The organism is Brevibacterium sp. 2SA (genome assembly GCF_005502845.1).
In the GTDB taxonomy this organism is placed as follows: domain Bacteria; phylum Actinomycetota; class Actinomycetes; order Actinomycetales; family Brevibacteriaceae; genus Brevibacterium.
In genome coordinates this window covers 115344-159792 of record NZ_SCMW01000004.1, presented here as the reverse complement: position 1 = coordinate 159792, position 44449 = coordinate 115344, and the positions used below count along the sequence as shown (strand labels likewise).

Sequence of the window (44449 nt, the reverse complement as noted above, 5' to 3'; positions counted from 1 at the left end):
GGGTGGTGGCTCAGCTGACGGGCGGGAGGGCTGTCCGACCGGCGGGTGGCGTCGTATGTGGTGTGGAGAAGCAAGCAGTGCGAGTGGCGGCGGGCACGCTGCCGGAACGGCGATCACGGGACGGCCAAGGTTTCGCAACGACCAGGCGACAACGAGCGTGGTGCGGGGAACCGAGCAACGCGACGGGTAGCGCACGGGCAGCCGGCGTGCTGTCGGAACAGAGATCACGGGACGGTCAAGGTTTCGCAACGACCAGGCGACGGCAAGGGGCCAGCGTCCTCTGCCGGGCGGCAAAGGCAGGCTGGCGTGAATCCCAGCACTGCTCTGGCCGGCGCTGTTCTTCCCAGCACTGTTCCGAAGAATTCACGTGACCAAAACGTTCTAAACTATGTGCGTCGTGAATGTGTCATTACTGTTACTTTCGGAAGCTCTCCTCCCTCCGCATTTCGAAGGACAGAAATGAAGAAACTCGCCCTCGCCCCCGTGGTGGCCCTCGCCATCACCGGCCTGGCAGCATCCCCGGTCATCGCCACCCCGAGCACGCAGGCTCCAGAAGGCCCGGCCTCGATTCAGCAGGCACCGTCTCCCGCCGACGCTTCGGCCTCCGAGGGCACGATCGCCGTGTCGTCGGCGAGCGTGACGACCGACGAGTTCGCCGATCCCGGTGTCGGCATCTCGGGCGCCGGACTCGCACCCGATGCCAAATTCACGATGGTGGTCACCCCCACGTCCGGTCAGAACGTCGCTCCGTACGAGGAAACCGTCACCACCGACGAGACCGGCGCCTTTGAGACCGGTGTCAACAGCCTGGGCACGGCCAGCGATGCATTCATCGGCGGGTACTCCGTGACTGTCACCAATGTCGCTGATGAGAACGAAACGTACAGCACCAATTTCGAGGTGACCGCCGGCGGCGACGAGACCGAAGAGCCCACCGCTCCGGCCGTCGACCCGAAGGCGAGCCTCGAGTCGAAGGAGATCTCCGCTGCAGATCTTGAGAAGTGGGGTCTGACCTTCACCGGAGAGGGATTCACCCCCGGCGGAGATGTGAGCATCGAAGGCGTCGACGCCGACGACACCGTCGTCGCCAAAGCCGACGACAAGGGCAACGTCGATGGGACCTTCACTGCGAAGGGCGTCAAGCCCGGCAAGTACACGGTCACGTTCATCGACGACGAGTCGGGTGAGAAGACCGAGCCGCAGGCATTCACCGTCGTCGAGGATGCCACCGAGACGCCGACCACCCCGGCCGCCGAGGCGAAGCTGATCGTCTCTCCCGAATCCGTCACCCCGAAGGACTTCGTCCAGAAGGACAAGGGCGTCAAGCTCGTCGTCGAGAACTGCGAGCCCGGCGAAGACGTGCGCTTCGTGGTCAACCCCAAGGGCAACTCCTCGGTGACGGCGTTCGATGAAACTGAGAAGGCCGACGATGAGGGCAACGCCTCCGTCACGGTCTACGGCACCTCGGCGTCGAACCCGAGCGCGTACATCGGCGACTACGACGTGACCGTGACCTGCGGTGACGACGAGCTCACCGGCAAGTTCTCGGTGGAAGAGGACCCGAACGCCGGCGGCAGCGACGGCAATGATGACGGTGGCTCCGATGGCGGCAACGGCGGCGGAAACGGTGGAGGCGACCTGCCCCGCACCGGTATGGAGCTCACCGGCCTCGCAGCCGGTGCCGGCCTCCTCCTCGTCGGCGGCACTGCGATCTTCCTGACGAAGCGCCGCAAGAAGGGTGTCCCTTCGCCCTCGGACATCTGATCCGGCCGGCGGACTCATCTCGCTGAGCTGAGTCCCCGGAAGCCCTGAGGCGCCTGGTTCGACACTGTCGGACCAGGCGCCTCAGTCAGTTCCAGGACGCGTGAGGCTGAGGTCGGGCGAGAAAACGACGGCCGCCACCGCTGCGGCTCAGGTCAGTTCGAGCGGCTCTGTTCAAAACGTGAGCCGCCCGAAACAGGCTGAGCCGAAACGACGTTCGGGTCGGCGGAGCGCAGAGGACCAGCGTCCTCCCCACTCCTGGTTGCCCACGGAATTCGCGTTGGGCCGCGGTTTGCGCCAGGTGGGACAGAGAAGGCCGAGGCTGCCTTGGCCATCTCAGAGCGAACTGCCCACAACCCAGTCTGGCCGCGACGGCGTGCTCCCATAATTCGAAGGCGAGGCGACCAGTGCAGAGAGGCGAACAGCGCCGCCGAGCATCACCTGTCACTCGCCGCGGGCCCCTCTCCCACCTCGGCGCTCAGAACTTTCCCGTCGTCCCTGCGTTCAGCGGTTGCCGCCCGTCGTCGCGCTGTGAGAAGAGCCGCGACAGCGATGAGCACGAACAAGCCGGTGGCGACGAACCCGGCGTACTCCGTATCCGGGGCGGGAAGGGTGAACGTCGCGGTCTCCACCCCCGCCTCGGCGACACCGGCGATGACGACGATGGCCGCGATGAGCACTGAGAGTCCGGTGACGATGAGGTTGTAGCGGCGGAATCGCCCGCCGTCACCGGCGGCCCAGCGATAGAGCCTCGCCATCATCACGCTGTCCCCGGTGTCGCACGCCGCCATACCTGCAGCGAAGAGCAGCGGAAGCGACAGAGCGAGAAGCGGCGACGTGCTCGCGGCCGTTGCACCGGCCGCGATCATCAGTCCGATCGTCGCCGCGGTGTCGAACCCGAGCCCGAAGAGGAGCCCGATGGGATACATCCGCGCCGGTCGATCGACGGTGCCGATGAGCCGGGAGAAGACTGTCGTGAGAGGTCCACGGGGCGCAGAACCGGCTCCAGTGTCACCGTTCGGATCTGCCGCGGGCGCTCCCCCAGTGCGACGGTCGCGCAGAAGGCGGATGAACGCGACGAGGTTGACGATCCCGAAGACCCCCACGACGCAGGTCGCGAACAGCAGTCCCCACATCCCGAGACCGGCACGCAGATCGGAGTCCTCACTCACGACGAGGCTGCGAGCCGCGGCGGCACCGGCGGTGACGAGGGCAGCGGTGATGATGACGACGCTCGAGTGCCCGAGCGCGAACCAGAATCCGACGGCACCACCACGAAGCCGGGATTGGTCAGCGGTCGCGAGTCGCCGGGTGACGTTGTCGATGACGGCGACGTGGTCGGCGTCGAAGGCATGGCGAGCGCCGAGGAGCACGGCTGTTGCCGCCAGACCCCAGGCTGCGGCGTGGCCGATCTCGTTCGTCGAGGCGAGGACTAGGCTGATCCCTGCGATCGCGAGCCCCGCGATGACGATCAACGGCGTCCGCATCCGCCACCAGTCCGCATCGAATCGGGTGCCGTCCACCTGCCCCGTTCTCGACCGTCCCGCTGTCGTCGTATCCATTGTCGGTCCCTTCGTCTCCACCTTCGGTGTGCCTGTATCCATTGCGTCCCTCACTTGTTCGCCTTCCCGGTCAGGTGTGGCACTCCGGCCGCCTGTTCCATGCCCCGGCAGCTCACCGTGAGCAGTTGTCGCATGCTCACTCGGTCGGTCGGGTCCACCGCTGCCACACGGAGTCGACGTGCGACTCGTGAGCGGCGGCACCGATCGCTCTCGCGATCGTCCCGGGCCGTGCGAGTTCGAGTATTCGCACTGTCGTCCCGCCGCCCACGTCGTCACCCGCAGTCGGACCGGCGGCTTCGTCTCTCCTGCCGAAGAGCATCGCCGTGTCGAGGACTGAGGCGGATCCGAGGACGCCCGGCAGCGGATCGGTCCCGTCGACATCGAGGTCCTCGACGAAATACGGCCTCCCCGCGCAGTCGCGCACATCGGTGCTGCTCCGCAGAGCCCCGCCGACTTCGCCCGACCGCCCGAGCACGATCGTCTCCCGCAGATGCACCGTCGCCTCGGCGCCGACGCGCACCCGAGTCGACCGTCGCACCCGCGCCCCCGACGCGACGACGAACGGGTACGTCTCCCAGATGAGACTGCCGGCCGCGCCCACCTCGATGTCGACGTCCCACCGCGACTCCGCCGCATTGGTCGGGTAAGCGACTGTGCCCCCGACGTCTTCGATGATGAGCCGGCATCCGTGCCCGACCCGGATGCCGATCGTCACCGCATCCCCGCCGAGGAGCGCCGCGCCTCCGGCGACGATCGCCACATGCGCGCGCCCTCCGGCCGCGCGGGAGATCAGCCGCGGTTGCATGAGACCGGGAGTCAGACGCACCTGCGGAAGCTTGCGTCCGGCGACCCGTTCGACGGCGATATGGGTCATCCCCGACCATCTGCAAGTACCCGATCCGCTGGGATCCGGTCTCCGCCCTCTGCATGCTCCCGGGGGTCGGGGCCGCCGGCACTGTCGTGGTCGGAATCGGCATGATTGGGATCGTCCGCGTGCCCGTGGCTCTCACTTTCGGCGTGCGAGTGCACGTATCCCCCGTCATCATCGGCATGGAAATGCGGTGCCATCGGACCCGGATCCTGCGGTTCGTGCGCCCCGGACCGGTGCGTCTCGAGCAGGGCAAGCAGCCATGACCGCAGACGCGCGACGGATTCCTTGTCGGTGCGCGACAGCCCGAGCACCGGGCCCTGCTCGCGTGCCGCCTCGGCGTCGGAGATCATCTGCTCGACATCAACGCCCACGTACGGCGCGAGGTCGGTCTTGTTGACGACGAGGAGATCGGCGCGCCCGATTCCGGGCCCGCCCTTGCGCGCTACATCGCCACCGCCGGCGACGTCGAGGACGAAGATCTGGGCGTCGATGAGAGCCGGCGAGAACGTCGCAGTGAGGTTGTCCCCGCCGGATTCGACGAGCACGAGGTCGAGCGGATCGAAGGCGGCTTCGAGCTCCTCGACTCCCGCGAGGTTGGCCGTGACGTCGTCGCGGATCGCCGTATGAGGGCACGCCCCGGTCTCAATGGCGCGGATCCGGTCGGGATCGAGGACCCCGGCAGCCCTGAGCAGCCGGGCATCCTCGTCGGTGTAGATGTCGTTGGTGATGACCCCGATGCGGATCTCGTCGGCCAGGGTGCGGCAGATCATCGCGATGAGCGAACTCTTGCCGGTGCCTACGGGTCCGGCGACTCCGAGTCGCAGGGAACGGTGCGGGGTGGGGATCTCAGGCACGAAACAGCCTCCTCGGCAGTGCGGACTGGGCCTCTGCCCAGTCCTCGATGAGCGGTGCCCCGGCAGCGGGAATCGCTGCGGGGTCGGTGAGCGTCGCCAGATCGGCGACACAGGGCTCGAAGGCGGTGCACGCCTCGAGCACCCAACCGGTGGCCGCAAGCGGATCCATCGGTTCGAGTTTGAGCATCGCAGCAGCGACCGTCTGCGCATCGTCGTAGGCGACGAGGCGCACGAGGTCGGCTGCCGGAATCCCGGCGGCTGCGGCGATGGAGCCGAGCACCACAGGACGCGGGAGTCCGCGCCGCGGCATCACCGGGTTCAACTTGGGCCACAGCGTGACCGCCACGCGACGCAGTCCCGCTCCGAGCGCCTCGGCGATCTCCCGCAAGGCCGGGCTGGGAGTTCGCGCTGCCCATTCGTCGCCGATGTCAGCGAGGATCGCACTGGACTCCCGGTCGCTCCTGCTGCCGCGGTCGACCTCATCGCCGTCGACGACGCGAGTGTCGGTCAGGGCATGGCGGGTGACGACGGCGGTGCCGGCTTCCACGCGGACGACGGTGCGCATCCGTGCGCGCATGTAGGCCGCGACCTCCCCCGTCACGAGCCCGTGGCGCAGACCGGCTTCGACGCCGTTCGAGGTCACGTGTGCTCCCGCGGGCAGGCGGGCGTCGGCGAGGAGCATGATGATCGCCGAGGCGGCCCCGGGCCCCAGCGCGTTGAGCGTCACCGTGTCCATCAGAACATCTGGTAGAGCTGGGCGAGCGGCAACGCGTGTGCGGGTGCCGCGGTGACGAGGTCGCCGTCGATGGCGATCTGGAACGTGTCCGGGTCGATGTCGATGGTGGGACGGACGTCGTTGTTGCGCATGTCCGCCTTTCCGATCCCCCGTGTTGGAGCGACGGCTCGCAGCTCGCGGCGCAGGCCCAAGCGCTCGCGCAGGCCGCTGTCGAGCGCGGCCGGAGCGACGAACGACACCGAGGTCGTCGCCCCGAGGGCATTCCCGAACGCAGGCCGCATGAGCACTGGCTGCGGTGTCGGGATCGACGCGTTCGGATCGCCGAGGCCGGCCCAGGCGATCGTTCCGCCCTTGATGACGAGGTCGGGACGGACGCCGAAGAAGCGCGGATCCCACAGCACGAGATCGGCCATCTTCCCGACTTCGACGGAACCGAGGTGAGAATCGACCCCATGTGCGATGGCCGGATTGGTCGTGTACTTCGCCACGTACCGGCGTGCCCGCTCATTGTCTGCCGGCATCGTCTCGCCGAGGCGCCCCCGCCGCAGCTTCATCGCGTGGGCGACCTGCCAGGTCCGTGTGATGACCTCGCCGATGCGGCCCATCGCCTGAGCGTCCGAGGAGGTGATGGACAGCGCGCCGAGGTCGTGGAGGATGTCCTCGGCGGCGATCGTCGTCGCCCGGATGCGCGATTCGGCGAAGGCGAGGTCCTCGGGCACGCTGGGGTTGAGGTGGTGGCAGACCATGAGCATGTCGAGGTGCTCCGCGACGGTGTTGACGGTGTGCGGAAGAGTCGGGTTGGTCGATCCGGGGATGATGTTCTCCAGCGCGGCGATCGAGAGGATGTCGGGCGCATGGCCGCCGCCGGCGCCTTCGACGTGGAAGGCATGGATGCTGCGCCCGGCGATCGCGGCGATCGTCGACTCGACGAAACCCGACTCGTTGAGTGAGTCCGAGTGGAGTGCGACCTGCAGACCGTGATCGTCGGCGGCGCGCAGGGCGGCGTCGATCGCGGCCGGTGTCGCACCCCAGTCCTCGTGGATCTTGTATCCCGCCGCCCCGCCGAGGGCCTGTTCGGCCAGACCCGCGGCGGAGACGGTGTTGCCCTTGCCGAGGAGGAGGACGTTGATCGGCAGTGCGTCGAGGGCCCGCAGCATCATCCCCAGATGCCACGCTCCGGGCGTCACCGTCGTCGCCTTGCTCCCCTCCGACGGCCCTGTTCCGCCGCCGACCACGGTGGTGATTCCGGTGGCGAGCGCCTCATGGATCTGCGACGGCGACAGCAGGTGGACGTGCGAGTCGATCCCGCCGGCGGTGAGGATTCGGCCCTCGCCGGAGATGATGTCGGTCGACGGGCCGATCTGCAGACCCGGATCGACCCCGTCCGCGATGTCGCGGTTGCCCGCCCGGCCCAGAGCCGTGATCTCGCCGCCGCGGATGCCGACGTCGGTGCGGATGATCCCCCACCAGTCGAGGACGATGACATTCGTGATCACGGTGTCCGGTGCCCCTTCCGCGCGCGTCGTCGGGCCCTGGAGCATCGATTCGCGAATCGACTTGCCCCCACCGAAGACCGCTTCGTCACCCCCGAAGGTCCGGTCGTCCTCGATCTCGATCCACAGGTCGGTGTCACCGAGGCGAACCTGGTCCCCGGTCGTCGGTCCGTAGAGGGAGGCGTAGCGCTGAGCGGAGATCTCAGCCATCAGAGCCGTCCGTGCGAATCCGCAGACCGGGCACCCGGGCACGACCGCCGAGGCGGACGATCGGCACGGTCCGCGACGCCCCCGGTTCGAACCGGATCGAGGTTCCTGCCGGAATGTCGAGTCGGCAACCATCGGCCCGTGCCCGGTCGAACGCCAATGCGGCGTTGACGTCGGGTAGGTGGAAGTGCGATCCGATCTGAACCGGACGATCTCCCGTGTTCTCGATGGTGATGCTGCCGATCTCTGCCCCGGCAGCGCGTGCGTTGAGGTTGCGGGTTCCCTCGCGCACCCTCACGGCACCCGGCCCGTGGTCTCTCATGCCTGCCATGAAGCGGTCCTGTCAGTCGATGGGGTTGTGGATGGTGACGAGTTTGCGCCCGTCGGGGAACGTGGCCTCGACCTGGACGTCGTGGAGCATCGGCGCCACATCGTCCATGACGTCGTCGCGGCTGAGGACCTCTCGTCCGGTGACCATGAGCTCCTCGACTGCGGCCCCCTCACGTGCTCGCTCGATCACCCAGGTGCTCAGCAGCGCAACGGATTCGGGATAGTTGAGCGGAACGCCCCGCGACAGGCGATCGCGGGCGACCATGCCGGCGACGGAGAGCAGCAGCTTCTCCGTGTCCCCCGGTGTGAAGTGCATCAGCGCTCCCGGACCGGGTCGGCAGGCAGGACATGTTCGCCGAGGCGATCGGTCGACAATGCCAGAGAGCTGAGATAGAGCGTCTCCCCGTTCGGTCCGGTCTTCGCCGAGGCGATCATGTCGGGACGCTCGAACTCCATCTCCGTGACGTGGCACCACAGGGTCGCATCCGTGGGGTTGCCGTCGTCGTCATACATCGGCACGTCGATGCCGTCGTCCTGTCGACGCAGATAGAAGCGCCCCCGGGTGATGATCGCCATGAGCGGAGTGGCGACGATGGCGATGCCGACGGCGAAGAGCGGGGAGAACGGCTGGACTGCGGCCCCGAAAGCACCGAAGTAGATGGCGATGGACACCCCACCGGAGAGCACGAGGGAGACGACGCCGACCGGGTTCCAGTCGTAGAGCATGCCGCGGCGGAACTCCGGAGTCTTCGGTGAGAGTCCCAGCACGTACTTGTTGATGGCGATGTCCGCGGCGACGACGCAGATCCACGACATCGCGAGGTTGGCGTAGAAGCTGAGGATCGCGTTGAGGAAGTCGAACATGTTGAGTTCCATGAGCGCCAGAGCGAAGAGCAGGTTGACGACGAGGAAGGTGATCCGCCCCGGGTAGCGCTTGGTGATCCGGGTGTACGCGTTCGTCCACGCCAGCGACCCGGAGTAGGCGTTCGTCACGTTGATCTTCACCTGGGAGATGACGACGAGGACGACGGCGAGCAGTAGGGCGAGCCATTGCGGCATCATCTGCTCGTAGGTGGCGAGCAGTTGCTGCACCGGTTCGGTCGCGAATCCGGTGGCTCCAGGCACGTTGGCGATGAGGTAGACGGCGAGGAACATGCCGATGATCTGCTTGATCGCCCCGAAGATCACCCAGCCGGGACCGGCGAGGATCACCGCCGTCCACCAGCTGCGATGGTTAGCCGGAGTGCGCGGGGGCATGAATCGCAGGTAGTCGATCTGCTCGGCGATCTGGGCGATGAGCGAGAGGCAGACTCCAGCGGCGAGCATGGCCGAGGCGAAGTTCGCGCTCTCGCCGCTCTCGCCCTGGTACGCGAAGAAGGTGCTCACGGATTCCGGTTGGAAGGCGATGAGGTAGCCGACGGGGACGACCATGAGGACGAGCCAGAGCGGTGTCGTCGAGACCTGCAGTCGAGCCAGCGCCTTCATGCCGAAGATGACGAGCGGGAAGATGAGGACTGTGGAGATGAGGTAGCCGATCGGACTCGGAATGCCGAGTCCCAAGTAGAGTCCCTGGGCCATGATCGAACCCTCGAGGGCGAAGAAGATGAACGTGAAGGTGGCGAAGATGATGTTCGTGATCACCGAGCCGTAGTACCCGAACCCTGCTCCGCGGGTGATGAGATCGAGGTCGAGGTTGTAGCGTGCGGCGTAGAAGGCCAAGGGCCAGCCAGTGAGGAAGATGATGATGGCCGCCGTGAGGATGCCGAGGATGCCGTTGGCTGTGCCGTGTGCCAGACCGATGCTCGCACCGATTGAGAAGTCAGCGAGATACGCGATGCCTCCCAGCGCACTCGTCGCCACCACAGCCGGTGCCCACGTGCGGTAGGAGCGCGGCGCGAATCTCAGGGTGTAGTCCTCGAGACTCTCGCGCGCTGCGGCTTTCGCCTCGCTGCTCGTCCCCGGCGGTGCCGTCGACTTGTCTGCAGACATCGTCATGATGGTCTCCTCGGTCGCTCGTCGATCTCAACAGCGCCCATCCTGACAGTCGATTGTTTCGTCCCGTGGTGAGCAACGTTTCGCTAGTGTTTCGACTGCAGTCAGCGTCCTGTGCAGGGTGACCTGTCGGAGGCGACGTGCTTCGACTACTCCGGGTGCCGGAGGGCGACCTGCCGTGATTTCTCGGCCCCTGTGAGTCGCTCCTTCAGAGTCCTGCACCCTCAGAGCCTCACGTTGCGGCTCAGGTCAGTTCGAGCGGCTCTGTTCAAAAGGTGAGCCGCCCGAAACAGGCTGAGCCGAAGCGACGTTCGGGCCGGCGGAGCGCAGAGGACCAGCGGGAATCCGACGGAGTTTCGGGCACGAAGAAGGGGCGGATCGCTCCGCCCCTGGAAATGATGCCCTGCCCCTGGTCACAGCCGCTCTGTGTCGCTCAGGTTGCCGTCGCAGTCGCTCAAGTTGCCTTCGCAACCGCTCAAATTACCGTCGCAACCGCTCAGGTTGCCGTCACGGCCACTCGGTGCCACCCAGATCGCTCTCACGCCTTCGCCGGACCGCGCACTCGTCGGGTGGTGAAATCGTCGTAGAGCACGACGGCACCGGCCTCCGATTCGGCGGTGACCTTCGGTCGCCGGCCGCGTGCGATCGAGACGACGTCGCCGCCGGAACCGGCAGCGAAGACACGCGAATCGCGTTCGCGTGCCGCCGCCTCGGCGAGGACTTCCTCCTCGAGTTCCCGGTTCCGGCTGCGCAGGGCGTCGATCTGGTTCTGCATCTCCATGATCTTCTTGATCCCGACGAGGTTGACGCCCTCGTCCTTCGAGAGATGCTGGATCAGGCGCAGCTTGGCGATGTCCCGCCCCGAATAGCGTCGGCCCTTGCCGGCCGTGCGCTGCGGGGTGACAAGACCCATCCGGTCATACTGCCGCAGAGTCTGCGGGTGCATCCCCGCCAATTCCGCCGCGACCGAGATGACGTAGAGCGCCGCGCTCTGAGAGAACTGCATCCTGCCTCACTGCCTCAGCTTGCCTTGGCCCGATCGAGCAGGCCGGCCCGCGGATCCTCGGATTCCGTCGCGGTCTTGTACGCTTCGACGGCTTCCTTCGCTTCCTTCGAGAGGTTCTTCGGCGCGACGATCTCGACGGTGACGAGCAGGTCGCCTGTTCCCTTCTTCGTCTTCACGCCCTTGCCGCGCACCCGCAGGGTCCGGCCGGAGGGCGTGCCCGCCGGGATCTTCACCTTCACCGGCTGACCGCCGAGCGTGGGCACCTTGACCTCGGCGCCGAGCGCCGCCTCGTCGAAGCTCACCGGCAGGTCCATCCGCAGGTTGTCGCCGTCGCGGGTGAACACCGGGTGGGGCTTGACGTGGACGGTGAGGATGACGTCACCGGGATCGCCGCCGTTCGGGCTCTGCTTGCCCTTGCCGGCCAGTCGGATCTTCTGCCCGTCCTTGACCCCGATCGGGGTGCGCACGGTCAGCGGCTTGCCACCGGGCATCTGCAGCTTCACGGATGCGCCGTTGGCCGCCTCGGTGAAGCTGAGGTTCGTCGAGGACTTGATGTCCCCGCCCTTGACCGGTGGCGAGTATCCGCCGCCGAAGCCCGTGTCGTAACCGCCGCCATAGCCGCCGTACGACCCGCCGCCGAACCCGTTGAGGAGGTCGGCGAGGTCCGGGGGCACGTCGCCGTAGCCGCTGCCGCCGCCGAACCCGCCGCCGCTGTAGGTCGTCCGGGTCCGAGTGCGCCCGCCGCCTCCGAAGAGGTCGGAGAACACGTCGTCGAAGCCGCCGCCGGCTCCCCCGGCACCACCGGCGCCGGCGCTGAACCTGGCACCGCTGCCCATGGCGCGGACCTGGTCGTACTGTTCGCGCGATTCCTTGTTCGACAGCACCTGGTGGGCCTGTCCGATCTCCTTGAACTTGGCCTCCGCCTCGGCGTTCCCCGGATTCGCGTCCGGATGGTACTTCCGCGCGAGCTTGCGGTAGGCCTTCTTGATCTCGGAGTCCGACGCGTCCTTGGAGACGCCGAGGGTCTTGTAGAAGTCCTTCTCGAACCAGTCATTCTGCGGTCCGGTACTCATCTGGCACCTCCCTTCTTCTCAGTCCTGTTGTGCCTGCCGGTGCGTGGCCGCCCCGGCTCTGTCATTCGTCCGTTCATCTGTCTGCTCACAATCCGCAATCCCCGCGAAGGCTTCCCTCCCGGTGATTCCGGACCGTCGCCGAGGCGGTCCCCGCTCCCAGCGTCCGTGGCCGGACGCTGGGGTGGCGGGTCACCTCGGCGAAGGTGGAACGGTCAGTCCTCTGGCTGCTGCACGCCGACGCGGGCCGCGCGGATGATGCGATCACCCATGCGGTAGCCCGGCTGCATGACCATGAACACCGTCGGCACCTCGACTTCGTCCGACGGCTGCTGCATGAGTGCCTCATGCAGGTGCGGATCGAACTCGTCGCCGACTGCGCCGTACTGCTCGACGCCGACCTTGGCCAACGCATCGATGAGCTTGTTGACGTGGGCCTCGAAGGGCCCGGAGACGTCGCCGTTCTCCTGCGCCAGACGCACCTCGTCGAGGACGGGAACCAAGGCCTCGACGACCTTGACGGTTCCGCCCACCGACGCCCGCTCGCGTTCGCGATCGGCGCGCATCCGGTAGGCCGCGTACTCGGCATTGATGCGCTTGAGGTCGGCGAGGTGGGCCGCGGCCTCGGAGCCGGGAGCGGGTTCGCTGCCGGCCGCCTCGGTGTCATTGAGCGATGAGGCATCGGCCGGAATCTCGACACCGAGGTCGCTGGCATCGGCCAGCACCTCCTCGGTGTCGGCTCCCTCACCGGACTCCCCCGAAGCCGACTGCGGGTCGGCTTCGGGACGGAGCTCACCGGTCTCGGGATCGACCCGACGCTTGTCATGGAAGGTGAAGCCTGGCTCCTCGGACGACGGATCGTTGCCCTCGGTCGTCATTACTTCTTCCCCTCGTCCTCATCATCATCCACGACCTCGGCGTCGACGACGTCGTCGTCGGCACCGGTGCCTGCGTCACTGCTGCCCTGGTCGGCACCACCGGCAGCGCCACCGGCCGCGCCGGACTCCTGCTGCTGGTAGATGGCCTCACCGATCTTCTGCTGCTTCTCGGTGAGCGTGTCGAACGCCTTCTTCACGGCGTCGTCGTCTTCACCGTTGAGAGCTTCCTTGACAGCGTCGACGTCGCCCTGGAGCTCGGACTTGATGTCCTCGGGCAGCTTGTCGGCGTTGTCGTCGAGCAGCTTCTGCGTCTGGTAGGCGAGGTTCTCCGCGTTGTTGCGGACGTCGGCGGCCTCACGGCGCTTCTTGTCCTCTTCCGCGTGCTCCTCGGCCTCACGCACCATGCGCTCGATGTCCTCCTTGGGGAGGGCCGAGCCGCCGGTGATCGTCATCGACTGCTCCTTGCCGGTTCCCTTGTCGGTGGCCGAGACATGGACGATGCCGTTGGCGTCGATGTCGAACGCGACCTCGATCTGCGGCACGCCGCGCGGAGCCGGCGCGATGCCGGTCAGCTCGAAGGTGCCGAGGTTCTTGTTGTCGCGCGTGAACTCACGCTCACCCTGGAAGACCTGGATCGACACCGACGGCTGGTTGTCCTCAGCCGTGGTGAACGTCTCCGAGCGCTTCGTCGGGATCGGGGTGTTGCGTTCGATGAGCTTCGTCATCACGCCGCCCTTGGTCTCGAGTCCGAGCGAGAGCGGGGTGACGTCGATGAGCAGGACGTCCTTGCGTTCGCCCATGAGCACACCGGCCTGGACGGCAGCGCCGATCGCGACGACCTCATCGGGGTTGACGCCCTTGTTGGGCTCCTTGCCTCCGGTGAGCTCGGTGACGACCTGGGTGACGCCGGGCATGCGGGTCGAACCACCGACGAGGACGACGTGGTCGATGTCCTTGACGGACACGCCGGCATCCTTCATCACCGCGTGGAACGGCGCCTTGGTGCGCTCGAGGAGGTCCTTGGTCAGGTCCTCGAACTTCGCCCGGGTGAGGGTTTCGTCGAGGTGGATCGGACCGTTCTCGCTCATCGAGAGGTACTGCAGCGAGATGTTGGTGCTCGTCGCGGACGACAGCTCCTTCTTCGCCTGCTCAGCGGCCTCCTTGAGACGCTGCATCGCCGTCGAGTCCTTCGTCAGGTCGACGCCGTAGTTGTTCTTGACCTGCTCGACCAGCCAATCGACGATCCGCTGATCCCAGTCGTCACCGCCGAGGCGGTTGTCACCGGAGGTCGCACGGACCTGAATGGTCGAGAAGCCGTCGTCGTCCTTGCCGACTTCGAGCAGCGAGACGTCGAACGTACCGCCACCGAGGTCGAAGACGAGGATGAGCTCGTCTTCCTTGCCGCGCTCGAGGCCGTAGGCCAGAGCAGCAGCGGTGGGCTCGTTGATGATGCGCAGGACGTTGAGGCCGGCGATCTCACCGGCATCCTTCGTGGCCTGGCGCTCTGCGTCGTTGAAGTAGGCCGGCACGGTGATGACCGCGTCGGTGACCTTCTCCTGCAGGTACTCCTCAGCGTCGTGCTTGAGCTTCTGGAGGATGCGGGCGGAGACCTCGGGAGCGGTCAGCGTCTTGCCGCCGATCTCGGTGTTCCAGTCGGTGCCCATGTGGCGCTTGACGGACGCCACGGTGTTCTTCACGTTGGTGACAGCCTGGCGCTTGGCGATCTCGCCGACCAGGGAGTCTCCGTTCTTGTTGACTGCGACGACGGACGGGGTCGTGCGACCGCCTTCCATGTTCGCGATGACCTTGGGGTCGCCGCCCTCGAGGACAGCGACGACGGAGTTCGTGGTTCCGAGGTCGATTCCAACTGCACGTGCCATATCGTTTCTCCTTAACTCTCAGAGTCGTCTCGGGCTGAATGCGAGCGGCCGAACCGGAGGGCCCGATCGCGCACATTGAGTCTGATGGACTCAAGTATTCTCTTCCCGGCTGAGATCGTCAATCCCCGCCTCATCAAAGTTGCGTACACTAGACTCAACTTTGTGGAGCGCCGGGTTATTCCTCATGTGGAGAATTTTTCTCAGATTCTTTCCTGTAGGCCCTCGAAGGGACTACCAGTCCGATCGCCCAGATCCTGTGCACGTCAGCGTCACCACCCAGATCTGCTCTGGTCTGCGACCACGGGCGGCCACGGGCGACCACGTACCGCATGAAAGTCGGTGAGGGCTCTAACCGGCAAGAGCTGAATGGGTCAGGGTCGCCGGCAAGGGTCTGCTTCAGTCGAGCAGTACGCTGGGCGCAGGCCTGCGGTACTGCCGTGAGTGCTGAAGTGCGTACCTCGGACAGGTTTCGTTGCGTTCTGGTGTTCATATCGTGGACGTCATGATTACAGCTGAGAACCTGACCAAGAGATATGGCGCGACGACTGCCGTCAATGATCTGTCTTTCACTGTTCGTCCTGGGGTCGTCACTGGGTTCCTTGGGAGGAACGGTGCCGGGAAATCTACGACGATGAGGATGCTTGTCGGGCTTGATCGGCCGACGACGGGACGAATCAGCATCGATGGCAGGGACTACCGTGAGTTCAACGATCCGCTTCGGCACGTGGGTGCGATGCTCGATGCTCGGGGTGTGCACCCGGGACGCAGCGGTTACGACCACTTGTTGGCCGTGGCGTATTCCAACGGGATACCGAGGCGGCGCGTCGAGCAGGTCGTGGAAATGGTCGGTCTCCGGTCGGTTGTCTTCCGGCGAGCTGGTGGTTTCTCCTTGGGGATGGGCCAACGTCTCGGGATCGCGACTGCGCTGCTCGGAGACCCGGAGATCCTGGTGCTCGACGAGCCGACGAATGGTCTCGATCCGGACGGCATCTTGTGGTTGCGCACGCTGCTCAGCCGGATCGCGGCGGAAGGGCGGACGGTGTTCTTGTCCTCGCATCTCATGAGCGAACTCGCCCTTATCGCCGAAGACCTCGTCGTCATCGGCGGTGGCGAGTTGCTGGCCGTCGGATCGGTTGATGCGGTCGTTGCTTCGGTTTCGCCGGAGACTGTCCGCGTCATCACACCCGAAGCCGGGGCGTTGGCCAGAGCTCTGCAGGGGCCGGGTGTGAGTGTGTCATCGACCGATTCCGAAACTCTCGATGTGCAAGGTCTCGCTGCGCGCGAGATCGGAAGCATCGCCGCGGGGGCACGTATAGTGTTGTACGGGCTCGAGACACATCAGGCTTCGTTGGAGGAAGCCTTCATGCAGATCACGCAAGGCGCCCCTGTGCACGGCGCACACCTTCAGGAGGTCGCGGAATGAACGGCGCGGCACAGAATTCCCTGGCCACGACTCTCTCGAGGCCACATCAGGACGACCTGGGAGCCGCCCGGGTCACTGCGCTCGGGCTGTTGCTCTCTGAATGGACGAAGCTGCGGTCGGTGCGTTCGCTCGTGTACACCGTGCTGACGGCGTTTGTGGCGACCACTGCCATGACGGCTTACCTCATCATCGATGGGACGAAGTTCTCCAGCGGGGAGGCCGGGGATATCCCCTTCGCCTTCACGTCAGTCTACCCCCTCGGGATGATCGTGCTGATTATCGCGGGCGTTCTCGCGATAACCAGCGAGTACAGCAGTGGCTCCATAGGAATGAGTCTGATTGCTGTCCCTCGCCGCACTGGGATGTTCATGGCGAAGGCGGCTGTTCTCGCGGCTGTGACTGCAGTGTTGGCGATGGTGATGTCGTTGCTGCTCTATGTCATCGTGCAGATCACCGGCACTGTTCCCTCGGCCGATGGGATGTCATTGTTTGATCCTCGGATGTTCTGGGGCGTTCTCGGAGCTACAGCTGCCTTGCCGTTCGGGGCCGTGTTCGGTCTGGCGTTGGGAGGTCTGACGCGCAATGCCGCCGCGGCCATCTGCCTGTACTTCGGCGTCTTCCAGCTTGGACCGCAGCTCTTACCCTCTCTCGTGCCCGACAATGTCGCTGGCCTCGCTGACTTCATGCCCCTGGCCGCGATCAATGTGATCCGCTCCGGTGGCTTGATCGCGGATCCGTATGGCAGCGGGACGGCAGCCATAGTCCTGCTCGGTTGGTTGGTTGTGCTCGGCGGGGCGGCCTGGTTGTTGTTGAAGCGGCGGGACGTGTGATCGTCCCGGATGTAGGGGTAACGTGAGCGGATTGTTGCGTTGGGTGCGTGCTTTCGACCGGAGGCACCCGTTGTGGTGGGACCTGGTGGTGGCTCTTGTGCTCATGGTCATCTCGGCCAATGGCTCCGGACTGCGCGACGGGATCGGGATTGCGCTCTGCTTGGTTGTCGGCGGGGCGACACTGTGGCGGCGCCGTACACCCCAGCGCGCTCTGGCGGTGGCCCTCGGCGGCGTGATTGTGATCGCGCTGCTGACACCGTTGACAGATCTCGACCTTCCGTGGGTCTATCCCATGGTGTGGTTGCTGGTGTTCAACGTCGGTCTGCGTCACGGTGACCGAGGGCTCATTCGCATGGCGGTGGTTGTGGCCGTCACAGGCCTGGCCGCGTTCGTCGCCCCCGCCGATTCGACATCTGGAATGCCTGACCGCGTCTACTCGTCGTTCGCGGTGGCGGCAATGTGCGCCACAGCGTTTCTGGGCGGGGTACACATCCACCTCCAGCGGCGGAGAGTTTCCGAGCAGCGCGAGCATGCCGCTAGAGCGGCCGTCGCGGCTGAGCGTTCTCGTATTACCAGGGAGTTGCACGACATCATCGGTCATAACCTGTCGGTGATGATCTCTCTGGCGACCGGCGGCGTTGTCGCCGTGCAAAACGCGCCGCGGGATGCCGAGCGTGCATTCGAGGCAATCGGGAACGCTGGCCGGGCCTCGATGCACGAGATGCGGCATGTGCTCGAGGTCCTCCGATTCGATGAGAGCCCTGCCGGTGCACCGCTGACTCCGAATCTGGGCATCGGCGGGGTGGATGACCTCGTCGAGTCCGTGCGCGGGGCCGGTCTCCGTGTCCGCTTGGAGCGTGTCGGTTCGTTGGACGACATCTCTGGCGGGATCCAGTTGGCCGTTTACCGCATCGTGCAAGAAGCTCTGACGAACACGCTGCGATACGCCGGTGAGAGCGCGCAAGTGAGCGTCAGTATCGAACGCGACGACCTGCAGGTCCTGGTGCGGGTAGAAGACAGCAACGCTGCTCCCGTTCAGGTCTGCCACTCTGGCCCAGGATCGGGCCAGGGGATCGTGGGCATGCGCGGTCGGGCCGAAGCTTTCGGCGGCACTCTTGCGGCTGGCCCCACCGCTTTTGGGTGGCGGGTCGTTGCAAGCATCCCGATCAGCGGTCACCGCGAGTGGTCGGACCGGCACGGCGGAGGTGGAGTTTGACCATCACAATCCTGATCGCCGATGACCAGCCGTTGCAGCGAATGGGCATGAGCATGTTCCTGGCGGGGCAGGACGACATCGAAGTCATCGGCGAAGCCGGCGACGGTGACGAAGCCGTTCAGCTCACAGAATCACGAGAACCGGACGTCGTACTGATGGACGTTCGGATGCCCGGGACGGACGGCATCGCCGCGACACGGGCGATCATGGAGCAGAAGAACTCGTCGCCGTTCGGCCCGAAGGTGCTCCTGCTGACAACCTTCGATCTCGACGAGTATGTGCTCGATGGCCTTCAGGCCGGCGCTAGTGGATTCTTGACCAAGGACGCCGAGCCCGGCGATCTGCTCTCAGCCATTCGCGCTGTCGCTATCGGTGATGCCGTGATCGCCCCATCTGCCACCAGACGACTGATCAGTCGTCTGGTGGCAGATGGGGCGCACCCTGCACGCCGACATTCGCGCGTCGAGTCCACAGCTGTCAAACGTCTGACCGCCCGGGAAAGAGAGATCCTTGTCGAGATCGGGCACGGTGCCACGAACTCCGAAATCGCCGCACGGTTCGTGCTCGCGGAATCCACAGTCAAGAACTATGTGGGGCGGATCTTCACGAAAATCGACGCGCGCGACCGCGTGAACGCCGTGATCATCGCCTTCGAATCCGGCTTGATCGGAACGGATCATCGGGACGATGCCGGTTAGTCGCAGTCAATTGCGTGTGCTGGCAGCTGAAGGGTGGATGGCTCTTGCCAAGACGTGCTAACGGCCTTAAGAAGACGTGCTCCCGGCCTTAAGAACAGGCATGGTCATGTTGGGTATGTGCCGTGTTCGCCTGGCCGGAGCATCACATCATCGGTCGCCGGTGGAATCGGTGACGTCATGACTTGGCTCTGCCGCGACGTCATGGTTTTCACTATTCCAAATGAAGTCAACTGCGACTCTGTTATGACAAGCTCCGCGGGATCTTAAACTGCCGCCGAGGCGGCTGCGGCGCATTCGGGCCCGCCAGCACTGGGCAGAGGGCGGGATCCGCGGAAGGTTCAGGGCGGCGCACTGGAATCCGCGGAAGGTTCAGGGCGAAATCGACTCCGAAATCGCCATCGAGGTGGCGCAGAATCACCGTGGAAGTGGCGCACACCCTGTTACCGGGCAGCACTGGCCTCATTCGGGAGGCTAGGACTCACTCGAACCCCTCGCGGGCGGCCTACTCGAATCCGCGAAAGGCTCATGACCACCCACCTGAATCCGCCGAAAGTCCATGGCGACGCACTCGAATCCGCGAAAGGCTCTTGGCCGCCCACCTGAATCTGCGGAAAGTCCATGGTGACCCACTGGAATCCGCGGAAAGTCCATGGTGACCCACTGGAATCCGCGGAAAGTCCATGGCGACGCACTGGAATCTGCGGAAGGTCCATGGCGAAATCGGCTCCGAAATCGCCATCAAGCTGGCGCAGAATCACATCGCCCCCGCGCCGAACTACAAGCTGAGGGCTAGTCGTGACTGAAAAGGTGCAACATTCTGATCACCACATACCTCCACGTCAGCGGTGATGACTACACTTCTAATGTGAAGGGGCAACTTAAGCGTCGACGAGTCGGCGGTGATGCCACAGCAGCCCCTTCACCAAGCCGCTAAGGAGCTCATCTAGCCATGCCAGTCATCATTGTCCTCGTCGTACTGATCGTGTTGGTTTTCCTAGTGGTCCAGTTCTGGCCACTTGCGTTGGCTATTGCGATCATCTGGGCGGGCGCGGTCATCATCCCCAAAATCGTGCGCAACATTCGCAAGAATCGGTATTTTGCCAGTGATGAGTTCCAAACTCACAAGCAGGCACTGTCATCATTCGTGGCCGAGCACAATGCGGTCTCCAACTATACGTCGGAGATACGTGCGCAAGGGTCGTTCGATCTGGGTGTCTCTACCACAGGTCGACACGCTCATCTAGCAACATTTGAGAACACAAGTCACCACAACTATCGTCGCGATAGGAACATCGCCGATTACCAGTCGGATCACGTTCATAACTGTTCACTTCAGGTCGTGCGCAACGCCAGCGGTGATCCGATCAAATACATGATGAAGTACTTCGAGGTGCCTATCGATGAAGAGAGCCTGAGAGACGCCGAACGGCTTGGGAACGATATATCTCGTCTGGAATCGGCCATTGAAAATCTGTACATGCGCGAGTCAAGCATTCGCAGGTCGATCAATCCACCAGCCTTCATCCTCAAATACTTCGCAGACGAGTTCAATGAGCAGGTGGGAGTCGAGGTCTCTCCCGTGACCGTCCCGTACCCAGTCTATGTGTTTGAGTACGTCAGTGCTGGTGGAAACAGTTCGCAACGCACTACGATTACACTCAACTCGGAAACAGTTGATGCTCTAATTGAACGCATCGACGAGAAGCTTAAGTTCAGGAAGAGTGCCGCTGGCCAGAGAGCACTGATGACGGCCAGTCTCCGAAATTTCATCAAACGCCGAGACAACCACACGTGTCGCTATTGTTCAGTCTCGCTCGCCGCCGAACCCCATCTACTGCTCGAAGTAGACCATATCAAGCCGATCTCCAAGGGCGGACTCTCGGAGATTGAAAATTTGCAAACTCTCTGCTGGCGATGCAATCGGTCGAAATCAAACAAGTTCTAATCCCGACCCGAGATGGTTGAACTCAGTGAGTAGACGCGGATCAAGTGTCCAGAGTCAACCAAGATCACTCCCCTCAAACGCGCTCTTTAGTCAGTTGCCGGGCACTTCGCAGTCATGAACACTTGAAGCTTGACCCCTGCCCGACCCCTACTTGACGACGAGCACCGGGCAGTCGGCTTCGAGGATGACACGCTGGATGCTCGACCCGAGCAGCAGCTTCATCATCGTCGACCGCCGCCGGGTGGAGAGGACGATGAGTTCGGCCGCCCACTCCTCGGCGAGGTCGAGGATCTGGGAGGCGACGTCGGCGTCTGCGCGCTGGATCTCGAAGGGCAGCCCCGCCTCGGCGAGGATCCCGGCCAGCTCCTCCGTCTCCGCGGGGTCGTTGTCCATCGGACCGGCGGGACTGTCGGTGGAGAAGACGACGATCCGCAGCGCCGCCTCCTCCCGTCGCGCCGCGGCGATCGCCTGTGTGAGCACGGCCGCGGGGGCATCGTTGCGGTAGGCGACGACGACGGTCTTGGCGATGTCGTCGACGTCGGCCGAGCCTGCGATGCGCAGCGACGGCACGGGCCTGTGCCCGGTCGGAGTCGAGTAGAAGTCGGTCATGAGCAGCGGTCCCCTATCCGATCGCGATGACGCCGATGAGCACGCCGACGGTGAGCATGACGAGCGAGACGATGAGCGCCCTCCACAGCACTTTCTTGTGGTGGTCACCGAGGTCGACGCCGGCGAGCGAGACGAGCAGGAGGATCGCGGGCACGAGCGGCGACTGCATGTGCACCGGCTGACCGGTGATCGAGGCACGGGCCATGTCCGCGGCCGAGATCCCGTAGTGCGCGGCGGTCTCGGTGAGGACGGGCAGGATGCCGAAGTAGAACGCGTCATTGCTCATGAAGAACGTCGCCGGGATCGACAGGAGACCGGTGATGACGGCCATGTACGGTCCCATCGCCTCCGGGATGACGTCGACGAGCCACGCGGCCATCGCGTCGACCATGCCGGTGCCGCTCATGATGCCGGTGAGCACACCGGCGGCCATGACCATGGCGACGACGGCGATGATCGCCGAGGCGTGCGAGGCGAGCTCCTCCTGCTGGTCCTTGATCTTCGGGAAATTGACCATGAGCGCGATGACCATGGCGATCATGAACAGGTACGGCAGCGGCAGGACGTCGAGGACGAGGGTGACCATGACGGCCACTGTGAGCGCGAGGTTGAACCAGAAGAGGTGCGGGCGCAGGGTCGCACGGTTGGGATCGAGTGCGGTGTTGGCCAGGGAGGAGTTCCCACTCGCCGAGGCGGCCGCAGCGTTCCCGTCGGCACCGTCGTCGGGTCCGCCGACCGAAGCACCCGTGCCGGTGGCGCCGGCGCTTCCCGAACCGGCGGCGGTGCCGGCCGAGCCGGAGCCCGCGGCGGCGCGGGCCGCGGCGCCGACGAGCTCGGACTTCCGCGACGAGGGACGCCCGGTGCCGAGCCCGGTCACCCAGGTGACGCCGTTCTTCGCGAGGCGGCGGCGCTCGGAGAGTCCGAGGAAGTAGGCGAAGACGAAGCAGACGAGAAGGCCGACGACGAGCGAGGGCACCATCGGGGTGAAGATCTCGTTGGCGTCGATCTGCAGCGCCGAGGCGGCCCGGGCCGTCGGTCCGCCCCACGGCACGATGTTGAGCGTGCCGTTGATGAGGCCGGCCACACATGTGAGGACGACCGGCGACATCTCGAGCCGCTGGTAGATCGGCAGCATCGCGGCGGTGACGACGATGAACGTCGTCGACCCGTCGCCGTCAAGGGAGACGGCGCCGGTGAGCAGGGCGGTGCCGAGGACGACCTTGACCGGGTCGTTGCCGGCGATCCTGAGGATGAACTCGACGAGCTTGTCGAACAGCCCGACATCGATCATGATGCCGAAGTAGATGATGGCGAACAGCAGCAGCGCCGCCGTCGACGACATCGATGCGATCGCTTCCATGACCATCTCGCCGATTCCCAGACCGGCGCCGGCGAAGAGACCGAAGATGGTCGGGACGATGATGAGCGCCAGGATCGGCGAGAGGCGTTTGGTCATGATCAGCGTCATGAAGACGATGATCATGGCGAAGCCGAGGATGACGAGCACGGACTTCTCCTTCGAAGACGTTTGTGAACCGCCTGTGGATTTTGTGAGGCGCGATACACGCTAGGGCCGACCGACCGGACGGCGCGCGTTTAAGTGCACTGATCGCGTTCTGCCCGTTCTGTCCCTTTTGCGCATTCTGCTCAGCACTGGCTACTGTGGAGGAGTGCCACGCTCCTCCCGAGCCTTCTCGCGCCGTGTCCTGCTCAGCCAGCTCGCGGTCATCATCGCGACCCTCGCCCTGGTCACCGGTGTGTTCTCATGGATGGCCGCCCAAGCGGTGACCGATGTCAGCGAGACCGAGGCACTCGCCACCGCCCGCACGCTCGCCTCGGCGTCCGCCGTCCGGGAGGGCGCGACCCGCGCCTCGGCGACGGAGGAACCGGCGTCGGCGGAGATCACGGACCCGCTCGGCGAGATCGCCCGCGACGTCCGGACCCGGTCGGACATCGAATTCGTCGTCATCACCGACGACCACGGCCTGCGCCTGACCCACCCCAACCAGGACCTCATCGGCCAGCGCGTCTCGACCTCCCCCGAGGCGGCGCTGGCCGGACGCGAAGAGGTCACGCAGGAGGCGGGCACGCTCGGCAGCACGGTGCGGGCCAAGGTTCCGATCTACTCGAGCACCGAGGACGGCACCGTTGTCGGCGAGGTGTCGGTGGGCATCCACACCTCCGTCCTCAACGCCGACCTGCGCCGGGAGTTCATCGCCCTCGGCTCGGTCACCGTGCTGGCCCTGGGCATCGGCATCTTCGCCTCCTTCGCCCTCGGCCGCCGACTGCGACGGGAGACCCTCGGCGTCGGACCCGAGGAGCTCGCCGAGATGGCCCGCGATCAGGGTGCGGTCCTGCGCGGCCTCGATGACGGTGTGCTCGGCTTCGACTCCGACAACGAGCTCACCCTGAGCAATGCTGCGGCCCGTGACCTCCTCGCCGGCGACGCCGACATCGACGACGAGCGCCGCCGCACGATCGACGACGTCCCCCAGGCGATCCGGACGATGATGGTCGAGGCTCCCGAACGCGGGGCGCTGCGCCGGCGGGTCAGCGTCGGGGACAAGATCCTGCTGGCCACCGCCGTGCGCGTGCGCCGCGACGGCGTCGAGGTCGGCGGTGTCGTCACCCTGCGCGATGAGACGACGATGCTGACGATGGCCCGGCAGCTCGAATCGGTCACCGCGATGGCCGAGGCGCTGCGCGCCCAGCGCCACGAGTTCGCCAACCGGCTCCACACCGTGCTCGGCCTCGTCGACACCGGCGCCACCGACGAGGCCCACAGCTACCTCGAGTCGATCCTCGGCACTGGCCCCCTGACCACCCCGGTCGAGGGGATCGAGACGATCACCGACCCGTACCTGCGCGCCGTGCTCGAGGCGAAGGGCACCACCGCCGCCGAGGCGGGGGTGAGTGTGCGCGTGGCCCCCGACTCCCTCGTCGTCGGGCAGGTCACCGACCCCGAGGATGTCACCCTCGTCCTCGGCAACCTCATCGACAATGCGGTGCGCGCCGTCGTGCGCAGCCGGTCCGCCGACCCGGCAGCCGATGGCACGGCCGCGGCCGCGTCCTCCCCGGACGCGGCACCTGCGGACAGTGCGACGGAGCGGGGAACCGCCTCGGCGCGAGGGCCCTTCGAGGGCCGGGACCCGGCGACGGCGAAGCTGCCGAGCGGCAACGGCGACCAGGTCGTCGAGGTTCAGCTGCTCAGCGCCGACGGTGAGCTGCACGGCCTCGTCACCGACACCGGGATCGGCATCGAGGCAGCCGATGCCGAACGCATCTTCGACGAGGGCGTCAGCGGTGACCGCGAAACCCAGCAGTCCACCGGCGGTGATGGCGTCGAAGCCGCGCACGGGCACGGCCTCGGTCTGGCGCTGTGCCGCCGGGTGGCGAAACGACATGGAGGGCGGGTGTGGCTCGTCGACGGCCACGACCCGGTGATGGGCGGCGCGAGCTTCGGCGTCATCCTGCCCGACGTCCTCGTCGACGACGCAGACGATGTGCAAGGAGTGAGCTGATGGTCAATGTTCTCGTGCTCGACGACGACTTCTACGTGGGGCAGATCCACTGCAAGTACGTCAATGACGTCGCGGGCTTCCGCGCCCTCGACCCGGTCCAGGATCTGCGCACGGCGCGCAAGGTCCTCGCAGAAGAGGAGGTCGACCTGCTCCTCGTCGACTACGTCCTGCCAGAGGGCACCGGCGTCGATCTCATCCGCGAGACCGATGTCGACGCGGCCGTGCTCTCCGCCGTCGCCGACCCGCAGATCGTCCGCTCGGCCCTGCGCGCGGGCGCCCTGACCTACATCGTCAAGCCGTTCGCCGCCGATCATCTCCACGGCTTCCTCCGCCGCTACGCCCGCTACCAGCGGTTCTGGGAGCGGGAGAAGGTCGCGCAGTCCGACCTCGACCGGCTGCTCCGCAGCCTCCACGACACCGCCGCCCCGGGATCGACGTCGTCACCGGGCACGAAGTCGTCGACGACCGGGCGGATCCTCGATGCCCTCGAGGCGACGAAGCAGCCGATGACGGCCTTGGAGATCGCCGAGGCGGTCGGCGCGTCCCGGGCGACCGCGCAGCGGCATCTCGCGAAGCTCGCCGAATCCCGGGCGGTCACCGTCACCCTGCAGTACGGCAGCACCGGTCGCCCGGAGCACCTCTACCAGACGGGCTGAGCCGCGACCCCGCGGTCAGCCGAGTTCGCGTTCGACGTCGTCGATGGCCTGCCGGTCGTCGCGGCTGAAGCGCTTGAGCTGCGTGACGTGGCGCGGTTCGAGTTCGGCGATCGTCGAGACCTGGAGGAGCTTCATCGTCCGCTCGATCTGCTCGCGGAGGATCGCGATCGTGCGGTCGACGCCCTGCCGTCCCCCGGCCATGAGCCCGTAGAGGTACGCGCGGCCGATGAGCGTGAAGTCCGCGCCCAGGGCGAGCGAGGCGACGATGTCGGCGCCGTTGCGGATGCCCGTGTCGAGCATGACCTCGATGTCGTCGCCGACCTCGCGGACCACCTCGGGGAGGAGTTCGAACGGCACCGGTGCGCGGTCAAGCTGCCGGCCTCCGTGGTTGGACAGGACGATCGCGTCGACGCCGAGGTCGGTGAGCTTCTTCGCATCGGCGAGCGTCTGGACGCCCTTGACGGCGAATTTGCCCGGCCACATCTTCCGGATCGTGGCGAGGTCGTCGAAGTCGATCGTCGGGTCCATTGCGGAGTTGATGAGCTCGCCGACGGTGCCCCCGGTCTCCGACAGGGACGCGAACTCGAGCTTCTCCGTCGTCAGGAAGTCCCACCACCACCAGGGTCGGGGGATCGCGTTGAGGACGACCTGCGGGGTCAGCTGCGGTGGGATCGAGAACCCGTTGCGGCTGTCGCGCAGACGGGCCCCGCCGACGGGGGTGTCGACGGTGAAGAAGAGGGTGTCGAAGCCGGCTGCGGCGGCGCGTTCGACGAGGCCGTAGGAGATCTCGCGCTCGCGCATGACGTAGAGCTGGAACCAGTTGCGGCCGTACGGGTTGGCGGCCCTGACGTTCTCGATCGAGGTCGTGCCGAGCGTCGAGAGCGTGAAGGGGATGCCCGCGGCACCGGCGGCCGAGGCTCCCGCGATCTCTCCCTCGGTCTGCATGAGCCGCGTGAACCCGGTGGGAGCGATCCCGAACGGCATCGCCGAGCTGCCGCCGAGGATCTGGGTCGTCGTGTCGACGTGGGAGACGTCGTTGAGGATCGCGGGATGGAACTCGATGTCCTCGAAGGCCTGCATCGAGCGCTGCATCGAGATCTCGCCCTCGGCGGCGCCGTCGGTGTAGTCGAACGCCGCGGCGGGGGTGCGCCGTTTCGCGATCTTCCGCAGATCCTCGATCGTCAGCGCCGCATCGAGCCGACGCTTCCGACCGTCGAGTTCGAACTTCTTGAACTTCATCAGCTCGAAGATCTCCGCGGGCTTGGGGATCTGCCGCTTCATAGGTGGGCTCCTTCGGATCGTCGCATGCGAATCGTCGAATGCGTATGACATTTATGAGGTCAGACCATTAATGTGAGCATAGGACTGTGGTCGGGAGCGCGTCAAGAGCATCCCGGCGCCGAGGCGGTGGCCGACGAAGGGAAGGGACGAGGAGTGAGCACGTCGAGCGAGAGCATGAACGGCAGGCCCCCTGCGTCAGGCGACCCCAGTACAGGGCAGGCACCTGACAGGACGCCCGAGCCGGCACCGGACAGCGCGGAGGCGTCGGCACCGGCGTGGAAGCAGGTCGTGCGCCCGAGCACGCATGAGCTCGTCATCGATGCGATCGAGGAGCAGATCATGGCCGGGTCTCTCTCCGTCGGGGACCCGCTGCCGGCCGAACGGGAGCTCGCCTCCCAGCTCGGGGTGAGCCGGGCGAGCGTCCGCGAAGCTCTGCGCGTGCTCGAGAGCCTCGGCGTCGTGCGCTCGAGCGGAGGATCCGGACGCGGGGCGGGCACATTCATCGCCTCCCTGCCGAGGGAGGCTCTCACCCGATTCCTCCGACTCCACGTCGCCCTGACGAACTTCAGCGTCGACGAGGTCATCGAGACCCGGATCCAGCTCGAGCGCTCGAGCGCGGCACTGGCCTCCGCGGCCGCCGACGACGATGCACTGGCCCGGATGAACGCGTCCCTGGCGATCATGGACACCCCGGGAGTCAGCCTCGAGGTGTTCAACGACGCCGACACCGCGTTCCACGTCGCGATCGCCCAGGCCACGGGCAATCAGCTCTTCTCCGACCTCACCGGGGCGATCCGCAGCTCGCTGAGGCGACCGATCCTCGCGGCCTTCCGGGCCGTCGACGATCCGGCCGCGCTCATGGACGCACTCCAGGAGCAGCACCATGCGATCATGGCGGCGGTCGTCGCCCACGACCCGGAGCGCGCAGCGCAGCTGACCGAGGAGCACATCCTCACCGCGGCCGCCGCGCTGCCGGCTCTCGCGGAACCCCGCGGCGGCTCCGGCACCTGAGCACCGGCCCTCTCCGAGGACATCCAGCACAGCTCATCCAACCCGGGCCCCGCCTCGGCGCATCCAGCACCGGAGCTCCGCACGGGAGGTCACTCGGCCGCGTGACGGCCGGTCACCTCGGCGGTCTCCTCGTCGATCCGCTGCTGTTCGGCTGCGCGCTTCGCCTCGTCCTTCTCCGCCCTGCGCGCCGCCCGGCGCTCCTTGCGCCTCTCGACGAGGAGGTAGAGGGCGGGGACGAGGATGAGGGTGAGGACCGTCGACGAGGTGAGCCCGCCGATGACGACGATCGCCAGCGGCTGGGAGATGAACACTCCCCCGCCGGTCAGCCCCAGTGACATCGGCACGAGCGCGAACACCGTGGCAGCCGCCGTCATGAGGATCGGGCGCAGGCGCAGGCGGGTGCCGTGGACGATCGCATCCTCGAGCCCCATGCCGTGCTCACGGAGTTTGTTGATGAGGTCGATGAGCACGATCGCATTGGTCACGACGATGCCGATGAGCATGAGGAGACCGATGAGCGACGGGATGCCCAGCGGAGTGCCCGTGAGCAGCAGGAGCAGCACGGCGCCGGTCGCGGCGAACGGAATCGACACGAGGAGGATGAGCGGCTGGATGAAGCTGCGGAACGTCGCGATCATCACGAGGAAGACGAGCGCGATCGCCACGAGCATCGCGAAGCCGAGCTGACTGAACGACTCCGCCTGCTCCTGGCTGGCACCGCCGACGTCGAAGCTCACCCCGGCGGGCAGGTCCATCGTCGTCGACACCTGCGCGGCTGCGGCGGTGACGGCGTTGAGCTGGCCCTCGGCGGGCGTGGCGAACACCGTGACCTGGCGGTCGCCGTCCTCGCGGGCGATCGTCGCCGGCGTCGTCGTCTCCGTCACCTCGGCGATGTCGTCGACGGTGATGGGGTCGCCCTTGATGTCGGGGATCGCCTCTTGTTCGTCGGCGAGGCGCTCGTCGGCGGCCTGGGACTCACGGGCTTCGGCCTGGCCGTCGATGATGTCGTCGATCGCCTGGTTGGCATCGCGCAGACCCTGCTCCGCCTGATCGACGCCCTTCTGCGCCTGGTCGATCTGGTCCTGGCGCATCTCGTCGGGACTCTGCGGCGGTGGGGGATTCTGCACGTCGCGCAGCGCCTGCCGGGCCTCTTCGAGGGCGTCGGCGGCGTTGTCGCGGGCTTCGCGGGCGGACTCGAGCTGCTCGGCCGAATCGTCCTCGGCCTTGCGCTTGGCCTCGTCGGCCCGTCGATCGGTCTCCTCCTTGACGCGGTCGGTCGCGTCCTCCTGGGCATTCTTCGTCTGGACCTCGGTGACGGGCAGCTCGAGGGCGCGGATCTCGTCCGGTGAGGCATCGGGGTGCGTGGGCGCGATGAAGATGTCGCGCTCCTTGCCCTCGAGGGTGAGCGTTCCGGCCTGCGCTCCCTGGAGTGCTGCGGACACGGCTTGACCGACCTCGGCCTGACTGAAGCCGAAGTCCGCTGCCTTCTCCCGGTCGACGTCGACTGAGATGATCGGCTGATCGGCGGCGAGGTCGTTGCGGGCGTTCGACACCCCCGGCGTCTCGGCCATCCGCTTGGTCACGGCGTCCGCGGCCTCGCCGAGGGCGCCGAGGTCGGAGCCGGAGAGCTTGATCTCGACGTCCTCGTTCGCCCCGCCGCCGGCGCTCTGGACGTTGATGTCCCCGGCGTCCTCCCCGAGGCCCTCGAGCTGGCTGCGGATCCGGTCGGTCGCCGCCTGCGCGTCGGAGTCCTCGGCGAGGGTGATGTTGAAGGAGTTCTCCGCACCGGTCTCGGGCCCGTTGACCGTCGTCGAGTACGCCTCGACGTCGCCGTCACCGGCGAGGACGTCCTCGACCCGCTTCGCAGCGATGTCACTGGCCTCGAGGGAGGCGCCGGCGGGCAGGGTCTGGGTGACAGCCAGCGAGTTCTGCCCGGCCGACCCGAGCAGGTCGGTCTTGAGGAATGAGGCGAGGACCATCGTGACGAGGAAGATGACGACGGAGAACGCGATCGTCCGGCCCGGGTGGCGGAGGGCGGCGAGGATCGCCGGCAGACCGCGCTGCTGGAGCCGGTCGATCCGGTCGGAAGCCTCACCGTCGCCGGGGACGGGGCGGACCGTGGCCACCGGTGCGGCGGCCGGCAGCGGCTCCCGGCCCTTGGCGACGCGCTTCGCGTTCCGCTTGTCGATTTTCGCCTGCCGGCGCTCAGCCCTCTTGGCCGACTTCTCGTCCTGACGCTGCGCCCATTTCTCAAAGCGCTCGTCGGCGGCGGCTTGGCGCTTCGGCGAGAGCGGTTTGGGGCTGCGGCGCAGCACCCAGTAGCTGAAGACCGGCACGATCGTCAGGGCCACGAGCAGGGAGGCGAGCAGTGCGAGGGTAACGGTGACGGAGAACGGGCGGAAGAGCTGGCCGGCGATCCCGTCGACGAAGGCGATGGGCAGGAACACCGCGACCGTCGTCAGGGTCGAGGCGGTGATGGCCCCGGCGACCTGCTTGACGGAGGCGACGATGTCCGCGATCGTCAGGTCGGAGGTGCCCTGGCGCCGCCGGATGTTCTCGATGACGACGATCGAGTCGTCGACGACACGGCCGACGGCGATCGTCAGGGCGCCGAGGGTGAGGATGTTGAGCGTGTAGTCACCGACCATGAGACCGATCATCGCGATGAGCAGCGACATCGGGATGGAGATCGCTGCGACGATCGTCGATCGGAACGATCCGAGGAACGCGAGGATGACGAGGATCGCGAAGAGGAGGCCGAGGCCGCCTTCGACGGAGAGGTCCTTGATCGACTTCTCGATCTCCGGGGCCTGATCGAAGATCGTCGTGAACTCGACGTCGGAGCCGAGCTTCGGCCCGACGGTCTCAAGGACCTCGCCGACCCGGTTCGAGACCTCGACGACGTTGTCGTCCTGGCCCTTCGTCACGGCGACGGTGACGGCATCCTTGCCGCCTGCACGGGAGAGCGAGGTCTTCTCGACCGAGTCGAGGGTGACATCGGCGACGTCCTTCAGCAGCACCGTGCCGTCGGCCGTGCGGATGGGGGTGTTGCCGATCTGGTCGACGGCGTCCATCTGGGTGCCGACCTCGACGGCGAGCGACCTGTCGCCCTGCCCGCTCTGACCGGCGGGCACGACCGTGGTCGCCCCGGTGAGCTCATCGGGCACCGAAGCGGTGACGACGCCCTTGTCGTTGACGTCGTCAGGGCGGAAGGTGATGTCAACCCGCTGCTCGGCCTGGCCGGTGACCTCGACACCGGCGACGCCGTCGACGGCCTGCAGCTCGGGGACGAGGTCGGTTTCGAGGCGATCGCCCAGGGTCTGCGCATCCCCACCGCCGGAGACGGCGAACATCACGACGGGGAAATCGTCGATCTGCTGGGAGAGGACCTCGACCTCGGCGTCGTCGGGGAGGTTCGACTTCGCGGCATCGACGGCGGAGCGGACGGAATCCGTCATCTTCTCCGAGTCCTTGCCGAACGGCCAGGTCACCGAGGCGGTCATCATTCCCGACGACATCGTCGTCTGCACGGAGTCGAGGTCGCCGACAGCGTCGAGAGCCGTCTCCAGCGGCTTCGTCACGGTCTCCTCGACGACTTCGGGAGAGGCGCCGGGGACCGTGGCCTGCACCGTGGTGCCCGGCAGGTCGATCGACGGCATCGTCTCCTGGTTGAGCGAGGTCGTCGCGACGACGCCGAAGACGGCGATGACGAGGGTGAGCAGTCCGATGATGAGCCGGTTCTTCAGGCTCATCCTGGTCAGCTGGGACACGGGTTCCTCCGGGTCGTAACGGGTTTCGGGCGCGCGGCAGCGCCGAGCGTCAGGCGGGAAGTGCGCGGCGGCAGGCGGTGGCCCGGCTCGCCGTCAGTCAGTCTTTCATTCGGGCGGGGGTGTGCGCGTCACCCGAAAGTTGCCAATCGCCTCCACCCATCGGGGGATATTCGACGTCGCATTCAGCAGTCTCACGGGGGATGCTCATGATTCGAGCATAGGGTCGCGCCGATCACGCCACAGGGGTGTTATCCCCCGTCTTCGACCTGCGGAAACGTCCCGGACTCCCCTCCGGGCGGGGTGCTCGGGGGCTCTGCCGGACGGGTCGGCGCGGTCGGGGTGCCCGGGACCTCGGCTGCCGACGAGGGCTCGCGCTATTCCCGGTCGAGCCGCGCGCGGATCGCGGCGAGTTCCGCCTCGGTGTCGAAGTCGACGACGACCTCGGGGTCGACGTCGATGAGGCGGGGTTCGCCGTCATCGAAGAGCAGCCGGACGGCCTTGTTCTCGGGGTCGCCGATCCGCGCGAGTCGCTGTCGCAGCAGGGAGTGCGGCCACGCCGCGCAGAGGAACTGCGCCTTCCCGCGATCGTCGGTGCCGGTCACCGGTCCGCCAGAGGCCTCACTGAGGGAGACGATCTCGCCGAGGTGGGCCGCCGTGACCAGCGGCATGTCTCCGGCGATGATGAGGGTGGTGCCCTCGGTCGAGCCCATCTGCTCCGCTGCCGCAGCGATTCCGGCGAGGGGCCCTGCGAATTCCGGATCCTCGCGCACGGCGCTCACCGACTCCGCCTCGGCCTCGCTCAGACCCTCGGTCGTACCGGCCACCCACACCTCGGCGTCGGCATCGAGCGCGCGCACCGCTGCGAGGATGCGGGAGATCACGGTGCGTCCGCCGAGGTCGACACCCGGTTTGTGGACCCCGCCGAAGCGACTCGACCGGCCGCCGCTGAGGATGATCGCGCTCACTGCCATGGCTCGATCCTACGGTGCGCGACCGGTCAGCGACCCCGTCAGGCGGCAATCGATCTTGTCCTCGCAGCGCCGCCTCCGACGGAAATCGAAGCCCCGCCTCGGCGCGTCTGGGCGATACTGGTGGGGCACCCCCAGCACTGACCCACCGAAGGAGCAGCGAGAATGACGAAGTTCGACGTGGTCGAGGCCTCCATTGCGACTCTGCGCGCGGCGCTCGAGTCCGGGGAGACCACCTCGGCGGAGCTGGTCGATGCCTACCTCGAGCGCATCGCCGCGTTCGACGGCCCGGACACCGAGACCAGGCTCAACTCCGTCATCGTCGCCAATCCCGAGGCCCGCGCCGAGGCGGCCGCCGCCGACGAGCGCCGCGCCCGCGGTGAGACGCTCGGTCCGCTCGACGGGATTCCCTACACGGCGAAGGACAGCTACATGGTCGCCGGGCTCACCGTCGCCTCGGGGTCGCCGGCCTTCGCCGATCTCATCGCCCAGAAGGACGCCTTCACGATCGAACGCCTGCGGGCGGGCGGGGCGATCTGCCTGGGCCTGACGAACATGCCGCCGATGGCCAACGGCGGCATGCAGCGCGGACTCTACGGCCGCGCCGAGAGTCCCTACAACGCGGAATGGCTGACCAGTGCGTTCGCCTCGGGGTCGTCGAACGGTTCGGGAACGGCGACGACGGCGAGCTTCGCGGCGTTCGGCCTCGGGGAGGAGACCTGGTCATCGGGCCGCGCCCCGGCCTCGCACAACGCACTCATCGCCTACACCCCCTCCCGGGGTGTCATCTCCGTGCGCGGGAACTGGCCGCTCGTGCCCACGATGGACGTCGTCGTCCCCCACACCCGGACGATGGCCGACCTCGCCGAGGTCCTCGATGTCATCGTCGCCGACGACACCGAGACCCGCGGCGACTTCTGGCGCGTCCAGCCGTGGGTCGAGATCCCCGCGGCCTCCGAGGTCAGGCCCGACTCGTACGCCGCGCTGCTGCCTGCCGACCGCGCCGCCGCGCAGGACGTGCTCGCGGGCAAGCGCCTCGGCGTGCCCCGGATGTACATCAACGCCGATGAGGAGGCCGGCACCAACCCCGACGGCGGGATCGGCGGCCCCACGGGTCAGCGTGTCGAGACCCGCCCCTCGGTCATCGACCTGTGGGAGGCGGCCCGCCGCGACCTCGAGGCCGCCGGCGCCGAGGTCGTCGAGACCGACTTCCCCGTCGTGACCAACTACGAAGGCGACCGTCCCGGCGCGCCGACGATCCGGACCCGCGGCTTCGTCTCACCCGAGTACCTCGAGCGGGAGATCGTCGACCTCTCCGCCTGGGCGTGGGACGACTTCCTCCGCGGCAACGGCGATCCGCACCTCTCCACGCTGACCGAGGTCGACGGCGCGGACATCTTCCCGCATCCGGCCGGTGCGCTGCCCGACCGCTACACGGGCTTCGACGACGACATCGCCGAATACCCGGAGCACGTGCGGACGCATCCGTACGCCGCGATGACCGACATCCCGCTGCTCGAAGAGGGCGTGCACGGCCTAGAGCTCACCCGCCGCATCGACCTTGAGGCGTGGATGGACGAGAACGACCTCGACGCCGTGATCTTCCCGGCGATGGCCGACGTCGGCCCCGCCGACATGGACGTCGACGAGGCCTCGGCCGACCTCGGCTGGCGCAACGGCACGTGGGTCGCCAACGGCAACCTCGTCCCCCGCCACCTCGGGATTCCCTCGGTGACGGTGCCGATGGGCACAATGGCCGACACCGGGATCCCCGTCGGCCTGACGATCGCCGGCCGCGGCTGGGACGATTCGGCGCTCATCGAGCTCGCCGCCGCCTTCGAGGCCACCGGTGACCGCCGCGACGCACCCCCGCGGACCCCGCGCCTCTGAGGTCGCGCGCTGGTCGCGCCCCGACCGCAGAACGTCCCGGACCGATTTCTGCCACCAGGATCCGACCGGGACGTCCTGCAGTCTCACCCGCGCCTACCCGAATCACTGCTCGTGCCCGGGCCTGCCGCCGCGGCGGTTTCTGAGACCTTCGGGTGAACACTGGCGCGGCGGGCCGATGTGATGGAACAGTGGGCACCATGACTGACTTCACTGTGCTCGCCGAACGCGCCTCCGCCCTCCTCGACGCCCACCACCAGGCCAAACCCGTCGTCCTGCCGACCGTCTGGGATGCCTGGTCGGCCGGTGCGATGGTCGAGGCCGGGTTCACCGCGCTGACGATCGGATCGCACCCGCTCGCCGACTCCCTCGGCTACGCCGATGGGGAGAACATGCCCCTCGAGGAGGCCCTCGACGGCATCGCGCGGATCACCTCCTCCGTCGACGTGCCCGTCAGCGCCGACCTCGAATCCGGCTACGACACCGATGCCCCCGATCTCATCGCCGGTCTCCTCGAAGCCGGCGCGGTGGGCCTCAACATCGAGGACACCGTCCACAGCGCCGGTCGGCTGCGCACTGCCGAGGAGCATGCCGAGTACATCGGCGACCTGCGCCGCGCCGCCGACGCCCAGCGCGTCCACGTCGTCATCAACGCCCGCACCGATGTCTTCAAATCGCCCGAGGGCTTCGCCGACCCGACCGCCGAGGTGATCCGTCGCCTCAATCTCTGCGCCGAGGCGGGCGCCGACTCCGTCTACCCTGTGGCGATGCCCGACACGGAGACTCTCAAGCGGGTCGTGTCCGAGGTTCCGCTGCCGCTCAACGTCACCGCGCGTCCCCTCGAGGGCGCCATCCCCGATGGGCTCAGCCTCGTCCAGCTCACCGAGATCGGCGTCAAGCGCGTGTCCTTCGGTCCACTCCTCCAGGCGACCCTGCGCCCGCAGTTCGCCGAGGTGACCCGCGCCTGGCGCTGACGACACCGCACCGTCCGGCTGCGCCACCGGACCTGCCGGATCGTGCCCACAGACCTCTCTCACCAGCTACGATCATTCCAACAGACGACCCCCGTCTGCGCACCCGCCAGGAAGCATCACGAAGAGGAGCTGCCATGCCTGATAATCCCCGTCAAGGACAGCCGGTTTGGATCGACTACGTCTGCCAGGACTTCGATGCCATGAAGAACTTCTACACCGAGGTCTTCGGGTGGGAGATCGTCGACCAGGGACCCGATTTCGGTCACTACCACCAGGCGTACAAGGACGGTGCGCCCGTCGGTGGGTTCATGCGAGCGATGACGATGGACGGGAACCCGGATCCGACGATGCCGACCGCCTGGTCGACGTACCTCTACACCAGTGACATCGACGGCACGTTTGCGAAGGCCACCGCAGACGGCGCCTCGCCGGTCGTCGGTCCGATGGCGGTCGGCCCCCTGGGCTCGATGGCCGTTGTCGTCGATCCCACCGGCGCCCCGATCGGCATGTGGCAGTCCGACCAGTTCACCGGGTTCGAACTGCCGCTCGTCCCGGGCACCCCGGTGTGGTTCGAGCTGATGACGACGGACTACGACACTGCGTGCGAGTTCTACGTCGACGCGTTCGACTTCCAACTCGTCGAGGTCGAGGGCCAGGAGATCAAGTACGCGACCTACGGCGCCAATGAGACCGCCGTCGCCGGCATCTGCGATGCCAGCCAGTGGACCCCGAATTCGTACTGGCGGACGTACTTCAACGTCGCCGATGTCGACGCCGCCGCGGCGAAGGTCGTCGAACTCGGCGGCACCGTGCTCGACGGTCCCATGGATTCGGAGTTCGGCAGGGTCGCCACTGTCGCCGACCCCGAGGGAGCGACGTTCCAGCTGCACCAGGATCTCTGATCCGGAGTGCTCCCGTTCACGCCCGCAGCGCGAGCGCGAACGGGAGCACCGCGGTCGCTCCGGCCTGCCGCAGCGCGCGGGCGGCGATCGCCATCGTCCACCGGGAGACGATCTCGTCGTCGACGAGGAGGACGGACTTTCCGGCGACCGCCTCGGCGACCTCCGGGGGAACGACGAACGCATCGTGGAGGTCCTTGACGCGGAAGGCACTGTTGACGTCGGGCGTCCCATGGTCGTGGACCTGGAGCAGCTCACCGCCGTCGATCAGACGTCCCGCGGACGCGAGGTTCGCCGCGAGCGAGCGGATCGTCTCGGGCCGGCGGGCGCTCGGAATCGACACGACGACCTCGGGCCGGTCCTCCCAGTTCCATTGCCCGAGCACCTCGAGGCACCACCGGCCGATCTGCGCAGGCACGTCGGCGTCGGGGGCATCGGGGGCGAGGAACTCCCGCAGCACCTGTCCCTGTCCGAGGTCGGAGAGTCGGGCGATGACGCGGCCTTCGGCGGCGAGCTCCTCGGCGGGGATCCTGCCCTTGAGGGAGACGCCGATGTTCGCCATCCCCGAGGGCCACGTGCTCCGCGGTTCGATCGGCAGGCCGATCCGGTGGAGGGTTCCGGCGGTCTCCCGCTGCGTCTCCGCGGAGATCTCCGTCGACCACCACACGCCTGCGCAGTTGTCGCAGCGTCCGCAGCGCTGCGGGTCGGGATCGTCGAGCTGCCGGATGAGGAACTCCATCCGGCACTCCCCCGTCGCCTCGTAGTCGAGCATCGCCTGGGCCTCGAAGGCGCGCACCTCGGCGACCTTCTCGTAGCGCTCCCGGTCATACGTCCATCCTCGACCGGTCGAGACGTATCCGCCGCGGACCTTCTCCACGGCCTCCTCGACCTCGAGGGTCTTGAGCAGCAGCTGCAGGCGGGTGCGCTTCGTCCCGACGAGCGTCTCCAGGCGAGCCACGGACAGGGGGCCGTCCGCTTCGGCGAGCGCGGTGAGGACGGCATCGGCATCGGCCTGACTCGGCATCGACGCGGTCGCGAAGTACTCCCAGATCTCGGCGTCCTCGGAGCCGGGAAGGAGGAGGACGTCGGCGGAATCCGTCGCACGACCGGCGCGACCGACCTGCTGGTAGTAGGCGACGGCCGAGGACGGCGCCCCGACGTGGACGACGAAGCCGAGGTCCGGCTTGTCGAAGCCCATCCCCAGCGCCGAGGTCGCCACCAGCGCCTTGAGCCGGTTGTCCTTGAGCTGCTGCTCGAGGTCAGCGCGCTCCTCGGCGTCGGTGCGGCCGGTGTACGCGCGCACCTCATGCCCCTGGTCACGGAGGATGCGGGTGATGTCCTCGGCCGCGCTGACCGTGAGCGTGTAGATGATGCCCGATCCCGTGAAATCGCCGAGGTGGGAGCTCAGCCACGCGATCCGAGCACTGGGATCGAGGCCGGGTTGGACGCCGAGGCGCAGCGAATCGCGAGCGAGTTCGCCGCGCACGACGGTGGTGTCGTCGCCGAGCTGTTCGGCGACGTCGGTGACGACGCGGGAGTTCGCCGTCGCCGTCGTCGCGAGCACCGGGGTGTCGGTTGTGAGGTCGGAGAGGATGTGGCCGATCCGGCGGTAGTCGGGGCGGAAGTCATGGCCCCAGTCGGAGATGCAGTGGGCCTCGTCGACGACGATGAGCCCGAGGATCTGAAGGAGCTGAGGGAGCACCTCGTCGCGGAACTGCGGGTTGTTCAGCCGTTCCGGGGAGACGAGGAGGACGTCGATGCTCCCGGCGCGCAGATCGGCGAGGACGCCGTCCCATTCGGTGACGTTCGAGGAGTTGAGTGTCGCCGCCCGGACTCCGGCACGTCCGGCCGCGGCGATCTGGTCGCGCATCAGGGCGAGCAGCGGGGAGATGATGAGGCTCGGCCCCGCACCCTGGGCGCGCAGCAGTCGGGTGGCGACGAAGTAGACCGCGGACTTGCCCCACCCGGTGCGCTGGACGACGAGGACGCGTTTGCGCCCCTCGACGAGGTCGCTGATCGCCTCGAGCTGACCGTCGCGGAACTGGGCGTCGGGGTTGTTCGTCAGCTCCGCGAGGACGGACTGCGCGCGGGCGTCGAAGTCGGTGAGCTGCGTGGTTTCCGTCATGGGGTCAGTCTAGGTGCCGGCACTGACACGGCCCGCCCGGAGCGGAATCCAGAACTCAGCAGACACCGCTCGTCCTGCCGCACTGGGTCGGCGAAATGGTCAGGCGGGTATGACCGTTCTGCCGACCTGAGGGCATCGCGGAATCATCCCGTCAGCGGGGCGAAATGACTTCGAGGCCCACCGACCGTGCCGCCTCCTCAAGGCGCTTGTCATAGGTCAGAAGGGCATCGACATCCAATCGGAGCGCGGCCTCCAGGTGCAGCGCATCGAGGGTCCGCAGATACGGCATGGACAGAAGTCCGGCCGAGCGAAACACCGCCCGATCGAGAGCGGCGATGGAGACTCCATCGAGGAGCACAGAGACTTCTGCCTGCTCGCGCTCCTCTCGCACGGCCATTCGACGCAGTTCGGTTTCGACCAGGTCGCTCGACACGAGTTCTGCTGAGGTTCCATTCAGCCAGCCGACCAGAGCGTCCGACTCCGGCTGAGCCACTAGAAGAGCCCCGAGTGCAGAGGTGTCAACGTAGACGATCGACGGGTCGCTCACAGACGCTCCTCACGGAGCTCGTCAATGATCTCCGTCATGACGCGGTTGTCGCTCGACGGCCGGCGATCACGCGCAGTCCAGCCACCCACTCTTCTAGCCGGTCGAGCGATCGTCAGCCGAGGAGCAGGAGCGTCCAACGGAACGATGCGCCCAACCGGCACACCCCGATTGGTCAGCACGAACGAATGCCCTTCACTGACCGCGCGAAGGACCCTCCCGGACTCATTGCGCAGCTCACGCTGCGAAAGGCTTTCAGCCTGCACTCCCTCTGCATTCATCAGCAAATTGTAGCACCAGTGCTACAAGCTCAGTGAAGGTCCGCCTCGGCGGCCCATCACCGCAACGCGGCGTTGATGCCGAGGGTCGCGAGCACACCGAAGAGGACGCCCCAGAGGATGATCGAGATGATCTGCCAGAACGCGACGACGTTGCGGTTGGCGCCGAAGCTCACCATCGCCATCGACGTGATCTGCGAGGGCAGGACCGTCTGGCCGAGCAGGGAGACGCCGGGGACGCCGAACTTGTCGAACATGCGCTTGAGCCGCTGCCGCCTCGGCGAGGTGGCCTTCTCCCTGTTCTTCGTCGCCCTGTCGCGGATCGCGCCCGCACCGTAGACGAACGCGAGCATCGAGACGACGTTGCCGATGACGGCGACGAGGATCGCGACGACCGGGCTCAGTCCGATGGCGACGCCGATGACCGAGCCGAAGTACGACTCGACGAACGGGATCGCGGAGACGAGCATGACGCCCAGCCATTGCAGCCAGTCGGGGAACGAATCGGCGAAGTTCTGCAGGTTCTCGATCATGGTGTGCTCCGTTCTCGCGGGTTCTCGATGATCCTAGTACAGCGTACTAGTACACTGTACTATACCTGCTGAGTAGAGTGAGGCGAAAGAGAGGAGGGTGATGTCCCGACGCGATGAGATCATCGAGGCCGCGATCCGCCTCGCGGAGACCGGCGAACCGCGCAGGACGACGCTGAGTGTGCGCGCGGTCGCGAAGGAGGCGGGGATCGGCGCGTCGACGCTGCGCCACTACTTCCCGACCCAGGCCGATCTCTACATCGAGGTCGCCCGTCGATCGATGCAGATGAACATCAGCGACTTCCGCATCGAGGACGCGAGCATCCCACCCCGCGAGCGTCTCTACGAGGTGCTCTCGCAGTTCCTCACGACACACGAGCACCGCGATGCCCAGCTCGAGCTGTGGCTGGCGATGCACTTCAACGCGCTCGGACCGAATCCGCGCGAGGGGTCGCAGGCGCTGCTCGACTACGCCCATGAGATCACCTACGACTGCCTCCACCGCTGGCTCGGCGTCCTCGCCGACGAAGGGCACCTCGATCCCGCCGAGGTGGGACGCGCCGCGACGATCCTCTTCACCGCGATCGACGGCATGGGCCTCCACTCGATCATCTCCCCGGACCGGATGACCGTCGACGAGATGCACGCGAACATCAAGTGGCTCATCGACCGACTCCTCGCCTGAGGCACGGCTTCTCCCGAGGCACCGGCCCCGCCCGATGCACTGACCTCCTCCGACAGGCTGACCCCGCCCGAAACGCCGGCGTCAGCGCATCTGCTCGGCAGCGCGGGTGAGCGCCGAGGTGAGGCGGGAGAGCCGCTCCGAGGCGAGCTTCCAGTGCTGCCAGTAGAGCGGAACGTCGACGTCCGGGGCGGCGGTGATCGGCACGAGGTCGGTGTCGATCTCGCTCAGCTGCATGACCGGGATCATCCCCCAGCCCACACCGGAGGCCACGGCGACGGCGAACTCCGCCGAGCTCGGCACCACCGACATCGGCGGCATCGTCGTCACTCCGTGCCGGCGGAGGAAGTCGAGCTGGAGGTCGTCGTCCTTGCCGAAGTTGACCATCGGCAGGGTCGCAAGGTCCACCTCGGCGAAGGAACCGTCGCCTGTTTTCGCCGACGACGCCTCTTCCCCCTTCGCCGACGCGGGGCTCGCGCCATTCTTCTCCGCGGGGCTCGTGCCCGTCCAGCCGTGCCGGGCGAGCAGACCAGGGGCCGCGACGGCGAGGTAGCGCATGGTGCCGAGCCGTTCGACGCGGGTGCCGTACGGACTCGAGGCCGCCGAGGTGATCGTCCCGAGCACCTCCCCCGACGTCAGCAGCGGCAGGAGTTTGTCCTGGTCGGCGACGACGAGCCGCAGGACGGCATCGTCCCACGTGGCCGCCTCGGCGAAGATCGGACGGAACCACGTGGCGAGCGAGTCGGCGTTGACTCCGATGCGCAGCACGGTCGGCTCCCGCCGCGCCCCGGCCTCACCGGTGCCGATGCCGTCAGGAGCGTCGACGGCGATGCCGTGGAGGCGGTCCATCGCCTCGGATTCGAGGAGTTCGACCTGGCGCGCGTAGCGGAGGACCGCGGCGCCCGCCTCGGTGACGGTGACGGGGTTGGACCGCCGGAGGAGGACCTGGCCGAGCCGGGATTCGAGGGCGCGGATGCGCTGGCTCGCCGCCGAGGCGGTGATGCCGAGGACATACGCGCCGCCTTCGACGGTGCCTTCGTCGACGGCGGCGGCAAGTCCTCTGACGTGATCGAGGTTCATGAAGATATTCTGCATCAGATGTAGATTGTTTTGTTTTTCTTCACTCGCCGATCGTCCTACTCTGGCGATATGGTCACTCACGCACTCAGCGGTCTCCTCGCAGGCTGGTCGCTCATCATCGCCGTCGGGCCGCAGAACGCACTCGTGCTGCGGCAGGGGATCCGTCGCGAGCACCTCGGCGTCGTCCTCACGATCTGCATCCTCGCCGACGTCCTCCTCATCGGGGCGGGGTCGGTGGGGATCGGCGCGATCGTCCTGCTGGCACCGTGGGCGCTCGAGATCCTCCGCTGGCTCGGGGTGGCCTACCTCCTGTGGTTCGCGTGGACGAGCCTGCGATCGGCCCGCGAGGCGACCGGGCTGCGGGCCGACACCGAGCAGCGCGGCCTGCGCGGGGTCATCGCGACGACGCTCGCCCTGACGTTCCTCAATCCCGGCGTCTACCTCGACACCGTCGTCATGCTCGGCAACCTCGCCAACCAGCAGGGCCCCGGCGGCGTGCTGCCGTTCACGCTCGGGGCGATGGTCGGGTCGATCACGTGGTTCCTCGGCATCGGCCTCGGTGCCCGGGCGCTGTCGGGCTGGCTCGCGCGACCGCGGGTGTGGCAGGTTCTCGACGTCATCATCGCCGTCGTCCTCGTCATCCTCGCCGTGCGGCTCGCGCTCGGCTGATCCTCGCCGAGGCGGTCGTGTCAGGTGTTCGCGCTACCCTCGGTGCCATGGATCCCCGAGTCTCCCTCCCGCTGCGGTCGGTCGCCGCGCACGCGCACTCCCCACCGCAGCTGCCCGACTGGCTGGCCGACATCCCGGCGGTCGGTGATCTCCTCGCGGGGTTCGAGTTCGAGGCGACGACGATCTTCGTCGGCGAGAACGGTGCGGGGAAGTCGACGATCATCGAGGCGATCGCCACCGCGCTCGATCTCCCGCACGGCGGCGGCTCGGCGTGGGAGGTGCGTGAGCACGCCGAGGACACACCTGTGCTCACGGAGCACCTGCAGATCATCAAGGGTGCGACGACGAATCGGCAGGGCTTCTTCCTCCGTGCCGAGACGATGCACGAGAGCATGGCGCACCTCATGGAGATCGGCGCGCCGCGCGGCTTCGAGCTCTCCCAACGGTCACACGGCGAGACGTTCGTCGACACGCTGAAGGGCACATTCCTCGACTTCGGTCTGTGGATCCTCGATGAGCCCGAGAGCGCGTTGTCATTCACGTCCTCGCTCACGCTGCTCCAGCTCATCCGGCAGCGTGAACGGGCCGGACTGCAGACGGTCATGGCCACCCACTCCCCCATCCTCGCGAGCGCCGAGGGCGCCCGACTCGTCGAACTCGGCGAGTGGGGCATACGGGACTCGACCTGGGACGACCTCGACATGGTCGCGCACTGGCGCCGCTTCCTCGACGAGCCGAGAAGGTACACCCGGTACTTCGACGAGGAGTGAGACGCCGGGTGGCGAAGCAGACCTGGCTCGAGCGGACGGGCGCTGGTCAGTGCGACGGTCGCCTGAGGCCGCGGTCGAGGTTCCCGCAGTTTGGCGCACCGCCGTCTGGCGCACCGCGGTTTGGCGTGCCGCGGCCTGCCTCACCGCGGCCTGTCGCCTCAGAGCGACAGGCTCGGGTGGAGCTGCGTGAGGGTGACCATCCGTTTGCGGCTGCACACGAGGACGGTCGCGAGCAGACAGATCCCCGTCATGAGCAGGAGCACGGCCGCTGACTGCACGGCGATGATCATGTCCCCGCCGGCGATGAGCGTGCGCAGACCCGTCACGGCGTAGGTCATCGGCAGGAACGGCGAGATGATCTGGAAGATCTCCGGTGCCGTCTGCACCGGGTAGGTGCCTCCCGCCGAGGCGATCTGGATCATCAGCAGGACGAGCGCGATGAGCCTGCCGACACCGCCGAGGGCGGCCACGCAGAGCTGGTGGACGGCGTGGAAGCTCGCCGCGATGAGGATCGAGAACACCAGGGTGCCCAGCCACGCGCCGGCCGAGAAGTCCAGGGCGAACCACAGCACGCCGTAGAGCACGGCGACCTGCGCGATGCCGAAGAGGAGACCCGGAACGTAGCCGGCCCAGGCGATGCGGTTCGACTTCGCCGTCGAGGCGAGCGCACGGTACGGAATCGCGTTGAGCACCATGTAGGTGATCATGCCGCCGATCCACAGGGCCAGTGAGATGAAGAACGCGGCCAGTCCCTCGCCGTATGTACCCACCGCATTGTTCTTCACCTTGTCGGCGTCGACGGGCACCGCAACGACATCGGAGCGCTTCTCACGATCCTGCTTGTCATACGTCGGGATCTGCTCGGCGCCCTTCGTCAGCTGGTCGGCGAGCTCCCCCGAACCGTCGTCGAGCTTGCCCGCACCCTCATCGAGATCGGTCGCGCCCTTCGCGAGCTGGGACGACCCGTCCTTGAGCTGGCCGACACCGTCCTTCGCCTTCGCCGTCCCGTCTTTGAGTGCGACGGCGCCGTCATGAAGGTCGCCGGCACCCTTGGCGAGGTCATTGGCGCCCTTGTCGAGCTTGACGAGACCGGAGTGGAGATCGTCGGCACCGTCGGCGACCTGCTGCGCCCCGTCGTCGAGCTCGCCGATCTTCTTGTCAGCGTCCCGGATCTTCTGCATCACCCCGTCGACGGCATCCTTGACCGGCTTCTCCAACCCACGCGCGTCATCGGCGGCCTTCGACGCCCGCTCGTGCGCGGAGTCGAGGTCGTCGCCCAAGGTGCCGACCTCCTCGGCGAGCTTCTGGACGTTCGGATCGTCCGGGTAGTCCTTCTCCAGCTGGTCGATGCGATCGGCGACGTCACCGCGGACCGAGGTCCGCGCGGTTTCGAAATCCTTCTCCGCATCGTCGAGCTTCGGTCGGGCGCTCTCGACGAGGTCG

At 66.9% G+C, this 44449-nt stretch carries 39 protein-coding genes (1 of these 39 running past the window's edge); 16 read left to right on the top strand and 23 right to left on the bottom strand.

All coding sequences use genetic code 11. From position 1 onward, the window contains the following. Window positions 1-459 precede the first annotated feature (459 nt). Window positions 460-1764, top strand: coding sequence for an LPXTG cell wall anchor domain-containing protein (locus FFS20_RS03370; protein ID WP_137824526.1), 1305 nt, complete (start codon window positions 460-462; stop codon window positions 1762-1764). A 434-nt stretch (window positions 1765-2198) separates the two neighbouring features. Here FFS20_RS03370 and FFS20_RS03365 read toward each other — a convergent pair whose 3' ends face one another. The 12 genes from FFS20_RS03365 to dnaK form a co-directional block, all read right to left on the bottom strand. Beyond that, window positions 2199-3323, bottom strand: a complete 1125-nt coding sequence (locus tag FFS20_RS03365) for a HoxN/HupN/NixA family nickel/cobalt transporter (protein ID WP_171006960.1) — start codon at window positions 3321-3323, stop codon at window positions 2199-2201. A gap of 136 nt (window positions 3324-3459) precedes the next feature. Beyond that, window positions 3460-4197, bottom strand: coding sequence for an urease accessory protein UreD (locus tag FFS20_RS03360; RefSeq protein ID WP_137824524.1), 738 nt, complete (start codon window positions 4195-4197; stop codon window positions 3460-3462). Continuing rightward, the gene (gene ureG / locus FFS20_RS03355; RefSeq protein ID WP_137824523.1) at window positions 4194-5048 is read right to left on the bottom strand and encodes an urease accessory protein UreG; all 855 of its coding nucleotides are present in this window, start codon (window positions 5046-5048) and stop codon (window positions 4194-4196) included. The genes FFS20_RS03360 and ureG overlap by 4 nt, the downstream gene beginning before the upstream one ends. Continuing rightward, on the bottom strand, window positions 5041-5784 hold the full coding sequence (locus FFS20_RS03350) for an urease accessory UreF family protein (RefSeq protein WP_212743277.1): 744 nt from the start codon (window positions 5782-5784) through the stop codon (window positions 5041-5043). The genes ureG and FFS20_RS03350 overlap by 8 nt, the downstream gene beginning before the upstream one ends. Further along, entirely contained in the window at window positions 5784-7487 is a 1704-nt protein-coding gene (locus tag FFS20_RS03345; RefSeq protein ID WP_137824522.1) for an urease subunit alpha, read from the bottom strand. Before FFS20_RS03345 ends, FFS20_RS03350 begins: the two co-directional genes overlap by 1 nt. Then, window positions 7480-7815 (bottom strand): urease subunit beta, encoded by a 336-nt coding sequence (gene ureB, locus FFS20_RS03340; RefSeq protein WP_137824521.1) that lies wholly within the window; start codon window positions 7813-7815, stop codon window positions 7480-7482. Before ureB ends, FFS20_RS03345 begins: the two co-directional genes overlap by 8 nt. Window positions 7816-7827: 12 nt before the next feature. Beyond that, window positions 7828-8130, bottom strand: coding sequence for an urease subunit gamma (locus FFS20_RS03335; protein ID WP_137824520.1), 303 nt, complete (start codon window positions 8128-8130; stop codon window positions 7828-7830). Continuing rightward, a complete protein-coding gene (locus FFS20_RS03330) occupies window positions 8130-9803 on the bottom strand; it encodes a hypothetical protein (protein ID WP_249356572.1) in 1674 nt (557 codons plus the stop codon). The genes FFS20_RS03335 and FFS20_RS03330 overlap by 1 nt, the downstream gene beginning before the upstream one ends. A 541-nt stretch (window positions 9804-10344) precedes the next feature. Continuing rightward, entirely contained in the window at window positions 10345-10812 is a 468-nt protein-coding gene (locus tag FFS20_RS03325; RefSeq protein WP_137824518.1) for a helix-turn-helix transcriptional regulator, read from the bottom strand. Between the two features lie 14 nt (window positions 10813-10826). Continuing rightward, the gene (locus FFS20_RS03320) at window positions 10827-11885 is read right to left on the bottom strand and encodes a DnaJ C-terminal domain-containing protein (protein ID WP_137824517.1); all 1059 of its coding nucleotides are present in this window, start codon (window positions 11883-11885) and stop codon (window positions 10827-10829) included. 212 nt (window positions 11886-12097) lie between these two features. Beyond that, entirely contained in the window at window positions 12098-12760 is a 663-nt protein-coding gene (locus FFS20_RS03315; protein ID WP_137824516.1) for a nucleotide exchange factor GrpE, read from the bottom strand. Then, window positions 12760-14640 carry a molecular chaperone DnaK gene (dnaK, locus tag FFS20_RS03310; protein ID WP_137824515.1) on the bottom strand — a complete coding sequence of 627 codons (1881 nt, stop codon included), beginning with the start codon at window positions 14638-14640 and terminating at the stop codon, window positions 12760-12762. The genes FFS20_RS03315 and dnaK overlap by 1 nt, the downstream gene beginning before the upstream one ends. 502 nt (window positions 14641-15142) lie before the next feature. Between dnaK and FFS20_RS03305 the strand changes: the two genes are divergently transcribed. The 6 genes from FFS20_RS03305 to FFS20_RS03285 all read left to right on the top strand — a co-directional run bounded on the left by FFS20_RS03305 (window position 15143) and on the right by FFS20_RS03285 (window position 20752). Continuing rightward, window positions 15143-16063: an ATP-binding cassette domain-containing protein gene (locus FFS20_RS03305; protein ID WP_137824514.1), complete on the top strand. Its 921-nt coding sequence runs from the start codon at window positions 15143-15145 to the stop codon at window positions 16061-16063. Continuing rightward, window positions 16060-16893, top strand: a complete 834-nt coding sequence (locus tag FFS20_RS03300) for an ABC transporter permease (RefSeq protein WP_137824513.1) — start codon at window positions 16060-16062, stop codon at window positions 16891-16893. The genes FFS20_RS03305 and FFS20_RS03300 overlap by 4 nt, the downstream gene beginning before the upstream one ends. A gap of 22 nt (window positions 16894-16915) precedes the next feature. Further along, window positions 16916-18109: a histidine kinase gene (locus FFS20_RS03295; protein WP_137824512.1), complete on the top strand. Its 1194-nt coding sequence runs from the start codon at window positions 16916-16918 to the stop codon at window positions 18107-18109. Further along, window positions 18106-18807, top strand: a complete 702-nt coding sequence (locus FFS20_RS03290) for a response regulator transcription factor (protein WP_137824511.1) — start codon at window positions 18106-18108, stop codon at window positions 18805-18807. The genes FFS20_RS03295 and FFS20_RS03290 overlap by 4 nt, the downstream gene beginning before the upstream one ends. Before the next feature lie 680 nt (window positions 18808-19487). Then, the gene (locus FFS20_RS18475; protein ID WP_283202122.1) at window positions 19488-19610 is read left to right on the top strand and encodes a hypothetical protein; all 123 of its coding nucleotides are present in this window, start codon (window positions 19488-19490) and stop codon (window positions 19608-19610) included. Window positions 19611-19756: 146 nt separating this feature from the next. Continuing rightward, complete coding sequence (locus tag FFS20_RS03285) at window positions 19757-20752, top strand: HNH endonuclease signature motif containing protein (protein WP_212743276.1); 996 nt, start codon at window positions 19757-19759, stop codon at window positions 20750-20752. A 147-nt stretch (window positions 20753-20899) separates the two neighbouring features. On the opposite strand, the gene FFS20_RS03280 is transcribed toward FFS20_RS03285, so the two are convergent. Both FFS20_RS03280 and FFS20_RS03275 read right to left on the bottom strand, forming a co-directional pair. Further along, window positions 20900-21361, bottom strand: coding sequence for a universal stress protein (locus FFS20_RS03280; protein WP_137824510.1), 462 nt, complete (start codon window positions 21359-21361; stop codon window positions 20900-20902). Window positions 21362-21374: 13 nt separating this feature from the next. Next, the gene (locus FFS20_RS03275; RefSeq protein ID WP_137824509.1) at window positions 21375-22868 is read right to left on the bottom strand and encodes an SLC13 family permease; all 1494 of its coding nucleotides are present in this window, start codon (window positions 22866-22868) and stop codon (window positions 21375-21377) included. A gap of 163 nt (window positions 22869-23031) precedes the next feature. Between FFS20_RS03275 and FFS20_RS03270 the strand changes: the two genes are divergently transcribed. Together FFS20_RS03270 and FFS20_RS03265 are read left to right on the top strand one after the other, a co-directional pair. Beyond that, complete coding sequence (locus FFS20_RS03270; protein ID WP_137824508.1) at window positions 23032-24882, top strand: sensor histidine kinase; 1851 nt, start codon at window positions 23032-23034, stop codon at window positions 24880-24882. Further along, entirely contained in the window at window positions 24882-25538 is a 657-nt protein-coding gene (locus FFS20_RS03265) for a response regulator (RefSeq protein WP_137824507.1), read from the top strand. Before FFS20_RS03270 ends, FFS20_RS03265 begins: the two co-directional genes overlap by 1 nt. Before the next feature lie 15 nt (window positions 25539-25553). On the opposite strand, the gene FFS20_RS03260 is transcribed toward FFS20_RS03265, so the two are convergent. Continuing rightward, the gene (locus FFS20_RS03260) at window positions 25554-26819 is read right to left on the bottom strand and encodes an alpha-hydroxy acid oxidase (RefSeq protein WP_137824506.1); all 1266 of its coding nucleotides are present in this window, start codon (window positions 26817-26819) and stop codon (window positions 25554-25556) included. Window positions 26820-27107: 288 nt separating this feature from the next. Between FFS20_RS03260 and FFS20_RS03255 the strand changes: the two genes are divergently transcribed. Continuing rightward, window positions 27108-27830, top strand: a complete 723-nt coding sequence (locus tag FFS20_RS03255; protein WP_249356569.1) for an FCD domain-containing protein — start codon at window positions 27108-27110, stop codon at window positions 27828-27830. An 89-nt stretch (window positions 27831-27919) separates the two neighbouring features. Here the strand turns inward: FFS20_RS03255 and FFS20_RS03250 are convergent, their stop codons facing one another. Together FFS20_RS03250 and FFS20_RS03245 are read right to left on the bottom strand one after the other, a co-directional pair. Next, window positions 27920-31582 carry an efflux RND transporter permease subunit gene (locus FFS20_RS03250; RefSeq protein ID WP_137824537.1) on the bottom strand — a complete coding sequence of 1221 codons (3663 nt, stop codon included), beginning with the start codon at window positions 31580-31582 and terminating at the stop codon, window positions 27920-27922. A 392-nt stretch (window positions 31583-31974) separates the two neighbouring features. Further along, the gene (locus tag FFS20_RS03245; protein WP_137824505.1) at window positions 31975-32571 is read right to left on the bottom strand and encodes a molybdenum cofactor guanylyltransferase; all 597 of its coding nucleotides are present in this window, start codon (window positions 32569-32571) and stop codon (window positions 31975-31977) included. 162 nt (window positions 32572-32733) lie between these two features. Here FFS20_RS03245 and FFS20_RS03240 point away from each other — a divergent pair, with 162 nt between their 5' ends. The 3 genes from FFS20_RS03240 to FFS20_RS03230 all read left to right on the top strand — a co-directional run bounded on the left by FFS20_RS03240 (window position 32734) and on the right by FFS20_RS03230 (window position 36331). Next, window positions 32734-34458, top strand: coding sequence for an amidase (locus tag FFS20_RS03240; protein WP_137824504.1), 1725 nt, complete (start codon window positions 32734-32736; stop codon window positions 34456-34458). 197 nt (window positions 34459-34655) lie between these two features. Beyond that, window positions 34656-35429 (top strand): isocitrate lyase/phosphoenolpyruvate mutase family protein, encoded by a 774-nt coding sequence (locus FFS20_RS03235; RefSeq protein WP_137824503.1) that lies wholly within the window; start codon window positions 34656-34658, stop codon window positions 35427-35429. Window positions 35430-35563: 134 nt separating this feature from the next. Beyond that, on the top strand, window positions 35564-36331 hold the full coding sequence (locus FFS20_RS03230) for a VOC family protein (protein ID WP_137824502.1): 768 nt from the start codon (window positions 35564-35566) through the stop codon (window positions 36329-36331). A gap of 16 nt (window positions 36332-36347) precedes the next feature. Here the strand turns inward: FFS20_RS03230 and FFS20_RS03225 are convergent, their stop codons facing one another. From FFS20_RS03225 to FFS20_RS03210, 4 genes are all read right to left on the bottom strand, one after another. Next, complete coding sequence (locus FFS20_RS03225) at window positions 36348-38453, bottom strand: RecQ family ATP-dependent DNA helicase (RefSeq protein ID WP_137824501.1); 2106 nt, start codon at window positions 38451-38453, stop codon at window positions 36348-36350. Between the two features lie 151 nt (window positions 38454-38604). Then, on the bottom strand, window positions 38605-39000 hold the full coding sequence (locus tag FFS20_RS03220; protein ID WP_137824500.1) for a type II toxin-antitoxin system VapC family toxin: 396 nt from the start codon (window positions 38998-39000) through the stop codon (window positions 38605-38607). Further along, window positions 38997-39278, bottom strand: a complete 282-nt coding sequence (locus FFS20_RS03215) for a type II toxin-antitoxin system prevent-host-death family antitoxin (protein WP_137824499.1) — start codon at window positions 39276-39278, stop codon at window positions 38997-38999. Before FFS20_RS03215 ends, FFS20_RS03220 begins: the two co-directional genes overlap by 4 nt. 56 nt (window positions 39279-39334) lie before the next feature. After that, complete coding sequence (locus FFS20_RS03210) at window positions 39335-39808, bottom strand: hypothetical protein (protein WP_137824498.1); 474 nt, start codon at window positions 39806-39808, stop codon at window positions 39335-39337. A gap of 100 nt (window positions 39809-39908) precedes the next feature. On the opposite strand from FFS20_RS03210, the gene FFS20_RS03205 reads away from it, so the two are divergent. Then, the gene (locus FFS20_RS03205) at window positions 39909-40490 is read left to right on the top strand and encodes a TetR/AcrR family transcriptional regulator (protein WP_137824497.1); all 582 of its coding nucleotides are present in this window, start codon (window positions 39909-39911) and stop codon (window positions 40488-40490) included. A gap of 81 nt (window positions 40491-40571) precedes the next feature. Here FFS20_RS03205 and FFS20_RS03200 read toward each other — a convergent pair whose 3' ends face one another. Beyond that, the gene (locus FFS20_RS03200; protein WP_137824496.1) at window positions 40572-41567 is read right to left on the bottom strand and encodes an ArgP/LysG family DNA-binding transcriptional regulator; all 996 of its coding nucleotides are present in this window, start codon (window positions 41565-41567) and stop codon (window positions 40572-40574) included. 69 nt (window positions 41568-41636) lie between these two features. Between FFS20_RS03200 and FFS20_RS03195 the strand changes: the two genes are divergently transcribed. Then, window positions 41637-42236, top strand: coding sequence for a LysE/ArgO family amino acid transporter (locus tag FFS20_RS03195; RefSeq protein WP_137824495.1), 600 nt, complete (start codon window positions 41637-41639; stop codon window positions 42234-42236). Between the two features lie 47 nt (window positions 42237-42283). Next, window positions 42284-43006 carry an AAA family ATPase gene (locus FFS20_RS03190; protein WP_171006959.1) on the top strand — a complete coding sequence of 241 codons (723 nt, stop codon included), beginning with the start codon at window positions 42284-42286 and terminating at the stop codon, window positions 43004-43006. Between the two features lie 158 nt (window positions 43007-43164). Here FFS20_RS03190 and FFS20_RS03185 read toward each other — a convergent pair whose 3' ends face one another. Continuing rightward, window positions 43165-44449 carry the 3' portion of a YhgE/Pip domain-containing protein gene (locus FFS20_RS03185; RefSeq protein ID WP_137824493.1) on the bottom strand. It continues 893 nt past the right edge of the window, so 1285 of the gene's 2178 nt are visible here — the last part of the coding sequence; its start codon lies off the right edge, out of view; it ends in the stop codon at window positions 43165-43167.

Excerpts from the sequence above, each read along its gene's own strand:
- FFS20_RS03320 (WP_137824517.1), bottom strand. The coding sequence starts at position 11,885 with ATGAGTACCGGACCGCAGAATGACTGGTTCGAGAAGGACTTCTACAAG.
- FFS20_RS03205 (WP_137824497.1), top strand. The coding sequence starts at position 39,909 with ATGTCCCGACGCGATGAGATCATCGAGGCCGCGATCCGCCTCGCGGAG.
- FFS20_RS03210 (WP_137824498.1), bottom strand. The coding sequence starts at position 39,808 with ATGATCGAGAACCTGCAGAACTTCGCCGATTCGTTCCCCGACTGGCTG.
- FFS20_RS03345 (WP_137824522.1), bottom strand. The coding sequence starts at position 7,487 with ATGGCTGAGATCTCCGCTCAGCGCTACGCCTCCCTCTACGGACCGACG.
- FFS20_RS03190 (WP_171006959.1), top strand. The coding sequence starts at position 42,284 with ATGGATCCCCGAGTCTCCCTCCCGCTGCGGTCGGTCGCCGCGCACGCG.
- FFS20_RS03235 (WP_137824503.1), top strand. The coding sequence starts at position 34,656 with ATGACTGACTTCACTGTGCTCGCCGAACGCGCCTCCGCCCTCCTCGAC.
- ureB (WP_137824521.1), bottom strand. The coding sequence starts at position 7,815 with ATGGCAGGCATGAGAGACCACGGGCCGGGTGCCGTGAGGGTGCGCGAG.
- FFS20_RS03240 (WP_137824504.1), top strand. The coding sequence starts at position 32,734 with ATGACGAAGTTCGACGTGGTCGAGGCCTCCATTGCGACTCTGCGCGCG.
- FFS20_RS03360 (WP_137824524.1), bottom strand. The coding sequence starts at position 4,197 with ATGACCCATATCGCCGTCGAACGGGTCGCCGGACGCAAGCTTCCGCAG.
- FFS20_RS03195 (WP_137824495.1), top strand. The coding sequence starts at position 41,637 with ATGGTCACTCACGCACTCAGCGGTCTCCTCGCAGGCTGGTCGCTCATC.
- FFS20_RS03280 (WP_137824510.1), bottom strand. The coding sequence starts at position 21,361 with ATGACCGACTTCTACTCGACTCCGACCGGGCACAGGCCCGTGCCGTCG.
- FFS20_RS03365 (WP_171006960.1), bottom strand. The coding sequence starts at position 3,323 with ATGGATACGACGACAGCGGGACGGTCGAGAACGGGGCAGGTGGACGGC.
- FFS20_RS03215 (WP_137824499.1), bottom strand. The coding sequence starts at position 39,278 with ATGAATGCAGAGGGAGTGCAGGCTGAAAGCCTTTCGCAGCGTGAGCTG.
- FFS20_RS03230 (WP_137824502.1), top strand. The coding sequence starts at position 35,564 with ATGCCTGATAATCCCCGTCAAGGACAGCCGGTTTGGATCGACTACGTC.
- FFS20_RS03315 (WP_137824516.1), bottom strand. The coding sequence starts at position 12,760 with ATGACGACCGAGGGCAACGATCCGTCGTCCGAGGAGCCAGGCTTCACC.
- FFS20_RS03200 (WP_137824496.1), bottom strand. The coding sequence starts at position 41,567 with ATGAACCTCGATCACGTCAGAGGACTTGCCGCCGCCGTCGACGAAGGC.
- FFS20_RS03350 (WP_212743277.1), bottom strand. The coding sequence starts at position 5,784 with ATGGACACGGTGACGCTCAACGCGCTGGGGCCCGGGGCCGCCTCGGCG.
- FFS20_RS03260 (WP_137824506.1), bottom strand. The coding sequence starts at position 26,819 with ATGAAGCGGCAGATCCCCAAGCCCGCGGAGATCTTCGAGCTGATGAAG.
- FFS20_RS03245 (WP_137824505.1), bottom strand. The coding sequence starts at position 32,571 with ATGGCAGTGAGCGCGATCATCCTCAGCGGCGGCCGGTCGAGTCGCTTC.
- FFS20_RS18475 (WP_283202122.1), top strand. The coding sequence starts at position 19,488 with ATGGCGACGCACTGGAATCTGCGGAAGGTCCATGGCGAAATCGGCTCC.
- FFS20_RS03335 (WP_137824520.1), bottom strand. The coding sequence starts at position 8,130 with ATGCACTTCACACCGGGGGACACGGAGAAGCTGCTGCTCTCCGTCGCC.
- FFS20_RS03225 (WP_137824501.1), bottom strand. The coding sequence starts at position 38,453 with ATGACGGAAACCACGCAGCTCACCGACTTCGACGCCCGCGCGCAGTCC.
- FFS20_RS03300 (WP_137824513.1), top strand. The coding sequence starts at position 16,060 with ATGAACGGCGCGGCACAGAATTCCCTGGCCACGACTCTCTCGAGGCCA.
- FFS20_RS03370 (WP_137824526.1), top strand. The coding sequence starts at position 460 with ATGAAGAAACTCGCCCTCGCCCCCGTGGTGGCCCTCGCCATCACCGGC.
- FFS20_RS03330 (WP_249356572.1), bottom strand. The coding sequence starts at position 9,803 with ATGTCTGCAGACAAGTCGACGGCACCGCCGGGGACGAGCAGCGAGGCG.
- FFS20_RS03325 (WP_137824518.1), bottom strand. The coding sequence starts at position 10,812 with ATGCAGTTCTCTCAGAGCGCGGCGCTCTACGTCATCTCGGTCGCGGCG.
- FFS20_RS03250 (WP_137824537.1), bottom strand. The coding sequence starts at position 31,582 with ATGAGCCTGAAGAACCGGCTCATCATCGGACTGCTCACCCTCGTCATC.
- dnaK (WP_137824515.1), bottom strand. The coding sequence starts at position 14,640 with ATGGCACGTGCAGTTGGAATCGACCTCGGAACCACGAACTCCGTCGTC.
- FFS20_RS03285 (WP_212743276.1), top strand. The coding sequence starts at position 19,757 with ATGCCAGTCATCATTGTCCTCGTCGTACTGATCGTGTTGGTTTTCCTA.
- FFS20_RS03265 (WP_137824507.1), top strand. The coding sequence starts at position 24,882 with ATGGTCAATGTTCTCGTGCTCGACGACGACTTCTACGTGGGGCAGATC.
- FFS20_RS03305 (WP_137824514.1), top strand. The coding sequence starts at position 15,143 with ATGATTACAGCTGAGAACCTGACCAAGAGATATGGCGCGACGACTGCC.